Source organism: Pseudoalteromonas sp. SG45-1, from assembly GCF_014164135.1.
Lineage (GTDB): Bacteria > Pseudomonadota > Gammaproteobacteria > Enterobacterales > Alteromonadaceae > Pseudoalteromonas > Pseudoalteromonas distincta.
In genome coordinates this window covers 230,686-273,117 of sequence record NZ_JACJEP010000003.1, presented here as the reverse complement: position 1 = coordinate 273,117, position 42,432 = coordinate 230,686, and the positions used below count along the sequence as shown (strand labels likewise).

Here is a 42,432-nt window from a genome sequence, read left to right as displayed (position 1 = left end):
TACCAAGCGCACAGGGCGTGCATCTGTGAAAGTGTTATGGCAAGGATGGCTTAAGTTACAAGCCATCCTGGAAGGCTACGATTTAGCAAAATCTCTTGAGTCAGACTTGTGATCAAGAGACAGCTTGTTAGCGGCATTTTTTATATAATACTGATTAGTATAATTATACTTTATATAGAAGCTGATTTTCTCGCCACTTTATAATTCTAGAGTACTTAACACAACCTTTACTTATGGTGAGTAAGTAAAACCTCTATTTATTTAATAGAGGTTTTAAGTAATGCCCAGTATGTGAACGCTCACATTCGGCTACTTCTTCAGGCGTGCCTGCAATGAGTATTTCACCACCGCCAGCTCCGCCTTCAGGTCCTAAATCAATAACCCAATCTGCTGTTTTAATAACATCGAGGTTGTGCTCAATAACCACAATGGTGTTACCGTGATCGCGCAGGCGATGTAATACAACAAGCAGTTGTTCAATGTCGGCAAAATGTAGGCCGGTTGTTGGTTCATCTAATATGTAGAGCGTTTTACCTGTATCACGCTTTGATAGCTCGCGCGCTAATTTTACACGTTGCGCTTCACCACCTGAAAGCGTGGTAGCGGCTTGACCTAAGCGGACGTACGATAAACCAACGTCCATTAAGGTTTTAAGCTTACGGGCAATAGCCGGTATTTTGTCAAAATACTCATGCGCGTCTTCAACAGTCATCTCAAGTACTTGGTGTATGTTTTTACCTTTGTATTGTACTTCGAGCGTTTCACGGTTATAGCGTTTGCTCTTACACACATCACACGGTACATACACATCAGGTAAAAAGTGCATTTCAACTTTAATTAAGCCGTCACCTTGGCACGCTTCACAGCGTCCGCCTTTAACGTTAAAGCTAAAGCGACCTACTTTGTAGCCACGTGAGCGCGCTTCTTGTGTACCTGCAAATAATTCACGAATGCCGGTAAATATACCTGTGTAGGTTGCCGGATTTGAACGAGGAGTACGACCAATTGGGCTTTGATCAATATCGATCACTTTATCAAAATGATCTAAACCGCTAATTGATTTATACGGTGCCGCTTCGGCAGTGGTTGCGCCATTTAGCTCTGTATGAGCGAGTTTAAATAAAGTATCGTTTATTAACGTTGATTTACCCGAGCCCGATACACCTGTCACACAGGTCATTAAACCAAATGGGATTTTTAAATCCACATTTTTAAGGTTATTACCCGTTGCGCCAAATAGCTCTAGCCATTTGTCGTTCGTTGGGTGACGCTCTTTTGGTATTTCTATTTTACGTACGCCTGATAAAAATTGGCCCGTAACAGACTCTTTGCTTGCTAAAATATCGTCGCGCGTACCTTGAGCAATAATATGCCCACCATGAACACCCGCACCTGGGCCAATATCAATAATATGATCTGCAGCACGAATAGCATCTTCATCGTGCTCTACCACAATAACGGTGTTACCTAAGTCGCGCAAATGGACCAATGTTTGTAATAAACGGTCGTTATCGCGTTGATGTAATCCAATAGATGGCTCATCTAGTACGTACATTACACCTACAAGACCGGCACCAATTTGACTGGCTAAGCGGATACGTTGAGCCTCACCACCTGATAATGTATCGGCGCTACGTTCAAGTGATAAATAATTTAGGCCAACGTTAATTAAAAACGATAAGCGGTCGCGAATTTCTTTTAATATTTTTTCAGCTATTTGGCCTTTTTGTCCGGTTAACTCTAAACCTTCAAAAAATTCCATGGCTTCACCAATACTCATGCATGTGATTGCAGGTAAGTTGGTTTGTCCAATAAATACATTTCGAGATTCTTCGCGTAAGCGCGAGCCATGACAGCTAGGACACGCTTGGCTTGTTTGGTATTTAGCAAGTTCTTCGCGTACAGAGTTTGACTCGGTCTCGCGGTAGCGGCGATTCATGTTGTTTAAAACGCCTTCAAACTCATGGTTACGCGTAATTAAATCGCCACGGTCGTTACGGTAATTAAACGCAATCTTAGTGCTACCAGAGCCATCTAAAATAATTTTTTTCGAGTCGCTGTCTAAATCTTGATAAGGCACGTCTAAATCAAAATTGTAATGATCTGCAACCGCTTGCAGCATTTGATAGTAATAAAAGCTGCGTTTATCCCAGCCTTTAATTGCACCGCCAGCAAGGCTTAACTCTGGGTTATGCACTACGCGATTAGGATCAAAATATTGGCGTATACCTAAGCCATCACAGGTTTGACAAGCACCAGCTGGGTTATTAAACGAAAACAAACGCGGCTCAAGTTCAGTCATTGCATAGCCACAAGTAGGGCAGGCAAAATTTGCTGAAAATAGAATCTCTTCAGCGCTGCTATCGTCCATGTATGCTACATGTGCAACACCATTAGACATTTCAAGTGCAGTTTCGAACGATTCTGCTAAGCGTTGTTGTAAGCCATCTTTTACTTTAAATCTGTCTACAACAACTTCTATTGTATGTTTTTTATGAAGCTCAAGCGTTGGTGGATCAGACAAGTCACATACTTCACCGTCTATACGGGCGCGAATGTAACCTTGGCTAGATAGCTGTTCTAATAACTTAACATGCTCACCTTTACGCTCTTTTACTATTGGCGCAAGCAGCATTAATTTACTGCCCTCAGGTAGAGCCAAAACAGTATCTACCATTTGGCTAACGGTTTGCGCAGCAAGTGGTAAATCATGTGTAGGACATCGTGGTTCGCCAACGCGGGCAAACATAAGTCGTAAGTAATCGTAAATTTCGGTAATAGTACCTACGGTTGAACGCGGGTTATGAGACGTTGACTTTTGCTCAATAGAAATGGCAGGAGAGAGGCCTTCGATGTGATCCACATCAGGCTTTTCCATGAGCGATAAAAATTGTCTTGCGTACGCAGAGAGTGATTCAACATATCGGCGTTGTCCTTCTGCATAAAGCGTATCAAATGCAAGTGATGACTTCCCCGAACCAGATAGACCCGTAATAACTATTAATTTATCACGTGGGATGGTTAGGCTGATGTCTTTTAAATTGTGCGTTCGGGCGCCTCGGACTTCAATGTTTTCCATGCTATCTCGTTTGTTACCAAAATTATTTACTCAGTATCGCATAATACGAAGCAATATTAATCCTTGATCAATGAAAAATCCTTACTTATAGGCGATTAATTATTGCCAAGCTTATGGTAGAATCCCAACCTCAATTTTTCATAGAGTAAGATCACGCAGATAATGACCGCATCTTCACTTAATTCACGAGAAAAACGCGCCGCTGTATCACTGGCGAGTGTGTTTGCATTTAGAATGCTCGGCTTGTTTATGCTGATGCCTGTATTGGCTATTTATGGACAATCGCTTGAAGGTTTTTCGCCTATTTGGATTGGTTTTGCTATAGGTGCGTATGGTTTAACGCAAGCCGTATTACAAATACCTATGGGCCGATTATCCGATAAAATTGGTCGTAAAAAGGTTATTGTAGGTGGCTTAATTGTATTTGCTATTGGATCGGTAGTGGCTGCATTAGCAGATTCTATTCAAATGGTTACGGTAGGCCGCGCTTTACAAGGTATGGGCGCAATAGCCAGTGCGCTACTCGCGTTTGCTTCAGATTTAAGCCGCGATGAGCAACGACCAAAAGTAATGGCCGTTATTGGTATGAGCATAGGAATGAGCTTTGCCTTTGCTATGTTACTTGGGCCAATTGTCGCCGCTTCGTGGGGTATTGCAGGTGTATTTTGGTTGACTGCTATTTTAGCTGTCTTTGGTATATTTATAGTGACCATGCTAGTGCCAAAGGCGGTAAATAAAGCGCCCAAAGGCGATACATTAGCAAGCTTCAGCGACATTAAAAAATTAATTAAACACCCTCAGTTAGCACGATTAAATGCAGGTGTATTGTTATTGCATTTAACGCTAACCACAATTTTTGTGGTACTGCCGAGTCAATTAATTAAAGATGGCTTGGTTGCCGACCATCACTGGTATTTGTATATTCCAGTGCTATTTTTAGCATTTTTATTAATGGTACCAATAATGATTGTGGCCATTAAAAAAGAGAAAGAAAAACAAGCATTTATTGGCTCGGTAGCCTTGTTAACTATTAGTATGTTAGCAATGTCGGTATGGGTTAATAGTGTAGTAGGCATTGCTGTGTGTATGCTGCTTTATTTTGTGGCGTTTAACTTTTTAGAAGCCACTATGCCTGCGCTTGTATCGCGAATAGCACCTGCAAGCCAAAAAGGTTCAGCAATGGGAGGCTACTCATCTAGTCAGTTTTTAGGCGCCTTTTTAGGCGGTATGTTAGGTGGCTATGTAGCACAAACTACAACGACGCAAGCTGTGTTTGCGGCAGCGGCACTTGTTGGGTTAATATGGCTTATTATTGCGTGGAAAATGCAAGTCCCACCCAAAAGTAAAGTTATTAGTTTAATGACCAAATTAGATTCTGAAGAGCATGCTCAAACGCTTGCTTCTCAGTTAGTTGCTTTACCAGGTGTAATAGAAGCAACTGTAGTTCGCGATGAAAGTCGCAGCTATTTAAAGATTAATGATAAAGAATTTGACCTAGACCAAGCGCGTAAAGTCGCTGGTTTAATCTAACATTTATAGGAGATGGTTCCATGGCACGCGGTGTGAACAAAGTAATTTTGGTTGGTAATTTAGGGCAAGATCCTGAAGTTCGTTATATGCCTAACGGCAACGGTGTAGCAAATATTACCCTAGCAACTTCGGATAGCTATAAAGATAAGAACACTGGCCAAATGGTTGATAAAACTGAGTGGCACCGTGTTGTATTTTTTGGCAAGTTAGCTGAAATTGTTGGTGAATATTGTCGTAAAGGTTCACAAATTTATGTTGAAGGTAAACTTCAAACACGTAAGTGGACCGATCAACAAGGCCAAGAAAAGTACACTACAGAAATAGTTGTAGATGGCTTTACTGGTCAAATGCAAATGTTAGGCGCACGTGGTGGCGATCAACAAAGTGGTGGTTACCAAGGTAATCAATCACAAGGTGGGCAACAAGGTGGAGGTTACCAAGGTAATCAAGCGCAAAGTGCTCAACAAAGCGGTGGTTACGGTCAAAATAATCAAGGCCAAAATAACCAGCAACAAGGTGGTTATGCTCCACAACAGCAAGCAGCACCTGCAGCGCAGCCAAAACCGGCTCCAGCACCACAGCAGCAAAGTAATCAATACCAGCCGCAAGGCGGCTTTGCACCACAACAAAATAGTGCACCGCAGCAGCAAGGTGGTTTCGCTCCTAAACCACAAAGTGCTCCGCAAGGTGGTGCATCAAACCCAATGGAACCAACCATTGATTTTGATGACGATATCCCATTTTAAATGATATAAAGTTATTAGTGTAAAGATAATTAGATTCTTTACACTTTTTACTCTAAACCCAGTATTCGTACTGGGTTTTTTATGCGTATTGCGCTGTGATGATAATCCAAAAACTATCAATATAAGACCTCATTAGGCTGTAAAGTGAAATAGTATTGTTGGTAATGTTAAATTACAGTAAATTTTATCTTGTATTTAATTGATATATATATCGTTAACACTTACCATTAAACTACTTTCCTCTGATTACACAATGAGAAACATGAAAACTAATATCTTATTTTTATTTCTTGTTTTTCAATTCTTGAGCCCTAGTTCACACGCTCAAACTCCTTCAAATGTTACTCATATTTTATTTATAAATTCAACAAATCAAGATATGCCTTGGTATAAAAGTGTTGAGCTTGGACTGCGTACAGAGCTTACAAAACGTTCTTTTAGTTATGAACTATTTGTCGAAAATATGGATGTAAATCGCTTTGATGAAGTTAATCAAAAACAGTTAATGAAAGACTACCTCAAACAAAAATATAAAAATAAGCACATCGATATCATCGTTACTCAGTCGCCTTCTGCAGCGACGTTACTATCTCAATTAGATGATTTTTTTATAAATGCTCCACGAATATACTTAGAGCCAGGCGCCCAGTTTAATCTACCAAAAAAGACCAGCGGAGCTGTGATCCAAGCTAAATTAGATTATGCGCAAGCAACAGCAAATGCTGTTAATTTAATGAAGCCTAAAAAATTGATCGTGATTTTAGATACAAAAAACGATATTGGTATGAGCTTTCATCGAGGACTATTTTCGGTTATTAACCGTGATTTTTCGTATTTAAGTGTAGAAAAGTGGTTTGATCTTCCATTACCAGAATTACTCACCAAAGTAAGAAATGCCCCAGCAGATTCAATTATTTTATTTACCCCCATTTTTAGGCGTTACGATAATAAATCACTTAGTCCTTATCAGCTAGTAGAGCGATTAACTGAAGAAAGTCCGGCGCCAGTGTTTAGCTATTGGGAAGTACTATTAGGCTCAGGTGTTGTTGGTGGGTATGTATTGTCGGGTGAAAAAATAGGTAAACGTATTGCCGATTCAATAGTTTTTTATAATGAAAATAAAGCGTTAAATGAAATTAGTGGTGAAGGGCTTAGTACATACTCATATGATTGGCGACAATTAAGTAAGTTTAATATTGCTCCGCAGAGCTTGCCAGAAGAGTCAATTATCTCTTATTACGAGCCAACTTACTTTGAGAAAAATAAAATATTAATTTACAGCGCTACTGTAATTATTTTTATTCTTAGCAGTTTTTTAGTTTTTGTTTTGTTTTTAAACCAACGCCGCATTCAACTTTTAAAAGAGCTTGATGAAGAAAAGCAAAGATTAGAGTCGCGCGTTGAAGAGCGCACTGAAGAGCTTTTGCACGCCAAGGAAGAAGCAGAGCATCTGACATCCGCTAAGTCTGAGTTTTTAGCAAATATGAGTCATGAAATTAGAACCCCTATGAGTGGGATTATTGGTTTGACTAATATTTTGCTCGAAAAAGGTTTACCTGGTGAGTATGAGTATTATTTAGATAAAATTAAATACTCCTCAGATCAACTCCTGGTGGTTATTAACGATATTTTAGACTTTTCAAAAATTGAGTCTGGAAACATTAACCTTGAGGAATTTCCTTTTTCTGTAAATTCGATTGTTGATTATATCAAAGCAACCTTCAATGAATTGGCCCAAAGTAAAGGGGTCACATTTGATATTGTCATTGATGAGGCAGTTAAACTGGACTTAATCGGCGATGTAGTGCGAATAAATCAGGTGCTGTTAAATTTATGCTCTAACGCAATTAAATTCACCCCTCACGGCACTGTATCGGTTTTAATTGAGTCAAGAAAGTTATTAGACGATCCGCAAAGTGTTTGCTTATATTTTACAGTTAAAGACTCAGGTATTGGCATCGCTGAGGATAATCTTAGTAATTTATTTGAATCATTTACTCAGGCAGATAGTTCTACAACTAGGAAGTTTGGTGGTACAGGGTTAGGTTTAACAATTAGTAAGAGTTTATGCCAATTGATGGGTGGTGATATAACAGTACACAGCACTCAAGGTGAGGGTAGTGAGTTTGTAGCTTCGGTGGAAGTTAAATTGAACAACCAAGCGTTGATTGATGATACGCCTAACCTAATCTTTACTGATCCGTTTGATGTATTAATTATAGATGATAATGAAGAGGACCTTAAAGTAATTGAAAATCAGTTTACAGCTATGGGTTTAGCATGTACTGCGTGCTCGTCTGCTAAGCAAGCTATTGATATTATTGAACAGAATAAAGAAAAATTTAAAGTTATTATTGTCGATTGGATAATGCCAGCGATGAGTAGTGAAACATTTTTAACGCGTATTTATAATATTAATCCCCAGCTTTGCAGTAATATAATTGTACTTACAAGGGATCATGAGGTTTTACTTAATGATGTGGCTAACAAAATAAATATAAACACAATTTTGCAAAAACCTGTTTATTCGAGTGTCTTGTATAAGGAGGTGAGCAGTAGAGTGTTAGGTTTTTTTAATGAAGTGCCTAAAGTAAATACTGTGAGTGAACAGTCGCTGGCGGGTATTAAAGTATTAGTTGTGGAAGATAATTCAATCAATCGACTCATAGTTACCAACATACTAGAAAATAGCGGCGCTCAGGTTTACTTAGTTGATAATGGATTAGAGTGCATCCAAACAGTAAAGTTAGAGCCGTTTGATATAATTTTAATGGATATTCATATGCCTATCATGGACGGTGTTGAGGCGACTCAAATTATTCGTAATGATAGTGATGAAACTATCGCAAATATTCCAATAATTGCCTTAACAGCTAATGTTATGAAAGATGATATTACACGATACTTATCTATTGGCATGAATGCTCATGTTGCAAAACCCATTAAAACACAAAAACTACGTGAAACTATAATTCGCTGTTTAAATAAATAGTTGCGCTATATAAATAACTTAATATTTTTATCAAATACCTTCCGCAATCCCTTCCATTGGCTTGAGCCGATTTTTTAATAACTTAAAAAAATTTATAAAATAGAATTTGACTCACGCGTGTTTGTATGTGAAATTCCATATATTCGATTTTTCGTATATTCACTTGGTAAAGGTTGAGTTATAAATGTCAGAAGTTAATGGGTTACCAAATACAAATAAAATACACAGCGTTGTTCCACATACTAAAAATTTTAATGTTAGTTTTTCTGAGCACAAACCTAAAATTTTATTGTTATATGGATCATTAAGAGCGCGTTCTTATAGTAAGTTGGTAATAGAGGAGAGTGCACGTTTATTAACGTATTTTGGTGCTGAGGTTAAAATTTTTAATCCTGAAGGTTTACCTCAAACCGATAGTGAAGATGAATCACACCCTAAAGTACAAGAGTTACGAGATTTAATGCTTTGGTCAGAAGGGCAAGTATGGTGCTCTCCAGAACGTCATGGGTCAATGACGAGCATATTCAAAAACCAAATTGATTGGATACCACTCAATTTAGGTGGTGTAAGGCCAACGCAAGGTAAAACACTCGCAGTGCTGCAAGTTTGTGGTGGATCGCAATCATTTAATGTAGTGAATCAACTACGAGTATTAGGGCGTTGGATGCGTATGGTAACAATACCAAATCAGTCCTCAGTGCCACAAGCTCATTTAGAATTTGAAGAAAATGGGCGCATGAAACCCTCTCCACTTTATAATCGGATTGTTGATGTTATGGAGGAGTTGATAAAATTTACTTTGTTCTTACGAGATCAAAAAGATTACTTTGTAGATCTTTATTCTGAACGTGTGGAATCTGCAGAAGAACTTAGCCAACGCGTTAATCAAAGCTCTATTTAGGACAGAACAATGGGATTATTTGAACGTTATCTTTCTGTGTGGGTAGCCTTAGCTATTACTTTTGGTATTGTAGCTGGTTCTATAATGCCAAGTGCATTTAGCTTAATTGCTGGTTTTGAATATGCCCATGTAAATATTGTAATCGCAGTACTTATTTGGTTGATGATTTACCCAATGATGGTGCAAATTGATTTTTCATCAATTAAAGATGTAGGTAAAAAACCAAAAGGGTTAGTGCTCACTATCGTTATTAATTGGCTTATAAAGCCCTTTACTATGGCGCTACTAGGCTGGTTATTTTTTAAGGGTATTTTTGCCGATTTTGTTGACCCACAAACAGCTACAGAATATATAGCTGGTATGATTTTGTTGGGTGTTGCGCCTTGTACCGCTATGGTGTTTGTGTGGAGTCAATTGACAAAAGGCGATGCTAATTACACCTTAGTGCAGGTATCAATAAATGACATAATTATGATTTTTGCCTTCGCACCTATTGCAGGGCTATTACTTGGTGTGACTGATATTACTGTACCTTGGGATACACTGCTATTATCGGTGGTATTGTATGTACTTATCCCGCTGGTGGCCGGTGCTGTTACCCGTAAAAAGCTTGATAAAGAAGATGACCATACGTGTTTAAATAACTTTTTAAAGGTAATGAAACCTTATTCTATTATTGGCTTACTCGCGACAGTAGCGCTATTGTTTGGTTTCCAATCGCAGATATTAATAGAAAAACCAGAGGCAATAGTTCTTATTGCAATCCCGCTTTTAATTCAAACTTACGGTATTTTTGCGATTGCTTATATTGCAGCTAAAAAAATGGGGCTTGCACATAACATAGCGGCGCCTGCATGTATGATTGCCACTTCAAACTTTTTTGAGCTAGCTGTTGCGGTTGCTATTTCATTATTTGGTTTACATTCTGGGGCTGCACTTGCCACTGTGGTGGGGGTGTTGGTAGAAGTCCCCGTAATGCTAAGCTTGGTATACTTTGCAAATAAAACACGCCATTGGTTTAATTAAGGCGGTATGCAGCATAATCTCTGCTGGCATACTTTTTAAAATGATCTGTCGATGGCTTTCATCTATTTACAGAATAAAGGGCATAGCTGTTTATTTTTGTAAGTTCTCGTTTATCTGAGTGTTTTTTGTTTAGTACTATTAATAAACGTTTAAACTTAGTTTGCAGCCTTGTGCTTCTATAGATATTGAACAACACTTTAGTTATCAATATAACGAGTGGCAGGCTATGCAAAAGAGTAAACTCTGGCTTTTAAAGTACTTCAAAGGTATCTCTTTTGTTTTGTTTTTGATGATACTTATTAGTTTTAATTTCATTTTAAATGATGCATTACATCAAAAAGCACATATTTCTGGGCAGCAGTTTGTTAAACGCGTTTATGAATTAAATTTATCTCCCTCTATAAATAATGAAGTGTTGGTCGCATTAGCTAAAAATGAAGGCTTTAAGTTAGAGCTGCAAAATTCTTCTGATCACTTTAGGAACTTAGTAAATTTAGAACGCGAAGTTTTTACTTTTAAAACGTTAAGTTTGAGCCTTTATCACTATCCAGTGTGGGTAACACAAAGCTACTTATTTATATTTTTGAATCTGATTATATTAGGCGCTGCTAATTGGTCTTATCGCTGGTGGAGCCTGTTAAAAGTAAACCGTAAAGTAATGCTTAAAAATACAGTTATACAGCCGACTAAAATTATTCAACAAAGGCATAAAAATACTCAACTAATCGAACAGGCAAAAAAATGTGATTTAAGTTCTTTGTATGGAGTTAATACTGCATCACATAACTTATTTTTACTTATTGAGTGTGATTGTAGCTATGATAAAAAAACGGATATAGAAGCCAATTTTAAAGTCTTAATTACTAAAAAATTAGCCGAACTTAAAGGTGTGTCGGTAAAAATACTAAACTCTAATTACTTAGCGGTTACCTTACCAAACATTTCTATTAGCGAGTTGAATAGCTACGTTGAAAAGCTTCATAAAAATGTGTTTTTAATATGTCAAAATCATCAAAAAAATATTACTCATAAAAATATTAAAATAGGTGCGTGTGATTATCAATTAGGCGCTGATCAAGTGGCGGTTTATAAGCTAGCAAAATCAGCACTCGCGCTATCACAAAGCAGCCTATTGCAGCATTGCCACCGTTTAACGTTAAATCACTGCCAAGAAAAACACCTCTCTAGCAAACAGGTTATAGAAAACATTAAAAAGAATAAATTTATATTATTCTTTCAGCCTGTATTTGAACTCTCTAGTGGAGATATCCTGCAGCATGAAGCTCTTATTCGGGTTAGGCATAGCCAACTTGGTTTACTGGCCGCTCGTTATTTTATTAAGCAGGTTTATAGTGATCAAGACGCTTTAATATTAGATAAAGCTGTAATAACACAAGTCAAAAAGCTAATGCTCAGTGAGTCTTCGGCTTTAACAGTTAGTGTAAATCTACACCCTAAAAATTGGTTTAATACTGTATTTTGGGAGTGGTTAGCCAATCAAATGGCAGAGCTTAAGTTAAATACTAAATTACAATTTGAAATAAGTGAGGCAGAATTTTTTACTCATAGAGAGTCGATAACTAATGCACTCAATGTTATTAAAAAAGGGCATTCACATATTGTGATTGATAATGTAAAAAGCAGTGAGAAAGTAGCCATGCTAGTTGATTATAACCAAGTATGTGGGCTTAAGTTATCTTACGAACTGGTTCATTTATTAGATGAAAAAACTCAAAGTCAAAAGAAAATAAAAAGGATAGTCGAAGCCGCTAGTCTTTTAAATCTACCCGTATACGCGGTGGGCGTAGAGACTCAAAAAGAGCTACTTACGCTTACCAAATTGGGAGTGGTAGGAGCTCAAGGTTTTTACTTTTCAGAGCCACTTCAAGAGTTTACGCAAGCGGTATTTAATTAAGGTCTAGATTAACCCTCTATATTTAAGCCCATTTAAGCCTTGAAGCCCGCCAGTATGAACAGCAATAATTTTACTCCCAGATGGGAAATAATCTTGCTCAATAAGCTGCCACAATGCATACATCATTTTTCCACTATAAATAGGCTCAAGCGGTAGGTTGTGTGTGCGGCCTATATCTTGGCAAAACTGCCATAACTCAGGTGAAAACTTACCATAGCCACCATCATGAAACTCTGTGAGTAACTGCCAGTTAGTTTGATTATTAGCTTTAGCGCTCAGCTTTTTTATTTCTTCATTTAAATAATCAGCTTGTTTTAATACCGCTATACCAATAACCTGTGTTGTTGAAGCACTGCCTTCTATTAGTCCAGCAAGTGTGCCACCACTACCTGTAGGACAAACTAAGTAGCTATGTTCGGGTAAGCTTTGTACTAATTCTTTACACCCTAATAAAGCATGTTCATTTGTACCACCTTCAGGGATGATATAAGCGTTTGGAAAGCGCTCTTGCAAAGCATTAAGGTAATCGCTGTCTTGGCGTTTTCGATACTCTATACGATTAACAACATGTAGGTTCATACCACAATGTTTTGCAAACTGAATTGTCGGACTGTTGTTATCAAGTTCTGGTCCGCGGATAATCGCGTGAGTTTTTATATTAAATTCTTTTCCCGCAGCTGCGCAGGCGTGAATATGGTTTGAAAACGCACCACCAAAAGTCAGAAGCTCTGTTTTATTTATCTTTTGCATATACGCTAAATTGTATTTTAATTTACGCCATTTATTGCCACTTATTAGCGGATGGAGTAAATCATCACGTTTTATACCTAAACAAATATTTCTCTTTTTTAGAAATGAGCTATCTAATTGTTGAATATAGTTATTTTCATCTATTTTGAATTTTTCACGCATTTTATTGGTTTTCAATTTGGCAAAGTAGTTAAAATGTACGACACTTATTTCATACTCAATTAACAATAGTAGCTATATGAAAGAAAAGCTGTTTTCATGGTTAAATCGTAGTTTAGATCCAAATACAGCTATTGGTGTTGCAACTTACGCAGATACTGTTAACGCGGTATGTTTAAAAAAACAACGCGACCAATGGATGGTTCACAGTTCTCACAGTGTAAATGTGTCTGAGCAAACCGATTATACCGCTGCAATTGTTGCTTGTACAAATGAGGTGTCTACTGATATTTGTGCAGTTAATTTAGTCATACCGCACTACTTTTATCAAATAGTGCAAATGGATAAACCAAACCTTAGTGATGAAGAAATCATTCAGTCGCTGCCTTGGACTACAAAAGATTTAGTTGATATAGCTTCTGAAAACATTGTAGCTGACTTTATCGATTATCCAATAACGTTACCAATGCAAAGCAGCAAAATGAATGTATTTATTACCAATAAGCTGCAGCTACTTCCGTTTATAGACAGTTTTGAACAAACTAAACCAGTTTTGCGTGCAATGACCTCTGAAGAAATGGTTTTAGTAACTTTATTTGGCTCATACAAAGAGGCGCATATGCTGATTGTGCAGCATGCTAATCATGAACCTCGAATCTTAATTATTCGTGATGGACAATTAGTATTAGCTAGGCGATTAAATGGTTTTTTAGGTATTTCAGACAAGGATCAAAACCAAGAACTAGTAGAGGCGTTAGGGTTAGAAATTCAGCGTTCGATGGACTTTTTTGAAAGCCAGCTCAAGCAACCGCCAATTCGCAGCATACAGCTACAGTGCGATGATTTATCTTCATTAACTCTTAGAGCCGGTCTTGCAGAGTTTTTACAAGTAAAAGTTGTAGATTTTGCGCCTAACTTAGAATTAGCGCAGCAATTAGAGCCAAACTTTTATTATGCGCTCGGAGCAGCCTATCAATTAACAGATCCGGAGTCTGTGCTATGAAAACCCGGATTAATTTTTATCAAAAAACCTTACGAGTACGCCGAGACCCAGTCCCTTTATCGGGAATGATTACACTGTGGTTAGGTGCGCTATTAATTATTGCAATCACGTGGGCTTTTTACAGTTATAAAACTTATTCAAGTGAGCTTGATTTAGAACAAAAAAAGAAATATCTCAAACAAGGAAAAGCTCAGTTAGAAGTTGTAAAACAGCAGCTAGCAGAGAAGCAAAATAAAACAATTTTTATTAATGAGCTAAAAACACTTCAGCAAGAGGTTTTGCATAAGCAGCAAATATTTAGTTATTTAGAGCAAAGCTCAGATCAATCCGCAACCGACTATGCGCAGGTTATGCAAGATTTAGCCAAGTATCACGAGCCTAATATCTGGCTTACCCATATTAAATTTGTAGGGCAAAGTGTCACGTTTCAAGGGCAAGTATCGCAGTCAAAATTTTTACCTATGTGGTTTAATAATTTAAAGCAGTCACCTTTTTTTATTGATAAAGAATTTTCAGTTTTAGAACTGTCAACAAAAGATGGTCTGAGTGAATTTAATGTGGCGACCGACCTTGCTGATAAAGGCGCTAAACCATGAACAACAAGAAAGACAAAGGTTGGCCTATTTGGGCAAAGTATCGAGCTCAATTTGCATCGCTGCAAAAGCGTGAGAAGTATTCCACTGTATTTGTAGGCTTATTCATGGTGATTTACCTCGGCCTGTGGTTTGTTATTTTTCCACAGCAAGATGAAGTTGCTCATATTCGCTCTGAACAAAATGCAGCATTGCAGGAGTTACAGCAGATAAATGCGCAACTCTCCATGTTAAATCAAGCACTAAACTACGACTACACTAAGGTTTTACGCAGTCAAATTGCACAAACCAGAGATGAGTTAGCAGAAATAAATAATCAACTTAATAGTTTTAGCCAAGGCTTTGTAGCGGCTAAAAATGTACCTGCCGTTTTAAAAGATTTGCTCGTAGATAGTAGCGACGTAAAAGTGAGTAGCTTTAATGTCAAACCAGCACAGGCTATCGATGTAGAAAAACTAGGTGAACATGATACGCAAACATTATTTTTTGAGCATCAGATGGTCGTTACTTTAGAAGGTAGCTACTTTAGCTTACAAAAATATTTAGCCGCATTAAAAAATAATCAAGATAAGTTATTAATACAGGAGTTTAGTTATCAGGTACTAGAGTACCCTCAAGCTGAATTAACTTTACAAATTGCTACAGTGAGCGCTAATGAAAAATTTATCGCATTATAATTTATGTTTTTTATTACTTTTGTTCACTTTCGCACCCAGTGCATTAGCGCAATTACGCGATCCTACTCAACCAAATATGTATGTAAATAACAACAAGAGTGTAACTCAAAACACAGAACTTAAATTGCAATCTATTATTAAAAACAGTACAGCATTTAAGGCCATTATTTCAGGCCATATTTATCGAGTCGGTGATGCTGTAGACGATTTTCGGGTGCTAAGCATTAACTCAAAACAGGTTGTGTTAGCAAATGACGATAAACAAATAAAATTAGAATTATATGACTATGAAATTAAAAAATAATTTATCTCATCCGTGGCTTGTTCTTCTATTGTTACCTACATTTTTAACTGCGTGCCATAGCTTTAAACCAGGTAAAGAGGTTAAAACTCATATAGAACAAGAGCTGGCTGAAAAGCCTGTAGATACTAAAGCGATTGCGCCTTTACAGATGCCGAGTGAGCTTACCCAAAGCCTACTATCATCAATAAATAATGAGCAAACTATAAGTGATGATTTATCTATAAAGCGTTTTGATGTAGCCGCTAATGACGTTGAAATAGGCGCCTTTTTTGCAGGCTTAACAGACGATACGCCTTTTAGTGTTGCTGTGCATCCTGAGGTAAATGGCACAATTAGTTTAAATCTTAAAAGCGTTACGTTTAATGAAGTCATTGCTGTTATTAAGCGTATGTATCCTTTAGATATTGTTAATGAAGGACGAATAGTACAAGTACTGCCAGCCAAAATGCGCACAGAAACAATACCTGTAAATTATTTAATGATGCAGCGCCATGGTCAGTCTACAGTGAGTGTGGTTGCTGGTGGGGTTAGTCAATTTGCACAAAGTAGCAGTAGTTCGAATGGTTCAAGTTCAGGTAGTAGTAACCAGCAAAATAATGAGTTTGGCGGCGATAATCAAAGCTTAGATTTAAACGGTTCTCGAATCCAAACAATTAATAAAAATGATTTTTGGAAAGAATTAGAAGTCGCCCTTAAGTCTTTAATTGGCGCAAGCGATGGGCGCTATGTTGTTGCAAGCCCACAAGCTAGTTTGGTAACCGTAAATGCATTACCAAGCGAAATTAGTCAGCTAAAAGAGTTTTTGCGTCAAAGCCAAGAAAACCTGCAACGCCAAGTTATTCTAGAAGCAAAAATAATAGAAGTAACTTTAAAAGATGAGTACCAACAGGGAGTTAACTGGGAGCGTATAGCGAGTGGTTTAGAAGGCGGTATTTCGTTTGCTACAACAGCGGGTTCTACAATTAGTAATAGTATTTCAGCCGCAATTGGTGGAGCGTCATCGCTAACCATTCAAAAAGGAGACTTTAACGGGGTTATTAATTTGCTTGAAACGCAAGGTGATGTGCAGATGCTATCTAACCCTCGAGTTACCGCTACAAACAATCAAAAAGCAGTTATAAAAGTAGGGCAAGACGAATATTTTGTTACTAATGTATCAAGTACGACAGTAACGGGTACTGCTACAACTACCTCGCCTGAAATTGATTTAACGCCGTTCTTTTCTGGTATTGCCCTTGATGTAACGCCGCAAATTGACAAGTACGGCTCAGTTATTTTGCATGTTCACCCTTCAGTAACTGAAACAGAAGAGCAGCTAAAAGTAATTACATTAGACGATCAACGTTTTGAGTTGCCTCTAGCACAAAGTAACATTCGAGAATCAGATACTGTTATTCGCGCTCAAAGTGGCGAAATAGTGGTTATTGGTGGTTTGATGCAAACATCAACACAGGATGAAGAATCAAAAACCCCCGTGTTGGGTGATATCCCACTATTTGGCAATTTATTTAAAAGTATTCGTAAACGCCAAGAGAAAAAAGAACTGATTATTCTAATCAAACCAACGGTTGTTATGCCAGATACTTGGAAAAAACAACAAGGTGAAAGCCGTCAGCTTTTAAAAACATGGTATGAAAACTAACTATGTATTTAAGCTTTTTTAATTTAAGTGAAATGCCTTTCACGTTAACCCCTAACACAGAGTTTTTTTGTGCACTTGAACCGCACCACGAAGCGATGCAAGTGTTAACAACAGCTATTGAAATGGGTGAAGGGTTTATTAAAGTCACTGGTGAAGTTGGGACTGGTAAAACGCTACTTTGTAGAAAGCTATTAAACCAACTTGAGCCAGATTACATTGTGGCTTATTTACCTAACTCTTATTTAAGCCCAGAAGAGCTTAGATGGGCAATTGCAATTGAGCTGGGTATGGACGTAGATAAAGCATTAGATCAGCAAGCACTAGGGCAGCTTATAAATCATCACTTACTCGACTTACAAGAAGATAATGAGCGTGTAGTGCTTTTGATAGATGAGGCGCAATGCTTGAGTTGGGAGACTCTAGAGGCGCTGAGATTATTTACAAACTTAGAAACAGAAAGCGAAAAACTAATTCAAGTTGTGTTATTTGGACAACCTGAACTTGATGAAAAGCTGGCAAACAACAAAGTAAGGCAATTACGCCAACGTATCAGTTTTTCCTATAAATTACGGGCGATGACTGGCGCTGAGGTTGTTTATTATATTAATCACCGCTTACAAGTTGCAGGGTTTAATAGGCCTCCTTTATTTAATAATAGTATGGGGCTCAAAATTGCTAGAGCTAGCCGTGGAATTCCTAGATTAGTTAATATTTTATGCCACAAAGCACTATTACAAGCTTACGGTGAAGGGTTAAATACAATAACAAATCGCCATATTCAACTTGCCATAAAAGATACCGAAGACTGCACAAAGTATCGAACCGGACAATATTGGAGCTACAGTGCTTTAATGTTTAGTGTTTTAGCTATTGCTGCCATATGGGTATGGAGGCAGTGGTTATGAGCGTTATAAATAATATGCTTAAAAATATTGAGCAACGAGAAGGTAAACAAGTAAGTACTCAAGAAGGTATAAGCTTAAAGCCGATATATGATGTAAAAAATATTGCATTTAAAGCCGTAATTTTATTTATTATGCTAAGTGTCATTTTTTTAGCATACCTATATTTACCGACCGCCGACAAAAAAGAGACTCAACGTGAGTCTGTGTTACCACAGCAAAAGATGGTCGCGGTTCTAAGCTCTAATTTATCTGGTTATCAAGATGAAAAAAGCAATGTAGAACCTTTAGTTGAGCAAGATGTTGTGAAAACGGTTGTGCAAGTTGAGCAAATAAAACCAGAAGTGAATGATTTAGCTGAATCCAAGTTGAGTGAAGCAACATTACTGGTTTCTCAACCAACGGCTGAGCCAGTTGTAATTGCCGAGGTTAAACAAGGCCCTGCACTAGCTAAAGATAATGTACTGGTAACTAGCGAAGCTATTGTCAGCAAACCAAAAATTACTCCAATGATTAAAACTAAGTCTCAAAATACTATGACTAAAAGCGTGGCAGAAGCTAAGTCGCCACAGGCTTTATTGATTGAGCAATTAGCCGCAGCTAAACAAGCAATACAGTTTGGCTTATACAATGAAGCCATTAGTGATTTAAATATTATTTTAGCGCAATTGCCTTTGCACGTTGAAGCTCGAAATTTACTCGCTGCAACTTACTTTAAACAACAAGATATAAATTCTGCGCAACAGGTTTTGCAAGCAGGTATTCGCCAAAACCCTAACGTACTTGAATGGCGTGTAATGCTAAGCAAAATACTTATTATGCAACAACAGTATGAAGGAGTATTGCTGCTTTTAAGTGATGAATTTGAGGCTCAAGCGAATCTTGATTTTTGGGTGCTACAAGGTACTGCTGCGCAAAGTGCGAGTAAGCACCATAAAGCACTTGAAAGCTTTAAACATCTTACACAACTACAGCCTAGTCAAGCTAAGTGGTGGCTGGCACTTGCAACCTCAAAAGATGCATTAGGAGAGTACCTCGATGCTAAACAGCTTTACAAAGTGGCTCTAGATTTAGGTGGATTAAATACAGCTATGACGCAGCATGCATTACAGCGTTTAGTTACGCTAAAGGAGGCCGTATGAGACCTAGTTTAAAAATGCGCTTAGGCGATTTACTTGTTCATGAGCACATGATCACCGAAGCGCAACTAAGCGAAGCGCTAAACGTTCAAGCTGCGACGGGTCGTAAATTAGGTTCGACGCTTATTACACTTGAGTTTATTAGTGAACCACAACTATTACGTTTTTTAGCGCAGCAATTACAAGTACCTTTTTTAGATATATCACAGCGAAAAATATCAGCTGATGTATCTAAGCTTTTATCTGAGGTTTATGCACGTCGCTACAGAGCATTAGTAATTGAAGACAATGGTGACTCTGTTTTAGTCGGGATGAGCGATCCTGCTGATCTAAGGGGGCTTGATCAACTTGCAACTATGCTTGCTCCTAAACGAATAGATTTAGCTGTTGTACAAGAAAGTCAAATAATGGCTGCGTTTGACAACGTATATCGTCGTACAGATGAAATTACTAACTTTGCAGCACAACTCCATGAAGAATATCAAGACGTAGAAGAGTTTGATTTAAACTCTTTAGGTGATGAAACATCTGATGCAACCGTTGTAAAGCTACTGCAATCAATATTTGAAGATGCTGTGCAAGTTCGCGCATCTGATATTCACATTGAGCCTGATGAAGGTTTGCTTCGCATTCGTCAACGTGTAGATGGCATATTACAAGAGCACACTCTTAACCAAGTAAAAATAGCATCGGCACTCGTGCTACGTTTAAAGCTTATGTCGGGATTAGATATATCTGAAAAACGCCTCCCTCAGGATGGTCGCTTTAATATAAAAGTGCGCAGCCATAGTATTGATGTGCGCCTATCTACTATGCCCGTTCAGCATGGCGAATCAGTTGTAATGCGTTTGCTTGATCAATCAGCCGGATTATTATCGTTAGATGAGACAGGCATGCCAGTACACATATTAAAACGTGTACGCAGCATTATAAAACGTCCGCATGGCATGGTTTTAGTTACTGGGCCAACAGGCTCGGGTAAAACAACCACACTATACGGTGCATTAAGTGAGTTAAACCAACAAGAAAGTAAAATTATTACAGTAGAGGATCCCGTTGAGTATCGTATTGGCCGTATTAACCAGGTACAAATAAATAATAAAATAGGGCTGAGCTTTGCAAGTATTTTACGGACCGCTCTAAGGCAAGATCCTGACATTATAATGGTTGGTGAAATGCGTGACCAAGAAACCGTAGATATTGGATTAAGGGCCGCTTTAACAGGCCACCTCGTACTATCAACGTTACATACCAATGATGCAATTACCAGTGCTATGCGTTTAATCGACATGGGGGCACCGGCTTACTTAGTGGCAAGTTCACTGCGCGCGATTATTGCTCAGCGATTAGTAAGACGAGTATGTAATGACTGCAGAGTACCGTACTTGCCAGATCGCCAAGAATTAAGTTGGTTAAAATATTTAGGCGAAGAGATTACAGATGCTCAATTTTCTAAAGGGCAAGGTTGCACCGCATGTAATCACAGTGGCTATAAAGGGCGTGTAGGTATTTTTGAGTTACTCGAAATGGATGATGCGATGATGGATGCATTACGGGTTAACGACACACAAGGTTTTGCAAAGGCAGCTAAAAATAGTGCTAACTTTTCACCACTTTCAACAATGGCACTAAATTACGCTAAGCAAGGTATTACCTCTTTAGATGAAGTATTTAAAGTGGCTGAATATATTCCAGAAATAGTAGGGGATATTGATGCAACTATATAGCTACAAAGCTAAAGACAGCAAAGGTATGTTGGTTAAAGGGCAATTAGAAGCGAGTAACCAAGCTGGCGTAGCTGATAGTTTAATGAAGCGTCAATTTATACCAATATCAATCTCTTTAGTTGAAACAAAAAATAACATCAAAATTTTTGATAATTTATTTGTCGAAAAAATAACGCTAGACGACATGATTATGTTTTCTAGGCAAATGTATTCGCTATTAAAAGCAGGTATACCAATTATACGAGCAATGATTGGATTGGCAGATACAACACAAAATAAAGAATTTAAAAATGTACTAATAGAAGTTACCAAGCAGCTTGAGCAAGGCCGCGACTTATCCAGTGCAATGGCGATACATAACGAGGTATTTAGCCGTTTAACAGTATCAATGGTAATGGTTGGTGAAGGCTCTGGACGATTAGAAGATGCGTTTTATCAACTCGCTATTTATTTTGAGAAAGAACAAGAAACCCGAAAGCGTATAAAAGCAGCTATGCGCTACCCTACTTTTGTTATTTTGGCTCTAGTAGCGGCTATGATTATTTTGAATATTTTTGTTATTCCTACCTTTGCCAGTATGTTCGAAAAATTTGATGCTGAATTGCCATTAATGACTCAAATATTAATTGGCACTAGCAGCTTTTTTGTTAACTACTGGTGGTTATTGTTGGTGATGGGTATTGGTTCTGTTTTTGCTTGGAGGCGTTATTTAAATACAGAGCCTGGACGCTTTAAGTGGGATCAATATAAATTAAAAATTCCATTTATTGGGGATATTTTAAAACGGACATTGCTTGCGCGCTACAGTCAAAGTTTAGCTATGGTATTGCGCTCCGGTGTGCCTATGACCACTGGTTTATCACTAACAGCGCATGCCGTAGATAACAGCTATATGGAAAAAGCGATTATTACTATGCGCCAAGATATAGAAAAGGGCGATAGTTTACTCAGAGCCTCAAAAAGTTCTCAGCTGTTTTCTCAGCTTGTATTACAGATGGTGGCGGTAGGTGAAGAGACAGGTCGGGTTGATGAGCTCTTACAAGAGGCTGCTGATTATTATGAGCGTGAAGTTGATTACGACTTACGGAGCTTAACTGCAAAAATAGAACCTATTTTAACTGTGTTTGTTGCCATTATGGTGCTGATTTTAGCGTTGGGTATTTTTATGCCGATGTGGAACATGATGTCCGCGATTAAAGGTAATTAACCAAGTGATTGCATCAAAGGCTTACTCAAAAGGTTTCTCATTATTTGAGTTAGTTATTGTTGTGATTTTACTGGCAGTAATTTTGAGCTTTGCTATACCTCAATATATAGGTATTAAAAATCAAGCGCATAATGCAAGCGTTGACGCTATAGCAGGTAGTTTCTCATCGGCCGTTGGCATGGTTAGGGGTCAATGGGAATTAGAAGGAAGACCAAGCAGTAGGTCAAACAAAACATTTGTTAATTATGGAGGTGTAATAGTTGGTGTTGATGGAATGTTAGGTACACCAACAAGTGATGAAACAGAAAAAAAAGATACTCGTGCAGAAGCTATAAATGCTAATAAATGTCGCCAAGTTTTAAATGTAATTTTACAAGACGCACCCAGTAGTACGTTAAGTAATGAAATATCAAGAATAAAAAGTGTAAGTTTTTTAGTTAGGTACAATGCAGAAAGTACGCAATGCGACTACTATTTAACTCATACCATTGATATTAAAAGTATACCTACTAATACGAGTGAAATATCAGGTTTAACAGGTTTTTCATACTTTGCTAAAACAGGCAAAGTAAAAATTTTTAAAAATTAAGTAATTAAAAAGAGGCTTACTTATGAAAACGCAATCGTTAAAAAGTTTACCAATAAATAAACAAGCAGGTTTTACACTTGTTGAATTGATCATCGTAATTGTTATTTTAGGCATTTTAGCAGTTACCGCCGCACCTCGTTTTTTAAACTTGCAAGGTGATGCAAATGCTTCAACACTTGAGGGTGTACAAGGGTCGATTCGCAGTGGTATGAATATTGTGAATGGTAAGGCACTTATTGCTAATATACAAAATAAAGCAGAAACAGATACTCCAACACCTATTGTTGAAGGCGTAGCAATCCGATTTGGCTACCCTGTGGGGACTATTGATGCATTTGAAGCATTTTTAGATATAGATTTTGCAGATGTAACCGATGATCCTACTATCGCTGATAGTACTGACTTCAATTTGTCAGGAGGGGATGATGCTACAACTCCAGTCATTATTTATCCAAATAGCTACCTAGTCACAGACTCTTGTAAAGTTACTTATACTCCAGCTTTAAACAAAGATACTCCAGCAACAGTTGCTATCGATGTTAGCGATTGTTAATTACATAAATGATAAGCAGTAGTAAGCAACGATTGCGTGGCTTCACACTCATTGAGTTAATTATTACTCTAGTGATATTGGGAATACTGTCGGTAACGGCAGTTCCCAAATTTCTGGGCAGCTCAACAGAAGACGCCTATTCGTATAGAGATCGTACTTTAAATGCACTGAGAACAGTGCAGCTACGTGCAATGCAAAATACAGCCATTTCAAGTTGTCATACCCTTTATATTACCTCCACACTTATTGCTCCCCCCGCACCTGATACATGTAACGGTGGCGTTGATACCAACAACACCGATCATTTAGTGGTGCAAATAGACACACAAAGAAGTGATATAACATTTAGTGCTTTAGATAGTAACGCGAATATATTCACCCAAATTAGTTTTGATGCTTTAGGCAAATCAAATCAAACCTGCACTACGCAATGTCGAATCGATGTTGGATTAGCTGGCGTATGCATAAGTGGTGAAGGGCTTATATATGCGTGCCCTTAAAGTAAAAGGTTTTACCTTAATTGAGCTTATTATTGGCATAGTTATGTTTGCGATTGCATTGAGCATTATTACCGCGCTCATTGCCCCGCAAGCAAAAAAAAGTGCAGAGCCAATTATTGCTTTAAGGGCCTCTGAATTTGGTCAATCACTAATGAACGAGATTCAAAGTAAATCATTTGATGAACACAGCGACAGAAGCTCTCCTTTTAAGCGGTGTGGCGAAATATCTATAGGTGCTGAGGCTTGTACCGCACCTGCTGACTTCGGAGTAGATAACTCAGAAACCAGAACCAGTTATAACGATGTAGATGACTATATTGCACTGTCTAACCAGCCTATTACTAATAGCTTAGGTGAGGTGTTAAGGGAGTACAGCGACTTTAATTTAGTTGTTACTGTTGAGTACGATAGCGACTTTAACGAATCGACCACCAACGATGGCACAACCTTTAAGCGTATTACTATTGAAGTAACATCACCCTTAGGCGAAGTTTACGGATTTAGTGCATATAAAGGGAATTACTAATGCAAAGAGCTAAATACCAAAATGCATTTACCCTTATAGAACTATTACTTGTCATGGTTATTATTGGTATTTTAGCCGTAAGTGCATTTTCATTTATTGGTGCTGGAGTCAGTATTTACTCACAAGGGGTTGAGCGCCAAGAAGCAGTAGCTCAGGCCCGCTTTTTAATAACGCGACTTAGTAAAGAGCTTCGCCACGCTACGCCAAATTCGTTAAGGCTTTCTTGCGATAACAGCACTAGCGGAGCGTGCAGTGCTCAGCAGTGCTTAGAATTTACGCCGTTTTTATCGGCGACTCACTATACAAATTACCTACCTACCGTAGCGCCTTTTAATGTTAGCGCTGTTGATTTTGAACTTAATAATTTAACGCAGCCGCAAGCTGGAGATTGGGCAACTATTTACCCATTAAGCAGTGCTGATATATATGATGAAAATAATAGTAAGCGCTTGCAAGTATCAGCATTTAATAGTTCAGCGAGCGAAATTGATGAGTGGCAATTTAGTAAAGCATTTGCCCAAGAGTCGCCGAGTAAACGCCTTTATTTACTCTCTCAACCTGTAAGTTTTTGCGTTGAAGGGCAGTATTTATATAGATATACCAATTACGGTTTTATTGTTAATCAATTAGATGCCGTGAGCTTACAAATAAGCAGTGGTGTTAAACGTGATTTATTAGGTATTTACATTGCCAATAATTTAGCGAGCGATTTATTTTTTACTCTTGATGCGCTCTCCCTACAAAGAAACGCTGTGCTTAATGTGAATGCGCAAATGCAATTTAACGATACTGAAGTAATGAATTTTAACCATGAGGTGCATATTCCTAATGTACCTTAAAAAAAATCATCACGGAAAAGCCTTACCCAGTAAACAAAAAGGGAACTTAATAATTGTTTCTTTGGTTATTATTGTTGCTTTATTAGCACTAGGATTAGCATTAGTTAAAGTGCTTTCTGGTGCATCTCAACAAAATACCATTGAGTATTACGGCGCTCGCGCTTTTATGGCGGCGCAAAGTGGATTAGAAAGTGGCTTAACACAACTCTTTCCAATAAATAGCTCAGTGCAAAGCTGTGCATCAGTTACAACTAATTTAACCTTTCAAACTGCATATTTAGCTAACTGTAACGTGCTGGTGAGTTGCGATGAATATATAGACCTACCCGACACCAGCACAAAAAACGGGCTTGTTAATATTTATTACTTACAAAGTAGTGCAACGTGCGCCGCAATTGATTGCCCTGCAGGAAATGATTGCAGAAAGGATTATTGGGAAACACAAAGAACACTCAGTGTGGAGGCTAAAACTTTACCATGATAAAAAGTGCATTAGTCATTATATTTTTTAGCTGCGTGTTACTTTGTAATCACGCAAATGCAGTGCCTCCAAAAATCGAGGGCCGTTATATAGAGCTGCAAGATACATACACATCGCCTGTTTGGACAAAAGTAAATTTTCAACAGCAATATATAACGCCTCCTGCTGTATTTATGCTCTCAACAAACCAAGGTGGAAACCCTGCAATAATAAGAATACGTAATATAACCACAACTAGCTTTGAGGCCTTACCGCTTGAACCTTCAGGAGAGGATGGTGGACATATTAGTATGGGGGCGCACTATTTAGCTGTTGAGTATGGTGTGCATCAATTTCCAGACGGCACAATTATGGAAGTGGGCAGTACAGACTTATTACTCGAATTACAGTATGGCTCTAAGTCTGGCTTTGCTCCACTGACACCTAAAGGCTATAAGTCTTTAACATTTGCTGAACCGTTTACTCAAAGGCCAAACTTTTTCCATTCGTTACAAACACTCAATAGCATAGACAGCAATCCACCTTCTGAGGCATTAATTCCGTTTTTAACAGTTGCAGTAGAAAGTAATTCTCTATCTGCCAGCGGCGTTAATATTGCTTTAGAGGCATCTGAAACAGCACTTGGGATCATAAAAAACGAAACTGTTGCTTACATGGCAGTGGAGCCAGGAAGTAACCGCACATTTACTGACGATAATGGCGTTGAGGTATCGTGGGAAACTTTTTTCACAGGCTTTGAAATTGACGGTTGGAGCGATGGCTGTAATTACTTTAGTTTTACTAATAACTTTAGTGTGGCTCCTTTGGTGGTTGCAAGTAAAAACTCACGCCAAGAAGATGATGGCGGGTGGCTACGCAGCTGTAACCTAAGAACTGACAGGCTAGGGCTTGTTGTTGACGAAGACCGTGATGGCGATAACGAGCGCCGTCACGTAAACGAGGAAGCATCAATACTCGCCATGACCAGTACCTTTGTATTTAATGGTGATATTTTAGATTGTGATACGTTATTCCCAGGCGCTATTTCTACTTATAACAACGGTGAAGTACAGCTGGTGCAGGGGGTAGAAATAACCGATGGTAATGCGCAGTTTGTCACCACCACAAATTTAATTTCTACAGCGCTGACGAGCCCTCCTTTGTGTAATGGTCAGGCGTGTGTTGCTGGTGGTTATAACTCTTTAGAACCGAATCAAGCGGCGCAGGTGCCAACGGTTACAAATGATGGTAGCTCAACAGGGCCCGTACCTACTTCTTTAGCTGGCGACTATTATTACGATGAGTTGCAGTTAAGTATGCTGGAAACAGAGTACAGAGTAACAGCGCCTACACGTATATTTTTAAAAGACACAACCTCACTATTATCAACTTCATTTTTGAATATAGGTAAAACAAGTATAGTGGTCGAAACCGGCGCGTATTTAGCTATTTATGTTGATGGTGCGGTTGCTATTGCAGCCGATGCAAATATTGCGGGCTATATTGTTGCCACTGGTGAGGTAAGAATCGCTCAAAATGTGACGTATCAGGGATCAATTACATCGGCTACTCAAATTATTACCGAAGGGAGCTCAACGTTTGACGCTCTACCAGTACCCGAAAGTATCCCTGGTTTTTGTGGTATTTATACACCAGAAACACTGGATCATTATCGTTTAACAATAAGCGATAACAATGCTCTAACGTGTGAAGCTAAAGAAATGACACTAACAGCCTGCGCTAATGATGCCTGCGACTTATTATTTGCGGAACCCTCTAGTTTAAACCTTTCTCCAGATAATAGTGGTCAGCAAAGTTGGGTGACAGGGGAGAATATTAATTTTACAGGCTCAACAACTGTTGAGTTTGCTAAACGTACAACTGGTAGCGTTACATTTGGATATAACACTGCTGATCCTTCTGCACCTCTTCGTTGTTATATCGGTGGTAATAATGTTGGTTTGAGTGGCTGTAAAGTTACGTTTTCTGATGCTGGATTTATTTTTAATAATGATACAGATGGAAATACTACAATTCCTACTCAGTTATCAGCAAAGCCTTCAAATACTGGATTTAATGCAAAAGCGCTATCTATTCAAGCGGTAAAAACAAATACCACCACGGGCGTATGCGAAGCTGCATTTCCCGCTGGTGGTGATGTAAGCTTAGATTTATCGTATACATGCAGTGCTGGTGCAAGTTGTTCTGATACGGTTTCACTTAGTAACAACAATAATACCTTTGCGGTCGAGCAAGCAGCTAAATCGTTCACGCTAAACTTTGATAGTGAGTCTAAAGCACCGATTGTTATAAATTATCCCGATGCAGGAAAGTTGAGTTTAAATGTAAACACCAATTTAATTTTAGACCCAGTCACTAATTTATCAGTAAATTTAACGGGTAGTTCAAATGAGTATGTTGTAAAGCCATTTGGATTAGCGATGGAAGTTGCAAGTGATGGCTATGCAGCAGATGCCAATGGGAGTTTATTTAGATTAACTGGCGAAGCATTTGATTTAAAGATGAATGCGGTGCAATGGCAAACAGGGCAAGACACTAACAACGATGGTTACCCAGATAACTACAGCAATATAACAAATAACACCATTGCCAAGCACTTTATTACAGAGCAACCACTTGTAGAGGCATTACTTAAAGCGCCTACGCCAGGCGTTCAAGGTACGCTTGAAGCGATGAGCACTGTTGCCTTTAGTGACACAGGCAGTTTGAGTGAATCTATATCGCAGTATAATTACGACCAAGTTGGCATCATTGATTTAACAGCAGGTCTGCAAGATGCAGATTACTTTGGCGAGGGAGATGTAAAAGGTGAATTATATAATATTGGTCGTTTTGCACCTTCGCAGTTTCAGGTAGTGGGGGTTCAAGCTGCCGCACAATGCACGCAATACGGCAGTAATTTAACTTACCTTGATCAACCTTTTGAACTTGGCTTTACAGTACAAGCGCTAAATCAAAATGGTGAGCTAATGGCTAATTATAAAGAGGGCTTTGATAAGTCCAGTGTAGCCATTAATGCCGAAAATAATGAAGTAGCTAACTATGTACCCGCAACTAATTTTGCTAGCCGATTAGTAAACCTAGGAAATAATAACTGGGGAGATATAAGTGACGGCCAGTGGCAAATGAGCCAACTTAACACGACACTCGAAAGATTAGGTGTAGGGCAAGCAGATGGACCGTTTGCTATGGTGAGTTTAATGGCAACGCTTTCTAACATAGAAGGAGCAACGCTCATTGATGCAAATGATAAACCTAATACACAAGCAGCATGCTCGGGTGGCTGTAATAGCGTAAGACTAAATACATTACCAATAGAGTTTAAATTTGGACGCTTAGTCCTTGGTAATAACGCAGGCTCCGATCTCGACCCTTTACTTATTCCTATGCAGGCTCAGTATTACAACGGCAATGGATTTGTAAATAACGCAGAAGATAACTGTAGTGTATTTGATCATACCCAAATCACTCAAATATCACCTAACAGCCCGCAGTTAGCCTATGAATATGGAACGGGTGTATCTGGCCAGTTAGAGGCGGGAGTGTATCCGGCAAACAATGGTATTTATGCACAGCCAAATGGTTTGGGTGAATTTACCTTAGAATATAATACTTATGATTGGTTAAAGTGGGATTGGCAGGGGGATGAAACACAGCTTGATCCTCGTACTATTTTACAATTTGGACGCTTTCGAGGAAATGATCGGGTTATTTACTGGCGTGAAACACGCGAATAGTTGTAAACTAAGATAATAATTGAACAAAGCTTGTGTTTTGTGCTGCAAGTACATAGCATAAGGCTTTAATTATAAAAAATAATAACGACCAAATAATTGCCGCTTTTTGGGACTGGAATATATGCGAATTACTCCTTTATCTCTGTTAATTTCAGCTAGTTTGTTAGCTAGTAGTGCATTTGCACAAGACACAGCTACAGTAACTGGAATTGAGTCAGAGATTAGTGTTAAACAGACAGAATACGATAACTCGACAAGAATACTTGAAAAACATCTTAAAGAAGAAAGTCAGTTACAAAATCAACTAGAGCTACTTCGTTCTCGTTCTACAGAGCTAGATAAAGAAAAAAACCAAGCGCTCGATGCGATGAACGAAATGTACCGTCGTTTAATTGACGATCCCACTATTAATATTAGTGCGGCTCAATCACGCTATCAAAAAGCGGTGATTGATCATAAGCAAAATAAAGATGATATTTCTATGCAGTTGGCGGCAATTGCATCCCACCGTAAAGATATAGAGCAAATTCGTGTTGCTAAGCATACGCTTTTAAATACTTTAGAAAGTTTAAAAGAGCAGTTAACTACAGCCAGAGTAGAGCGTTTACGTAACGAGTTTACACGTGAAGGCACGCTTGAAGTTAACCATACGATTAACTGTAAGCGAACAGAAACGCTAGCAGCGTGTGAGCAACGCGGTCAGCAAATGGGGCTACAAAAAGCAACTAAACGCTTTGTAGATCAAATATTTGCAAACTTAACAGAAGAGCGCATTGTTGAGCCAAAACGTAATTTGGCGGGCGCTCAAGTACAAATATTAAGTAGCCATGTAGTTAACAGTGCATTTAGCGGCCAAGGTAACTACAACGTTAACTTAAGCGTAACCATGCGCGGCGAAGTAAACAGTAGCCGTTTATGTAGCTTATTAAGCATTGATAACCGTTATTGTTCTGAGTACGGCACGCCACTTACTGCTGCTTATCAACCCGCGTATAACAATACATTTACTGATAGTCAGTTAACATTCAGTAATAGCGCGGATAATAGCAACACGGTGTCGGTTTCTCGTTTAGAAAAGCAGCCAGTACGTGATTATTCAGTTAAACCTGCATCGGTGAAAAAAGATTACCCTTCTATCCTTAATAAGAAGAAGGATCAATCAATAGAGCTGACATTACGATCAAACGTATACGACGATGAAGTGTTTATCGATGGTGTAAGCTTTGGCTCAACACGCTTGATCACACGTTTACCGCCGGGTATTCACAACATTGAAATACGTAAACTTGGCTATAAGCCTTATCAAGTTCGTGTTGATTTAAATAAAGCACAAACAATTAATGCAAATTTGGTAAAAAAGCCTAAGTCGATTGCTGCACCGACCTATACTCGAGAGCAACCAGAAGTAACAACACGCCAGGTTAGTGAAAACGTTAATGTATTAAATGCAAACGTTGAAACGCCGGTTGTCGTTATTCCTGCAGGCAAATTTAAAATGGGCGATATCAATGGCAATGGTTTAGCTAATGAACGTCCAGTAATTGAAAAAGTAATAGCAAATTCTTTCGCTATGCAAAGTAAAGAAGTAACCGTAGGTGCCTACGAAAAATTTGTAGCAAATACAGGTTATAAAACTCAAGCGGAAAAAAATAAAGGGTGTGCGTATTATTTAAATGGCGAACCAGTATGGGAAGCAAATTTAAATTGGCGTAATCCTGGTTTTGAGCAAGGCAGTGACTTTCCTGCTGTATGTTTAACTTATAACGATGCAAAAGCTTACGCTGAGTGGTTATCGGGTCAAACAGGGCAGCAATTTCGTTTACCTAACGAAGTTGAGTGGGAATACGCAGCACGTGCAGGAACCGAAACAGAATACCCTTGGGGTAACGAAATTGGTAAAAACCTAGCTAACTGTGGTTGGTGTGGTAGTGAATGGTCAAATAGACGTGCATCACCAGTAGGTTCTTTTTCTCCAAATGCATTTGGATTATACGATACCGTAGGCAATGTATGGGAATGGACCGATAAAGAATCAGGTGAGTCTGATGTAGCAGTAAGAGGCGGAGCGTGGAATTTTGCACCAAGCCTTGCTCGTGCATCTACGCGTTTAATTTTAGCGCCTGATTTTAGATCTAACTACATTGGTTTTCGCTTAGTTCGCGAACGATAAACTCAATTAAGGAAGCTTTGCTTCCTTTTTTCACAAATTCACAAAGGCGCTGCGCTTTATATTGCTCATATAGTTGAGCATGTTAAAGTGAGGCAGCTAATATAAGAACGTATTTCAAAGGTCATCCAGCCTCATGTTTAAAAAACTCCGTGGTATTTTTTCTAACGATCTATCGATCGACTTGGGTACAGCCAATACCCTAATTTATGTAAAAGAAGAAGGTATTGTATTAAACGAACCTTCTGTTGTTGCTATTCGCCAAGAACGCGCTGGTGGACCTAAAAGTGTTGCATCTGTAGGTACAGAAGCAAAACAAATGCTAGGCCGTACACCGGGAAATATTAAAGCAATCCGTCCAATGAAAGACGGTGTAATTGCTGATTTTTATGTAACTGAAAAAATGTTACAACACTTCATTAAGCAAGTGCATAACAATAACTTTATGCGCCCAAGTCCGCGTGTACTAATTTGTGTACCGTGTGGTGCTACTCAAGTAGAAAAACGTGCAATACGTGAATCTGCAATGGGTGCCGGTGCTCGTGAAGTTTACTTAATTGAAGAACCAATGGCAGCAGCTATTGGCGCAGGTTTACCAGTATCAGAAGCAACAGGTTCTATGGTTGTTGATATTGGTGGTGGTACAACTGAAGTGGCTATTATTTCACTTAACGGTGTTGTTTACTCATCATCTGTTCGTATTGGTGGCGATAAGTTTGACGAAGCTATTATTAATTATGTACGTCGTAACTTTGGTAGCTTAATTGGTGAAGCGACAGCTGAAAATATTAAGCATCAAATTGGCTCTGCGTTCAAAACTGATGAGCCAATCGAAATTGAAGTGCGCGGTCGTAACCTTGCCGAAGGTGTTCCGCGTTCATTCACGCTTAACTCACACGAAATCCTAGAAGCTCTACAAGAGCCGTTAATGGGTATTGTGAGTGCAGTAATGGTTGCACTTGAGCAATCACCACCTGAGCTGGCATCAGATATCTCTGCGCACGGCATGGTACTTACTGGCGGTGGTGCATTGTTAAAAGATTTAGACCGTTTATTAATGGAAGAAACGGGTATTCCGGTTGTTGTAGCTGATGATCCACTTACGTGTGTTGCGCGTGGTGGTGGTAAAGCATTAGAAATGATCGATGTTCATGGTGGTGACGTTTTTAGTTACGACTAATGAAATTAATGTTTGGACGCACAGTCTCTTTGCAACTGCGACTTTTTGTCGCAGTGCTTTTGAGTATCGTACTCATAGTTGGAGACAGATATACGCAAGGTGGTACCGTTGTTCGTACCAGCCTTAATACTCTAGTTAGCCCACTAATCTATGTTGCTAATTTACCCTACGAATTATTTAGCTTAAGTGCTAAAAGCCTGCATACGCGGGATCAACTTCTTACTGAAAACGAAGCGCTGAAAAAAAAGCAAATGCTACAAAGCGAGCAACTTCAGCAGTATCAATTTCTAGCCAGAGAAAATCAAAAACTGCGCGCCTTATTAGGCTCATCTGCAAAGCAATCAAATCGTAAAATTATTGCTCAGGTACTTTCTGTACATTCAAACCCGTATAGTCATCAGGTTGTTATTAACCGTGGTACAACTGACGGGCTTAGTGAAGGCCAAGCTGTAATTGATGAAATGGGTGTAGTAGGGCAGCTTACAAAGGTTGGTTCAACAACTTCACGCGTGCTACTAATGACCGACACCACACATGCCACACCTGTGCGTATACTTCGTAACGATGTACGAACGGTTGTTGAAGGCATAGGTAAAATTAACGTCGTTAAGCTCTCTCACGTTCCACACAGTTTAGATGTGCGAATTGGCGATGTACTTGTTACATCGGGTTTAGGGGGCACATTCCCTGAAGGATACCCGGTGGCAGTAGTAACTGAAATAAATCGTGATGAAGGGCGACCGTTTGCACAAGTTTTTGCAGAACCTATTGCGCAACTAGATCGCATTCGTTTGCTGGTTATTTTATGGCGTAATCAACAGGAGCAAATCAGCGATGATTAACCGTTATTCATTGTTAATTGCGCTAAGCATCTTTTTTGCGTTAATAATGGCACTGATGCCACTTCCATTTTCGTTTGAACCATTTAGACCTGACTGGGTTTTACTTGTACTTATGTATTGGTCGCTAGCAGTACCGCATCGTTTAAATATTGGTACTGCTTGGGTCGTTGGTTTATTAATAGATTTAGCGTCTGGCTCACCGCTGGGCGTGAACTCGCTTACATTCTCGGTATGTATTTTTGTAACCGCGAGCAACTTTCAAAAAATTCGTAACTTTTCGCTTTGGCAACAAAGCCTACTAATTGGTTTATTTTTAACGCTGTATCACTTAATGCAGTTTTGGCTAAATCACTTTTTGTTAGGGGTTTATTTTAATCCACAGTACTTATGGCCAGTAGCAACCGGAATGGTTAGCTGGTTTTGGGTCTTTTTACTACTTCGTAAATATCGCAGACATTTTAGGATCAGGTAATGACTACCGCAGTATATTTGGCATCAGCCTCTCCCCGTCGTAAAGAGTTATTAAGCCAATTAGGTGTCGAATTTACACAATTTAGTGTTGATGCAGATGAAAGCCCACTTCCAAACGAGCAACCTAGAGCACTTGTTGAACGTTTAGCGCGCTTGAAAGCCCAAAGCGGTGTAGAGCTTGGATATACCGATCGCCCTGTACTTGGTAGTGATACCGTGGTTGTTATAGATAACGAGTCATTGGGTAAACCTCGCGATAAGAATGATTTTACACACACGTTAAAACGCCTATCGGGTAACACGCATCAAGTTCTTACCGCAGTTGCATTTGCAACGCAAAATGATGTGCTTAGCTGTGTTGTAAGCACAGATGTTACTTTTAAAACCTTAACAGATGAAGAAATTAATGCTTATTGGGAGTCAGGTGAGCCACAAGATAAAGCCGGTGGCTACGGTATCCAAGGTTTAGGCGGCCGCTTTGTAACTCACATTGCGGGTAGCTATTTTTCTGTTGTAGGCTTACCTTTATATGAAACCGAACAATTATTAAAAACATTCTTAAGAAGGTAACATGAGTACAGAATTACTGATCAATGTCACACCGAGCGAAAGCCGTGTTGCCCTAATAGAAAACGGTGTACTGCAAGAAATACAGCTAGAGCGAATCGGTAATCTAGGTATTGTAGGCAATATTTACTTAGGAAAAATAAGCCGTGTACTTCCGGGTATGCAGGCTGCTTTTGTCGATATCGGCCTTGAAAAAGCAGCATTTTTGCATGCATCCGATATTGTAAATAGTGCCTCTATTGTTGAAGGCGTAGACGACGTACCAATAAAAAAAGTACAAGATATTAGAGAGTTAGTTCGTCAAGGCCAATACATTATGGTGCAAGTGGTAAAAGATCCGCTAGGCACTAAAGGCGCAAGGCTCACCACTGATATAACTATCCCTTCTCGCTATTTAGTGTTTATGCCTGATGCGACCCATGTAGGGGTTAGTCAGCGTATAGAAACTGAAGAAGAGCGCTCACGTCTTAAAAAAATAGTCGCAGAATATGGCGATGAAAATGGCAGCTTTATCGTACGTACAGCAGCTGAAGGTGCTAGCGAAGCTGAATTACGACACGATGCCGGCTTTTTAAGAAAATTATGGAAAAAAATAACATCACGTCGTAGAAAAACGAGTAAAGCCAGTATCCTACACGAAGATTTAACGCTTGCCTTTAGAACCCTGCGTGACTATGTAGGCGAAGATATGGAGCGCATTCGCGTTGACTCTAAACTCAGCTATGAAGAACTAAAGTTATTTACTGAAGAGTTTGTTCCACAGCTTTCTCAAGTGCTTGAATACTACCCAGGCGAGCGACCTATATTTGATTTGTTTGATGTTGAAAACGAAATTCAAAAAGCACTACATCGTAAAGTTACGCTAAAATCGGGTGGTTATATAATTATTGACCAAACAGAAGCAATGACGACTGTTGATGTTAATACTGGTGCATTTGTAGGACATCGTAATTTAGAAGAAACCATTTTTAATACCAACGTAGAAGCAACCTCTGCAATTGCCCGCCAGCTCAGGCTGCGTAACTTAGGCGGTATTATCATTATCGACTTTATCGATATGGTAAGTGAGGATCATAAGCGACGGGTGCTTCATTCACTTGAATCAGCCCTTGCAAAAGATCGCACTAAAACGAATATTAATGGGCTTTCAGCGCTTGGCCTTGTTGAAATGACGCGTAAACGTACACGCGAAAGCTTAGAACATATTTTATGTGATGTATGCCCTGCATGCTCCGGTCGTGGTTCACAAAAAACAGTTGAAACGGTTTGCTACGAAATACTACGTGAAATAGTGCGTGTTAACCGAGCATACGCAGCAGACAAGTTTATGGTGTATGCAGCGCCGGCTGTAAGTGAGGCCCTACTAAACGATGAGTATCATAACCTTGCTGAGCTTGAACTATTTATTGGTAAGCAAGTCAATATTCAAACCGAGAGCTTATACAGCCAAGAACAGTTTGATGTGGTAATGATGTAATGAAAGCAAAAGCGGTCTGTTTTTTTTGTTTTAGAAAGTTATGGCAGACCTGCGCCATAATTTTGGTATTACTGGCCGTTATTGTTTCAATTTTAAAATATACCCTCCCGTATGCAAACGAATATAAAGGTGACATAGAAAGCTATTTACACGAAAAGTTTGAAATAAGCTTATCTATTGGCGAAATATCAGCTAGTTGGCAGGGCAGTGGTCCTGCATTAGTGCTAGAAAATTTATCGTTTAAAGATAACGAAACCGCGCCAATATCACTCACCATTGCTAAAACCAGCTTAGAGCTAAACCTATGGGAAAGCTTAAAAGCACTGCAACTTAGATCTAATTATTTTGTTATTAATGGTTTTCATACCAGTGTAAATATCACCAACTTATTTAAAACCGGTGATAACGACGAAGTTTCTTTTGAGCAAAAAGAGCTAATTGAAGAACTGTTTTTGGGTAAAACGGGTCATTTTGCAATAGAAAATTCCAGTATTAACTTTATTTTAGAAGACGGTAAAGAACGTAAATTACTTCTTCAAAACATTGTTTGGCAAAATGAAGATGAGCAGCATCTTGGTAGTGGAAGCTTAGCACTGCCGGGTATTTCGGTCGGAGACTTTGACGCGCGCATAGCACTTACCGGGGATACTCTAGAGCAGGTTGCGGGTGACATCTATGTGCAGGCCAATAAGGTCGATGTATCTAACTGGTTAGCGCAATATATAAATACGCAAAAACAACAACTACATAGTGATATTAATTTACAAGCATGGCTAAAACTAGATAAAGGTTTTGTAAGCGATGTGAAAATGCAGTGGTTACCAAGCTTTGTACGCTGGCAGCGAGAAGAGCAAAGCCACCAAGTTAGTTTGAGTGAAGGTGGATTCCATCTATATCCAGAACAAAATAGCTGGCACTTAAAAAGCACCGGTTTAACATTTAATAGTAACGATAAAGCATGGCCAAGTTTAGAGTTTGAAGCCCAACTAGGGCTGCAAAATAAAGTGTGGCTCCATCAAGTTGATTTTGAATTACTGAGTAACCTCGCAGGGCTAAGTAATTTTAATGCACTTGAACCATTTTTAGAGCGCCAACCTAGCGGGCAAATAGATCAAGCTTATTTAAATTTTTCTAATGCACAGCAATGGCAATTATGGTTTGAGGCTGACAATATTGGTTGGCAAGAATTAAGGTCGGTACCAGCAGCACAAGGACTTAGAGTAAGTGGTTTACTTAATCAAAGTAGTGGTCGAATAAATTTATTTGGTGAAAGTGGCACATTAGTTACAGGCGAAAGCTTTAGTAACGACATAAATTATAATCAGCTAAATGTAGAGCTAGATTTAGCTAAGCGAGATGATGGCTGGCATATAAGTAGTGACAATATCTGGTTTGATAATGATGAAGTTACTCTTGCTGCAGAATTACAAATTAGTCTAACAGATGATCCTCGATTAGATCTTTACGCAGAAGCGTTCGCTCCAGATGCCAATATTGCAGATCATTACTTCCCATTAAAAGCGATGAGCCCTGAACTTGTTAGCTATTTAAATGGTGCAATTAAAGGCGGAGAAGTATCTAAAGCACAGGTCTTATTTGCAGGGCCTTTGTCTGGTTTCCCATTTATTGATGGTAGTGGTCAGTTTGATGTATTAGCACAAATAGATAATGCAACCTATGAGTTTGACCCTGATTGGCCAGCGGTCACTAATGCTAATGTACAGCTACATTTTGCTAATGAGCGGATGGACATATATAGCCAGCAAGGCAAGTTGGTTAATTTAGATATTGGTAATAGTGTACAGGTGAGCATTGCAGATTTAATGAATGCTGATGAACTTATTGTGCAAATTGATAAAAAAGCAGAGATGGAAAAGTTACATGATTTTTTTGCAGCGACACCTATTGCCAAACCTCTTGCTGAAATTTTTAAAGTTGTACAGGGCAAAGGCGAAGCCGATGCCAGTATTGAGCTTTTAGTAGGCTCTAAGTTTAAAGGCGGAGCCAGTGTTAGCGGCAAAGTTAATTTAAATGACTTACCAGTATTTATAGCAACGCCAGGTATTGAGCTTAAAAACTTAACTGGCGAGCTTAATTTTAAAAACGACAACATCACACTTAAAAATGCGACTGCGAAGTGGCTGGGCATGCCGCTAACTATTAATTACAGCAGTAAAAGTGATGCTAAAAATTACCAAGCAAACATAGATATAAACGCCAAAATTGACGCCGATACACTAATTGATAGTGGGCAAGGTATATTAAAAAATTATTTAAGTGGGCAGAGCGATGTTGATATTGGTTTAGTACTTAATTTTACCGAACAAGGCTTTAATTACCGTGCACAGGTAAACTCAGAACTACTTGGCTTAACGAGTAACTTACCCGCACCTTATAATAAAAATAGCGAACAAGCGTGGGCGCTTGATGCAATAGTTCAAGGTGATGATATTTCTAATCTCATTACAGCAAATGCTAATCAACAGTTTTACTTTAATGCTATTTTAGAAAACGGAAAATCACAGTTTAGTAATGTCCATTTTGTGCTCGGAAAACAAGATTTAGGATTAAACCAAAAAGACTTAAGCGTAAATATAAATCTTGAGCAGAGTGAATTAGTGCCTTGGTTTGATCTGATTGATCAAATAATTAAAGCAGGTAAATCAAACCCAGATAAAGAATCAAAAGGGATTATGCCACCGCTTAATGAGGTGGTCGCAAATATAGGTATGCTTGATGCGAGTAACATCATCTTTAATGATTTTGAAATGCGTTTAGCACCATCAAAAGACGATTTATACCTAAAGCTAAATGCTAAAGAACTTAGAGCTGGGGTTTTTATTCCTACATCACAACCTAGCCAGCCTATACGAATTAATGCCGATTACTTAAGGCTTAATTTTGCACAGCCTAGCGAGCAATTAATTGAAATAACAGATGTACTTCCTGAGGAAGACTTGAGCTGGCTTACTAAAATACCTGCCATTGAGTTTGAATGTAGTGACTGCAAAATTGATCGCTATCAGCTTGATAAAGTGAGTGCGTCATTATTAGGTGATGGCGAGCGCTTATCGATATCAGAACTTGTAATCGATAAAGGAGATCATGTACTGCGCACTAAAGGGCAGTGGCAAAGTGGTTTAACAACGCTAAGTGGTGAGCTTAAAAGTGATGATATAGGCGCATTGTTTGGCGAGTTTGATATTACCTCTGCAATTAAGGATTCTAAAGCTGATCTAAATTATGATCTTACTTGGCAAGCTGCACCTTATGATTTTGATGTGAAAACTTTAAGTGGTGAAGTTACTTGGGATTTAGGGGAAGGTCACTTAACTGAAATCAGTGATGGTGGTGCACGCGTATTTTCGCTGCTGAGCCTTGATTCACTCGTACGCAAACTGAAACTTGATTTTAGAGATGTTTTTTCAAAGGGCTTTTTTTATAACAGCATGCAAGGCTCTATGCAGTTAGAAAACGGTATCGCTTACACTAAAGATACTAAAATGGACGGTGTGCCTGCCGATTTAACTATTAAAGGCTACGCAAACTTAAATACGCTAGATATAGATTACGACCTTGCTGTAGCGCCACAAGTAACCTCAAGCATTCCGGTTATAGTTGCGTGGATGGTTAATCCAGTAACAGGGCTTGCTGCTTTAGCACTTGATAAAGTTATTCATTCTGCGCGCGTCATCTCAGAGATCAATTTTAAAGTAACGGGTAAAATGAACGATCCTATTGTTCAAGAACTCGACAGAAAAAGTCGTGAAGTTACACTACCCCAAGCTGCGCAAAATCAGCCACAAGCATCAGTCGATTTAAAACTTAAAGATGCACAAGTAACAGTAACGCAATGAACAAAACAGCAAGCATAAGCACACCCACAATAGTTGCCCTACAAATGTGTTCAGGGCTAAGCCCTGATGAGAACATAACAAGCTTAAAGCGCGCACTTAAAACTCTGCCAGCAACAAGGCCATTACTTGTTTGCTTGCCTGAGGCTTTTTTAGTGTTTAGTAAAACTGGTAACGATACGTTACGTGTTGCTAAGCAAGTTGAGCAATACAAATTACAACTTAGTGGATTGTGCCAACACCATAATATTTGGTTAAATGCAGGCACAATGCCTGAGCCATTTAACGAACATAAGTATTACGCAGCATCGCACTTATATAATAATCAAGGCGAGCTGGTTGCAACGTATAACAAAATACATTTATTTGATGTAACCGTAGATGATAAAACAGGTAGCTATCGAGAGTCAGATTTTACCCAAGCAGGTCGCGATGTAGTGGTTGTTGATTCTCCCTTTGGTAAAATTGGCTTAACAGTATGTTATGATCTGCGCTTTAGTGGCTTATTTAACGAACTAGTACGCCAAGGCGCCAATATTATTTTAGTACCCAGTGCATTTACAGTCCCTACAGGGCAAGCGCATTGGCAACCGCTATTAGCAGCTCGCGCAATAGAAACACAATGTTATGTAGTTGCAGCAGCTCAGTACGGTACACATGAAAATGGCCGACAAACATATGGCCACAGTATTATTATTTCGCCTTGGGGCAATACCCTGAGTGAATTGCCAACAGGCACCGGTTTTATAAGCTGCAACGCAGATTTAGACCAGTTACAAAAAATTAGACGAGATATGCCCGTGCAGTCTCATCAACGATTTAGAGAGCATTTATTATGAATTCGGTTGAACAGCATTTACTCCAAGACAGCCAGCTAAATAGAGAAGAGCTCGAAAAAACGCTCGCTTACATACATCAGCATAAAGTGGATTACGCCGATTTATATTTTCAATCAAGCCACCACGAATCATGGGTGCTTGAAGACGGCTTAGTTAAAGAAGGCTCTTATAACGTTGAACGTGGCGTTGGTGTACGTGCTGTAAGCGGCGAAAAAACAGGTTTTTCTTACTCTGATGCAATAAATCTTGAAGCACTTAATAAGGCGGCTACAGCGGCTCGTAGCATCGCAGATGCTGGCGAAGATAGAGCGATTAAAGTATTTAGTGATGTTAAAGCTAAAGAGCAGTTTGCACCGCATCAGCCAATTTCGAGTATGAGCGATACCGACAAGGTAAGTTTATTACGCGAACTTGAAAACTATATTCGTGAACTAGCACCCGATGCAGAGCAAGTAATTAGCTCAATGTCAGCGGTATACGAAGAAGTATTAATCGCAGCAAGTGATGGTACGTTTGCCACCGATATTCGCCCGCTTATTCGCTTAAACTGCTCAGTACTGCTTGAAAAAAATGGTCGCCGTGAACGCGGTGGCGCAGGTGGTGGTGCACGTTTAGATTATGGTTACTTTAAAGAGCTTGTTGATGGTAAACCACGTTGGATGGAATTTGCTGAAGAAGCTGTACGCCAAGCTAAAGTAAACCTTGAAGCTATTGATGCACCTGCAGGCACGATGGAAGTTGTACTTGGTAATGGTTGGCCTGGCGTGCTTTTACATGAAGCAGTAGGGCATGGACTTGAAGGCGACTTTAACCGCAAAGGCGCGTCTGCGTTTAGTGGTAAAGTAGGCCAAAAAGTAGCATCTGAGCTGTGTACTGTTGTTGATGATGGCACCATGGCCGATCGCCGAGGGTCACTTAATGTTGATGATGAAGGCACACCAGCCGCTTACAACGTACTTATCGAAAACGGTATTTTAAAAGGCTATATGCAAGATAAGCTAAACGCGCGTTTAATGGGTGTAAATCCTACCGGTAACGCACGTCGTGAGTCTTATGCGCATTTACCAATGCCTCGCATGACTAACACCTACATGTTAGGTGGTGAGCACAGCCAAGCCGATATTATCAGCTCAGTTAAAAAAGGGGTATTCGCGCCTAACTTTGGCGGCGGACAAGTTGATATAACCTCAGGTAAGTTTGTATTTAGTGCATCAGAAGCGTATTTAATCGAAAATGGTAAAATTACCCAACCAATTAAAGGCGCAACGCTTATTGGTAATGGACCAGAAGTAATGCAGCAAATATCTATGGTTGGTAACGACTTAGCACTTGATAAAGGTGTTGGTGTTTGTGGTAAAGATGGTCAAAGCGTACCGGTAGGCGTAGGCCAACCAAGCCTTAAGATTGATCAGTTAACGGTCGGTGGTACAGCTTAAATATTACTCAAGCGCGAAGTGAATTCGTACCTAAATGCTTGATGTTTATTGTAGGTGAGGTTTTATACCTCGCTTTTTAAAT

Annotated in this window: 33 protein-coding genes; 31 read left to right on the top strand and 2 right to left on the bottom strand. The window is 39.0% G+C overall.

All coding sequences use genetic code 11. The features are described from left to right. Nucleotides 1-253: 253 nt before the first annotated feature. On the bottom strand, nucleotides 254-3,079 hold the full coding sequence (gene uvrA, locus H5117_RS04945) for an excinuclease ABC subunit UvrA (RefSeq protein WP_182692803.1): 2,826 nt from the start codon (nucleotides 3,077-3,079) through the stop codon (nucleotides 254-256). Nucleotides 3,080-3,241: 162 nt separating this feature from the next. Here uvrA and H5117_RS04940 point away from each other — a divergent pair, with 162 nt between their 5' ends. From H5117_RS04940 to H5117_RS04915, 6 genes are all read left to right on the top strand, one after another. Then, the gene (locus H5117_RS04940; RefSeq protein ID WP_182736349.1) at nucleotides 3,242-4,609 is read left to right on the top strand and encodes an MFS transporter; all 1,368 of its coding nucleotides are present in this window, start codon (nucleotides 3,242-3,244) and stop codon (nucleotides 4,607-4,609) included. A 20-nt stretch (nucleotides 4,610-4,629) separates the two neighbouring features. Then, nucleotides 4,630-5,355 (top strand): single-stranded DNA-binding protein, encoded by a 726-nt coding sequence (gene ssb, locus H5117_RS04935; RefSeq protein ID WP_182674130.1) that lies wholly within the window; start codon nucleotides 4,630-4,632, stop codon nucleotides 5,353-5,355. A 262-nt stretch (nucleotides 5,356-5,617) separates the two neighbouring features. Next, a complete protein-coding gene (locus H5117_RS04930) occupies nucleotides 5,618-8,347 on the top strand; it encodes a response regulator (protein ID WP_182736347.1) in 2,730 nt (909 codons plus the stop codon). Nucleotides 8,348-8,531: 184 nt separating this feature from the next. Beyond that, on the top strand, nucleotides 8,532-9,248 hold the full coding sequence (gene arsH, locus H5117_RS04925; RefSeq protein ID WP_182736343.1) for an arsenical resistance protein ArsH: 717 nt from the start codon (nucleotides 8,532-8,534) through the stop codon (nucleotides 9,246-9,248). Between the two features lie 9 nt (nucleotides 9,249-9,257). After that, nucleotides 9,258-10,274, top strand: coding sequence for an ACR3 family arsenite efflux transporter (gene arsB, locus H5117_RS04920; protein WP_024595324.1), 1,017 nt, complete (start codon nucleotides 9,258-9,260; stop codon nucleotides 10,272-10,274). Nucleotides 10,275-10,500: 226 nt separating this feature from the next. After that, the gene (locus H5117_RS04915) at nucleotides 10,501-12,189 is read left to right on the top strand and encodes an EAL domain-containing protein (protein ID WP_182736331.1); all 1,689 of its coding nucleotides are present in this window, start codon (nucleotides 10,501-10,503) and stop codon (nucleotides 12,187-12,189) included. A 3-nt stretch (nucleotides 12,190-12,192) separates the two neighbouring features. On the opposite strand, the gene H5117_RS04910 is transcribed toward H5117_RS04915, so the two are convergent. After that, nucleotides 12,193-13,101, bottom strand: coding sequence for a 1-aminocyclopropane-1-carboxylate deaminase/D-cysteine desulfhydrase (locus tag H5117_RS04910; RefSeq protein WP_182736327.1), 909 nt, complete (start codon nucleotides 13,099-13,101; stop codon nucleotides 12,193-12,195). A gap of 76 nt (nucleotides 13,102-13,177) precedes the next feature. Between H5117_RS04910 and H5117_RS04905 the strand changes: the two genes are divergently transcribed. The 25 genes from H5117_RS04905 to tldD all read left to right on the top strand — a co-directional run bounded on the left by H5117_RS04905 (nucleotide 13,178) and on the right by tldD (nucleotide 42,350). Then, nucleotides 13,178-14,101 (top strand): hypothetical protein, encoded by a 924-nt coding sequence (locus H5117_RS04905; RefSeq protein ID WP_024598058.1) that lies wholly within the window; start codon nucleotides 13,178-13,180, stop codon nucleotides 14,099-14,101. Next, nucleotides 14,098-14,697 (top strand): PilN domain-containing protein, encoded by a 600-nt coding sequence (locus H5117_RS04900; protein ID WP_024594795.1) that lies wholly within the window; start codon nucleotides 14,098-14,100, stop codon nucleotides 14,695-14,697. The genes H5117_RS04905 and H5117_RS04900 overlap by 4 nt, the downstream gene beginning before the upstream one ends. Continuing rightward, nucleotides 14,694-15,371, top strand: coding sequence for a hypothetical protein (locus H5117_RS04895; protein WP_024598056.1), 678 nt, complete (start codon nucleotides 14,694-14,696; stop codon nucleotides 15,369-15,371). The genes H5117_RS04900 and H5117_RS04895 overlap by 4 nt, the downstream gene beginning before the upstream one ends. Then, nucleotides 15,349-15,675: an agglutinin biogenesis protein MshK gene (locus tag H5117_RS04890; RefSeq protein ID WP_024594540.1), complete on the top strand. Its 327-nt coding sequence runs from the start codon at nucleotides 15,349-15,351 to the stop codon at nucleotides 15,673-15,675. Before H5117_RS04895 ends, H5117_RS04890 begins: the two co-directional genes overlap by 23 nt. Continuing rightward, nucleotides 15,659-17,317: a pilus (MSHA type) biogenesis protein MshL gene (gene mshL / locus H5117_RS04885; protein ID WP_182736356.1), complete on the top strand. Its 1,659-nt coding sequence runs from the start codon at nucleotides 15,659-15,661 to the stop codon at nucleotides 17,315-17,317. The genes H5117_RS04890 and mshL overlap by 17 nt, the downstream gene beginning before the upstream one ends. 2 nt (nucleotides 17,318-17,319) lie before the next feature. Then, on the top strand, nucleotides 17,320-18,222 hold the full coding sequence (locus tag H5117_RS04880; RefSeq protein ID WP_182736324.1) for an ExeA family protein: 903 nt from the start codon (nucleotides 17,320-17,322) through the stop codon (nucleotides 18,220-18,222). Continuing rightward, nucleotides 18,219-19,361 carry a tetratricopeptide repeat protein gene (locus tag H5117_RS04875; RefSeq protein ID WP_182736320.1) on the top strand — a complete coding sequence of 381 codons (1,143 nt, stop codon included), beginning with the start codon at nucleotides 18,219-18,221 and terminating at the stop codon, nucleotides 19,359-19,361. Before H5117_RS04880 ends, H5117_RS04875 begins: the two co-directional genes overlap by 4 nt. Next, nucleotides 19,358-21,085, top strand: coding sequence for a GspE/PulE family protein (locus H5117_RS04870; protein WP_076925387.1), 1,728 nt, complete (start codon nucleotides 19,358-19,360; stop codon nucleotides 21,083-21,085). Before H5117_RS04875 ends, H5117_RS04870 begins: the two co-directional genes overlap by 4 nt. Continuing rightward, nucleotides 21,072-22,292 (top strand): type II secretion system F family protein, encoded by a 1,221-nt coding sequence (locus tag H5117_RS04865; protein WP_182694813.1) that lies wholly within the window; start codon nucleotides 21,072-21,074, stop codon nucleotides 22,290-22,292. Before H5117_RS04870 ends, H5117_RS04865 begins: the two co-directional genes overlap by 14 nt. A 4-nt stretch (nucleotides 22,293-22,296) precedes the next feature. After that, a complete protein-coding gene (locus tag H5117_RS04860) occupies nucleotides 22,297-22,881 on the top strand; it encodes a prepilin-type N-terminal cleavage/methylation domain-containing protein (RefSeq protein ID WP_182736318.1) in 585 nt (194 codons plus the stop codon). Between the two features lie 22 nt (nucleotides 22,882-22,903). Further along, nucleotides 22,904-23,434 carry a prepilin-type N-terminal cleavage/methylation domain-containing protein gene (locus H5117_RS20830; RefSeq protein ID WP_165739287.1) on the top strand — a complete coding sequence of 177 codons (531 nt, stop codon included), beginning with the start codon at nucleotides 22,904-22,906 and terminating at the stop codon, nucleotides 23,432-23,434. Between the two features lie 8 nt (nucleotides 23,435-23,442). Further along, nucleotides 23,443-23,934, top strand: coding sequence for a type II secretion system protein (locus tag H5117_RS04850; RefSeq protein WP_182694811.1), 492 nt, complete (start codon nucleotides 23,443-23,445; stop codon nucleotides 23,932-23,934). Beyond that, on the top strand, nucleotides 23,921-24,460 hold the full coding sequence (locus tag H5117_RS04845) for a prepilin-type N-terminal cleavage/methylation domain-containing protein (RefSeq protein WP_182736316.1): 540 nt from the start codon (nucleotides 23,921-23,923) through the stop codon (nucleotides 24,458-24,460). Before H5117_RS04850 ends, H5117_RS04845 begins: the two co-directional genes overlap by 14 nt. Next, nucleotides 24,460-25,299, top strand: coding sequence for a type II secretion system protein J (locus tag H5117_RS04840; protein WP_121953561.1), 840 nt, complete (start codon nucleotides 24,460-24,462; stop codon nucleotides 25,297-25,299). Before H5117_RS04845 ends, H5117_RS04840 begins: the two co-directional genes overlap by 1 nt. Then, on the top strand, nucleotides 25,289-25,780 hold the full coding sequence (locus tag H5117_RS04835; protein WP_182736313.1) for an agglutinin biogenesis protein MshP: 492 nt from the start codon (nucleotides 25,289-25,291) through the stop codon (nucleotides 25,778-25,780). Before H5117_RS04840 ends, H5117_RS04835 begins: the two co-directional genes overlap by 11 nt. Beyond that, complete coding sequence (locus H5117_RS04830; protein WP_182736310.1) at nucleotides 25,777-29,517, top strand: H-type lectin domain-containing protein; 3,741 nt, start codon at nucleotides 25,777-25,779, stop codon at nucleotides 29,515-29,517. The genes H5117_RS04835 and H5117_RS04830 overlap by 4 nt, the downstream gene beginning before the upstream one ends. 121 nt (nucleotides 29,518-29,638) lie before the next feature. Then, nucleotides 29,639-31,687, top strand: a complete 2,049-nt coding sequence (locus tag H5117_RS04825) for a formylglycine-generating enzyme family protein (RefSeq protein WP_024605452.1) — start codon at nucleotides 29,639-29,641, stop codon at nucleotides 31,685-31,687. 133 nt (nucleotides 31,688-31,820) lie between these two features. Next, entirely contained in the window at nucleotides 31,821-32,864 is a 1,044-nt protein-coding gene (locus H5117_RS04820; RefSeq protein WP_002958401.1) for a rod shape-determining protein, read from the top strand. Then, the gene (gene mreC / locus H5117_RS04815; protein WP_173400216.1) at nucleotides 32,864-33,706 is read left to right on the top strand and encodes a rod shape-determining protein MreC; all 843 of its coding nucleotides are present in this window, start codon (nucleotides 32,864-32,866) and stop codon (nucleotides 33,704-33,706) included. Before H5117_RS04820 ends, mreC begins: the two co-directional genes overlap by 1 nt. Then, complete coding sequence (gene mreD / locus H5117_RS04810) at nucleotides 33,699-34,178, top strand: rod shape-determining protein MreD (RefSeq protein ID WP_002958403.1); 480 nt, start codon at nucleotides 33,699-33,701, stop codon at nucleotides 34,176-34,178. Before mreC ends, mreD begins: the two co-directional genes overlap by 8 nt. Further along, nucleotides 34,178-34,747, top strand: a complete 570-nt coding sequence (locus tag H5117_RS04805; RefSeq protein WP_002958404.1) for a nucleoside triphosphate pyrophosphatase — start codon at nucleotides 34,178-34,180, stop codon at nucleotides 34,745-34,747. The genes mreD and H5117_RS04805 overlap by 1 nt, the downstream gene beginning before the upstream one ends. 1 nt (nucleotide 34,748) lies before the next feature. Then, on the top strand, nucleotides 34,749-36,221 hold the full coding sequence (rng, locus tag H5117_RS04800; RefSeq protein ID WP_182736309.1) for a ribonuclease G: 1,473 nt from the start codon (nucleotides 34,749-34,751) through the stop codon (nucleotides 36,219-36,221). After that, nucleotides 36,221-40,078, top strand: a complete 3,858-nt coding sequence (locus H5117_RS04795; RefSeq protein WP_182736308.1) for a YhdP family protein — start codon at nucleotides 36,221-36,223, stop codon at nucleotides 40,076-40,078. The genes rng and H5117_RS04795 overlap by 1 nt, the downstream gene beginning before the upstream one ends. Next, a complete protein-coding gene (locus H5117_RS04790; RefSeq protein WP_182716455.1) occupies nucleotides 40,075-40,914 on the top strand; it encodes a carbon-nitrogen hydrolase family protein in 840 nt (279 codons plus the stop codon). The genes H5117_RS04795 and H5117_RS04790 overlap by 4 nt, the downstream gene beginning before the upstream one ends. After that, nucleotides 40,911-42,350, top strand: coding sequence for a metalloprotease TldD (gene tldD / locus H5117_RS04785; RefSeq protein WP_039485728.1), 1,440 nt, complete (start codon nucleotides 40,911-40,913; stop codon nucleotides 42,348-42,350). Before H5117_RS04790 ends, tldD begins: the two co-directional genes overlap by 4 nt. Nucleotides 42,351-42,432 lie beyond the last annotated feature (82 nt).

Excerpts from the sequence above, each read along its gene's own strand:
- H5117_RS04905 (WP_024598058.1), top strand. The coding sequence starts at position 13,178 with ATGAAAGAAAAGCTGTTTTCATGGTTAAATCGTAGTTTAGATCCAAAT.
- H5117_RS04790 (WP_182716455.1), top strand. The coding sequence starts at position 40,075 with ATGAACAAAACAGCAAGCATAAGCACACCCACAATAGTTGCCCTACAA.
- H5117_RS04845 (WP_182736316.1), top strand. The coding sequence starts at position 23,921 with ATGCGTGCCCTTAAAGTAAAAGGTTTTACCTTAATTGAGCTTATTATT.
- H5117_RS04875 (WP_182736320.1), top strand. The coding sequence starts at position 18,219 with ATGAGCGTTATAAATAATATGCTTAAAAATATTGAGCAACGAGAAGGT.
- H5117_RS04930 (WP_182736347.1), top strand. The coding sequence starts at position 5,618 with ATGAAAACTAATATCTTATTTTTATTTCTTGTTTTTCAATTCTTGAGC.
- H5117_RS04805 (WP_002958404.1), top strand. The coding sequence starts at position 34,178 with ATGACTACCGCAGTATATTTGGCATCAGCCTCTCCCCGTCGTAAAGAG.
- H5117_RS04870 (WP_076925387.1), top strand. The coding sequence starts at position 19,358 with ATGAGACCTAGTTTAAAAATGCGCTTAGGCGATTTACTTGTTCATGAG.
- mreD (WP_002958403.1), top strand. The coding sequence starts at position 33,699 with ATGATTAACCGTTATTCATTGTTAATTGCGCTAAGCATCTTTTTTGCG.
- H5117_RS04940 (WP_182736349.1), top strand. The coding sequence starts at position 3,242 with ATGACCGCATCTTCACTTAATTCACGAGAAAAACGCGCCGCTGTATCA.
- mshL (WP_182736356.1), top strand. The coding sequence starts at position 15,659 with ATGAAATTAAAAAATAATTTATCTCATCCGTGGCTTGTTCTTCTATTG.
- H5117_RS04880 (WP_182736324.1), top strand. The coding sequence starts at position 17,320 with ATGTATTTAAGCTTTTTTAATTTAAGTGAAATGCCTTTCACGTTAACC.
- H5117_RS04890 (WP_024594540.1), top strand. The coding sequence starts at position 15,349 with ATGAAAAATTTATCGCATTATAATTTATGTTTTTTATTACTTTTGTTC.
- H5117_RS04865 (WP_182694813.1), top strand. The coding sequence starts at position 21,072 with ATGCAACTATATAGCTACAAAGCTAAAGACAGCAAAGGTATGTTGGTT.
- mreC (WP_173400216.1), top strand. The coding sequence starts at position 32,864 with ATGAAATTAATGTTTGGACGCACAGTCTCTTTGCAACTGCGACTTTTT.
- arsB (WP_024595324.1), top strand. The coding sequence starts at position 9,258 with ATGGGATTATTTGAACGTTATCTTTCTGTGTGGGTAGCCTTAGCTATT.
- ssb (WP_182674130.1), top strand. The coding sequence starts at position 4,630 with ATGGCACGCGGTGTGAACAAAGTAATTTTGGTTGGTAATTTAGGGCAA.
- tldD (WP_039485728.1), top strand. The coding sequence starts at position 40,911 with ATGAATTCGGTTGAACAGCATTTACTCCAAGACAGCCAGCTAAATAGA.
- H5117_RS04795 (WP_182736308.1), top strand. The coding sequence starts at position 36,221 with ATGAAAGCAAAAGCGGTCTGTTTTTTTTGTTTTAGAAAGTTATGGCAG.
- H5117_RS04830 (WP_182736310.1), top strand. The coding sequence starts at position 25,777 with ATGATAAAAAGTGCATTAGTCATTATATTTTTTAGCTGCGTGTTACTT.
- H5117_RS04915 (WP_182736331.1), top strand. The coding sequence starts at position 10,501 with ATGCAAAAGAGTAAACTCTGGCTTTTAAAGTACTTCAAAGGTATCTCT.
- H5117_RS04895 (WP_024598056.1), top strand. The coding sequence starts at position 14,694 with ATGAACAACAAGAAAGACAAAGGTTGGCCTATTTGGGCAAAGTATCGA.
- H5117_RS04825 (WP_024605452.1), top strand. The coding sequence starts at position 29,639 with ATGCGAATTACTCCTTTATCTCTGTTAATTTCAGCTAGTTTGTTAGCT.
- uvrA (WP_182692803.1), bottom strand. The coding sequence starts at position 3,079 with ATGGAAAACATTGAAGTCCGAGGCGCCCGAACGCACAATTTAAAAGAC.
- H5117_RS04820 (WP_002958401.1), top strand. The coding sequence starts at position 31,821 with ATGTTTAAAAAACTCCGTGGTATTTTTTCTAACGATCTATCGATCGAC.
- H5117_RS04840 (WP_121953561.1), top strand. The coding sequence starts at position 24,460 with ATGCAAAGAGCTAAATACCAAAATGCATTTACCCTTATAGAACTATTA.
- H5117_RS04835 (WP_182736313.1), top strand. The coding sequence starts at position 25,289 with ATGTACCTTAAAAAAAATCATCACGGAAAAGCCTTACCCAGTAAACAA.
- arsH (WP_182736343.1), top strand. The coding sequence starts at position 8,532 with ATGTCAGAAGTTAATGGGTTACCAAATACAAATAAAATACACAGCGTT.
- rng (WP_182736309.1), top strand. The coding sequence starts at position 34,749 with ATGAGTACAGAATTACTGATCAATGTCACACCGAGCGAAAGCCGTGTT.
- H5117_RS20830 (WP_165739287.1), top strand. The coding sequence starts at position 22,904 with ATGAAAACGCAATCGTTAAAAAGTTTACCAATAAATAAACAAGCAGGT.
- H5117_RS04900 (WP_024594795.1), top strand. The coding sequence starts at position 14,098 with ATGAAAACCCGGATTAATTTTTATCAAAAAACCTTACGAGTACGCCGA.
- H5117_RS04910 (WP_182736327.1), bottom strand. The coding sequence starts at position 13,101 with ATGCGTGAAAAATTCAAAATAGATGAAAATAACTATATTCAACAATTA.
- H5117_RS04850 (WP_182694811.1), top strand. The coding sequence starts at position 23,443 with ATGATAAGCAGTAGTAAGCAACGATTGCGTGGCTTCACACTCATTGAG.